Annotated in this window: 45 protein-coding genes, 1 tRNA gene and 2 pseudogenes; 17 read left to right on the top strand and 31 right to left on the bottom strand. The window is 54.4% G+C overall.

The features are described from left to right. On the top strand, window positions 1–674 hold a 674-nt coding region (locus ACZAHD_RS08360; protein WP_462456351.1), incomplete at its 5' end, for an ATP-binding protein. Between the two features lie 113 nt (window positions 675–787). Beyond that, window positions 788–1123 carry a DDRRRQL repeat protein YjdP gene (gene yjdP, locus ACZAHD_RS08355; protein ID WP_462456350.1) on the top strand — a complete coding sequence of 112 codons (336 nt, stop codon included), beginning with the start codon at window positions 788–790 and terminating at the stop codon, window positions 1121–1123. A 52-nt stretch (window positions 1124–1175) separates the two neighbouring features. Here yjdP and phnP read toward each other — a convergent pair whose 3' ends face one another. The 13 genes and pseudogenes from phnP to ACZAHD_RS08290 form a co-directional block, all read right to left on the bottom strand. Next, window positions 1176–1934, bottom strand: a complete 759-nt coding sequence (phnP, locus tag ACZAHD_RS08350; protein ID WP_462456349.1) for a phosphonate metabolism protein PhnP — start codon at window positions 1932–1934, stop codon at window positions 1176–1178. A gap of 16 nt (window positions 1935–1950) precedes the next feature. Beyond that, a pseudogene (phnO, locus tag ACZAHD_RS08345) lies at window positions 1951–2379 on the bottom strand (aminoalkylphosphonate N-acetyltransferase); the annotation flags it as partial. Beyond that, window positions 2366–2935 carry a ribose 1,5-bisphosphokinase gene (phnN, locus tag ACZAHD_RS08340; RefSeq protein WP_462456348.1) on the bottom strand — a complete coding sequence of 190 codons (570 nt, stop codon included), beginning with the start codon at window positions 2933–2935 and terminating at the stop codon, window positions 2366–2368. The pseudogene phnO and the gene phnN, both read right to left, overlap by 14 nt. Beyond that, on the bottom strand, window positions 2935–4071 hold the full coding sequence (gene phnM, locus ACZAHD_RS08335; RefSeq protein WP_462456347.1) for an alpha-D-ribose 1-methylphosphonate 5-triphosphate diphosphatase: 1137 nt from the start codon (window positions 4069–4071) through the stop codon (window positions 2935–2937). The genes phnN and phnM overlap by 1 nt, the downstream gene beginning before the upstream one ends. Then, window positions 4068–4748, bottom strand: coding sequence for a phosphonate C-P lyase system protein PhnL (phnL, locus tag ACZAHD_RS08330; RefSeq protein WP_462456346.1), 681 nt, complete (start codon window positions 4746–4748; stop codon window positions 4068–4070). The genes phnM and phnL overlap by 4 nt, the downstream gene beginning before the upstream one ends. A gap of 99 nt (window positions 4749–4847) precedes the next feature. Further along, a complete protein-coding gene (phnK, locus tag ACZAHD_RS08325; protein WP_462456345.1) occupies window positions 4848–5606 on the bottom strand; it encodes a phosphonate C-P lyase system protein PhnK in 759 nt (252 codons plus the stop codon). Further along, window positions 5603–6451 (bottom strand): alpha-D-ribose 1-methylphosphonate 5-phosphate C-P-lyase PhnJ, encoded by an 849-nt coding sequence (locus tag ACZAHD_RS08320; protein ID WP_032698356.1) that lies wholly within the window; start codon window positions 6449–6451, stop codon window positions 5603–5605. Before ACZAHD_RS08320 ends, phnK begins: the two co-directional genes overlap by 4 nt. Continuing rightward, window positions 6444–7508 carry a carbon-phosphorus lyase complex subunit gene (locus tag ACZAHD_RS08315; RefSeq protein WP_462456344.1) on the bottom strand — a complete coding sequence of 355 codons (1065 nt, stop codon included), beginning with the start codon at window positions 7506–7508 and terminating at the stop codon, window positions 6444–6446. The genes ACZAHD_RS08320 and ACZAHD_RS08315 overlap by 8 nt, the downstream gene beginning before the upstream one ends. Further along, window positions 7508–8092, bottom strand: a complete 585-nt coding sequence (phnH, locus tag ACZAHD_RS08310; RefSeq protein ID WP_462456343.1) for a phosphonate C-P lyase system protein PhnH — start codon at window positions 8090–8092, stop codon at window positions 7508–7510. Before phnH ends, ACZAHD_RS08315 begins: the two co-directional genes overlap by 1 nt. After that, entirely contained in the window at window positions 8089–8541 is a 453-nt protein-coding gene (gene phnG, locus ACZAHD_RS08305) for a phosphonate C-P lyase system protein PhnG (protein ID WP_462456342.1), read from the bottom strand. Before phnG ends, phnH begins: the two co-directional genes overlap by 4 nt. Then, window positions 8542–9267, bottom strand: a complete 726-nt coding sequence (gene phnF, locus ACZAHD_RS08300; RefSeq protein ID WP_462456341.1) for a phosphonate metabolism transcriptional regulator PhnF — start codon at window positions 9265–9267, stop codon at window positions 8542–8544. It lies immediately after the preceding gene. 161 nt (window positions 9268–9428) lie between these two features. Beyond that, window positions 9429–9854 (bottom strand): VOC family metalloprotein YjdN, encoded by a 426-nt coding sequence (gene yjdN / locus ACZAHD_RS08295; RefSeq protein ID WP_462456340.1) that lies wholly within the window; start codon window positions 9852–9854, stop codon window positions 9429–9431. A gap of 195 nt (window positions 9855–10049) precedes the next feature. Then, a complete protein-coding gene (locus ACZAHD_RS08290) occupies window positions 10050–10385 on the bottom strand; it encodes a zinc ribbon domain-containing protein YjdM (protein WP_462456339.1) in 336 nt (111 codons plus the stop codon). 542 nt (window positions 10386–10927) lie between these two features. Between ACZAHD_RS08290 and proP the strand changes: the two genes are divergently transcribed. Continuing rightward, complete coding sequence (proP, locus tag ACZAHD_RS08285) at window positions 10928–12430, top strand: glycine betaine/L-proline transporter ProP (protein WP_462456338.1); 1503 nt, start codon at window positions 10928–10930, stop codon at window positions 12428–12430. A 280-nt stretch (window positions 12431–12710) separates the two neighbouring features. On the opposite strand, the gene cbpM is transcribed toward proP, so the two are convergent. From cbpM to ACZAHD_RS08270, 3 genes are all read right to left on the bottom strand, one after another. Beyond that, window positions 12711–13016, bottom strand: coding sequence for a chaperone modulator CbpM (gene cbpM, locus ACZAHD_RS08280; protein ID WP_462456337.1), 306 nt, complete (start codon window positions 13014–13016; stop codon window positions 12711–12713). Continuing rightward, the gene (cbpA, locus tag ACZAHD_RS08275) at window positions 13016–13933 is read right to left on the bottom strand and encodes a curved DNA-binding protein (protein WP_462456336.1); all 918 of its coding nucleotides are present in this window, start codon (window positions 13931–13933) and stop codon (window positions 13016–13018) included. The genes cbpM and cbpA overlap by 1 nt, the downstream gene beginning before the upstream one ends. Before the next feature lie 130 nt (window positions 13934–14063). After that, complete coding sequence (locus tag ACZAHD_RS08270) at window positions 14064–14747, bottom strand: TerC family protein (RefSeq protein ID WP_462456335.1); 684 nt, start codon at window positions 14745–14747, stop codon at window positions 14064–14066. 228 nt (window positions 14748–14975) lie between these two features. Between ACZAHD_RS08270 and ACZAHD_RS08265 the strand changes: the two genes are divergently transcribed. The 4 genes and pseudogenes from ACZAHD_RS08265 to ACZAHD_RS08250 all read left to right on the top strand — a co-directional run bounded on the left by ACZAHD_RS08265 (window position 14976) and on the right by ACZAHD_RS08250 (window position 17052). Beyond that, entirely contained in the window at window positions 14976–15764 is a 789-nt protein-coding gene (locus tag ACZAHD_RS08265) for a DsbA family protein (RefSeq protein WP_462456334.1), read from the top strand. Window positions 15765–15822: 58 nt separating this feature from the next. Beyond that, complete coding sequence (locus ACZAHD_RS08260) at window positions 15823–15999, top strand: hypothetical protein (protein ID WP_462456333.1); 177 nt, start codon at window positions 15823–15825, stop codon at window positions 15997–15999. Further along, window positions 15948–16297: pseudogene (locus ACZAHD_RS08255) on the top strand (NAD(P)H-dependent oxidoreductase); the annotation flags it as partial. The gene ACZAHD_RS08260 and the pseudogene ACZAHD_RS08255, both read left to right, overlap by 52 nt. A gap of 119 nt (window positions 16298–16416) precedes the next feature. After that, entirely contained in the window at window positions 16417–17052 is a 636-nt protein-coding gene (locus tag ACZAHD_RS08250; protein ID WP_462456332.1) for a hypothetical protein, read from the top strand. A 34-nt stretch (window positions 17053–17086) separates the two neighbouring features. Here ACZAHD_RS08250 and ACZAHD_RS08245 read toward each other — a convergent pair whose 3' ends face one another. Next, window positions 17087–17896 (bottom strand): polysaccharide pyruvyl transferase family protein, encoded by an 810-nt coding sequence (locus tag ACZAHD_RS08245; RefSeq protein ID WP_462456331.1) that lies wholly within the window; start codon window positions 17894–17896, stop codon window positions 17087–17089. Between the two features lie 98 nt (window positions 17897–17994). Between ACZAHD_RS08245 and ACZAHD_RS08240 the strand changes: the two genes are divergently transcribed. Next, window positions 17995–20217, top strand: a complete 2223-nt coding sequence (locus ACZAHD_RS08240) for a glycosyltransferase (protein WP_462456330.1) — start codon at window positions 17995–17997, stop codon at window positions 20215–20217. A 768-nt stretch (window positions 20218–20985) separates the two neighbouring features. On the opposite strand, the gene ACZAHD_RS08235 is transcribed toward ACZAHD_RS08240, so the two are convergent. From ACZAHD_RS08235 to aspA, 7 genes are all read right to left on the bottom strand, one after another. Further along, window positions 20986–21061, bottom strand: a tRNA-Phe gene (locus ACZAHD_RS08235). A gap of 115 nt (window positions 21062–21176) precedes the next feature. Beyond that, window positions 21177–23264: a DUF1176 domain-containing protein gene (locus ACZAHD_RS08230; protein ID WP_462456329.1), complete on the bottom strand. Its 2088-nt coding sequence runs from the start codon at window positions 23262–23264 to the stop codon at window positions 21177–21179. Window positions 23265–23445: 181 nt separating this feature from the next. Next, window positions 23446–24021: a transcriptional regulator gene (locus ACZAHD_RS08225; protein ID WP_462456353.1), complete on the bottom strand. Its 576-nt coding sequence runs from the start codon at window positions 24019–24021 to the stop codon at window positions 23446–23448. A 35-nt stretch (window positions 24022–24056) separates the two neighbouring features. Then, window positions 24057–25871 (bottom strand): protein-disulfide reductase DsbD, encoded by a 1815-nt coding sequence (locus ACZAHD_RS08220; RefSeq protein ID WP_462456328.1) that lies wholly within the window; start codon window positions 25869–25871, stop codon window positions 24057–24059. Then, window positions 25847–26170: a divalent cation tolerance protein CutA gene (gene cutA / locus ACZAHD_RS08215; protein WP_462456327.1), complete on the bottom strand. Its 324-nt coding sequence runs from the start codon at window positions 26168–26170 to the stop codon at window positions 25847–25849. Before cutA ends, ACZAHD_RS08220 begins: the two co-directional genes overlap by 25 nt. A gap of 93 nt (window positions 26171–26263) precedes the next feature. Continuing rightward, complete coding sequence (locus tag ACZAHD_RS08210) at window positions 26264–27565, bottom strand: anaerobic C4-dicarboxylate transporter (RefSeq protein ID WP_462456326.1); 1302 nt, start codon at window positions 27563–27565, stop codon at window positions 26264–26266. Between the two features lie 118 nt (window positions 27566–27683). Then, a complete protein-coding gene (gene aspA, locus ACZAHD_RS08205; RefSeq protein ID WP_462456325.1) occupies window positions 27684–29120 on the bottom strand; it encodes an aspartate ammonia-lyase in 1437 nt (478 codons plus the stop codon). A 337-nt stretch (window positions 29121–29457) separates the two neighbouring features. On the opposite strand from aspA, the gene ACZAHD_RS08200 reads away from it, so the two are divergent. Then, complete coding sequence (locus ACZAHD_RS08200) at window positions 29458–29928, top strand: FxsA family protein (RefSeq protein ID WP_462456324.1); 471 nt, start codon at window positions 29458–29460, stop codon at window positions 29926–29928. Window positions 29929–30019: 91 nt separating this feature from the next. On the opposite strand, the gene yjeH is transcribed toward ACZAHD_RS08200, so the two are convergent. Further along, the gene (gene yjeH / locus ACZAHD_RS08195) at window positions 30020–31282 is read right to left on the bottom strand and encodes an L-methionine/branched-chain amino acid transporter (protein ID WP_462456323.1); all 1263 of its coding nucleotides are present in this window, start codon (window positions 31280–31282) and stop codon (window positions 30020–30022) included. A 230-nt stretch (window positions 31283–31512) separates the two neighbouring features. Between yjeH and ACZAHD_RS08190 the strand changes: the two genes are divergently transcribed. From ACZAHD_RS08190 to ACZAHD_RS08180, 3 genes are all read left to right on the top strand, one after another. After that, a complete protein-coding gene (locus ACZAHD_RS08190; RefSeq protein WP_003855929.1) occupies window positions 31513–31806 on the top strand; it encodes a co-chaperone GroES in 294 nt (97 codons plus the stop codon). A 40-nt stretch (window positions 31807–31846) separates the two neighbouring features. Continuing rightward, window positions 31847–33493, top strand: coding sequence for a chaperonin GroEL (groL, locus tag ACZAHD_RS08185; RefSeq protein ID WP_100685757.1), 1647 nt, complete (start codon window positions 31847–31849; stop codon window positions 33491–33493). A gap of 133 nt (window positions 33494–33626) precedes the next feature. Beyond that, a complete protein-coding gene (locus tag ACZAHD_RS08180; protein WP_100685756.1) occupies window positions 33627–33980 on the top strand; it encodes a DUF4156 domain-containing protein in 354 nt (117 codons plus the stop codon). A gap of 108 nt (window positions 33981–34088) precedes the next feature. On the opposite strand, the gene epmB is transcribed toward ACZAHD_RS08180, so the two are convergent. Beyond that, window positions 34089–35120 (bottom strand): EF-P beta-lysylation protein EpmB, encoded by a 1032-nt coding sequence (gene epmB / locus ACZAHD_RS08175; protein ID WP_462456322.1) that lies wholly within the window; start codon window positions 35118–35120, stop codon window positions 34089–34091. 40 nt (window positions 35121–35160) lie between these two features. On the opposite strand from epmB, the gene efp reads away from it, so the two are divergent. From efp to sugE, 4 genes are all read left to right on the top strand, one after another. Next, on the top strand, window positions 35161–35727 hold the full coding sequence (efp, locus tag ACZAHD_RS08170) for an elongation factor P (RefSeq protein ID WP_096758605.1): 567 nt from the start codon (window positions 35161–35163) through the stop codon (window positions 35725–35727). Between the two features lie 87 nt (window positions 35728–35814). Beyond that, entirely contained in the window at window positions 35815–35946 is a 132-nt protein-coding gene (locus ACZAHD_RS08165; RefSeq protein ID WP_462456321.1) for an entericidin A/B family lipoprotein, read from the top strand. Between the two features lie 175 nt (window positions 35947–36121). Then, complete coding sequence (gene ecnB, locus ACZAHD_RS08160) at window positions 36122–36268, top strand: lipoprotein toxin entericidin B (protein ID WP_004097935.1); 147 nt, start codon at window positions 36122–36124, stop codon at window positions 36266–36268. Between the two features lie 140 nt (window positions 36269–36408). Then, on the top strand, window positions 36409–36726 hold the full coding sequence (sugE, locus tag ACZAHD_RS08155; protein WP_004856976.1) for a quaternary ammonium compound efflux SMR transporter SugE: 318 nt from the start codon (window positions 36409–36411) through the stop codon (window positions 36724–36726). On the opposite strand, the gene ACZAHD_RS08150 is transcribed toward sugE, so the two are convergent. The 5 genes from ACZAHD_RS08150 to frdA all read right to left on the bottom strand — a co-directional run bounded on the left by ACZAHD_RS08150 (window position 36727) and on the right by frdA (window position 40663). After that, the gene (locus ACZAHD_RS08150; protein ID WP_462456320.1) at window positions 36727–37257 is read right to left on the bottom strand and encodes a lipocalin family protein; all 531 of its coding nucleotides are present in this window, start codon (window positions 37255–37257) and stop codon (window positions 36727–36729) included. Window positions 37258–37369: 112 nt separating this feature from the next. After that, entirely contained in the window at window positions 37370–37729 is a 360-nt protein-coding gene (frdD, locus tag ACZAHD_RS08145) for a fumarate reductase subunit FrdD (protein ID WP_462456319.1), read from the bottom strand. 10 nt (window positions 37730–37739) lie between these two features. Then, entirely contained in the window at window positions 37740–38135 is a 396-nt protein-coding gene (gene frdC, locus ACZAHD_RS08140; protein WP_462456352.1) for a fumarate reductase subunit FrdC, read from the bottom strand. 10 nt (window positions 38136–38145) lie between these two features. After that, window positions 38146–38880: a succinate dehydrogenase/fumarate reductase iron-sulfur subunit gene (locus ACZAHD_RS08135; protein WP_462456318.1), complete on the bottom strand. Its 735-nt coding sequence runs from the start codon at window positions 38878–38880 to the stop codon at window positions 38146–38148. Next, on the bottom strand, window positions 38873–40663 hold the full coding sequence (gene frdA / locus ACZAHD_RS08130; RefSeq protein WP_462456317.1) for a fumarate reductase (quinol) flavoprotein subunit: 1791 nt from the start codon (window positions 40661–40663) through the stop codon (window positions 38873–38875). The genes ACZAHD_RS08135 and frdA overlap by 8 nt, the downstream gene beginning before the upstream one ends. Before the next feature lie 276 nt (window positions 40664–40939). On the opposite strand from frdA, the gene ACZAHD_RS08125 reads away from it, so the two are divergent. Continuing rightward, window positions 40940–41124: amino acid--tRNA ligase-related protein (locus ACZAHD_RS08125; RefSeq protein WP_462456316.1), on the top strand; the 185-nt coding region annotated here is incomplete at its 3' end.

Below are 41124 nucleotides of genomic sequence, written 5' to 3'. Positions count from 1 at the left end.
GCAGCGACGGGCGGCGTCAGGATATGGTGGCGCTGGAGGTGATTGACCACGGCAGCGGGATGTCGCAAGAGGTCAAGGCTCAGGTGTTCGAACCGTTCTTTACCACTAAACAAACCGGTAGCGGCAGTGGTCTGGGGCTGTCGATGGTCTATGGTTTTGTCCGCCAGTCCGGCGGACGGGTGGCTATCGAGAGCGCGCCGGGGCAGGGGACCACGGTGCGTTTGCAGCTCCCGCGTGCGGCGGTACAGGCGCCGACCGGTGGCCCGTTGCCGGAAGTTGAGCAGGCGTTGAGCGGTGAGCGGCTGGCGCTGGTACTGGAGGATGATACCGATGTACGTCAGACTCTTTGTGAGCAGCTTCATCAGCTCGGCTGGTTAACCCTGGAGGCCGGGAACGGAGAGCAGGCGCTGCAGTTACTTGATGCTTCGACGGAAATCGCGCTGCTGATTAGCGACCTGATGCTGCCGGGCAGATTGAGCGGAGCCGAGGTGATTAACGAAACCCAGCGTCGTTTCCCGACGGTGGCGGTGCTGCTGATCAGCGGTCAGGATCTGCGTCCGGCGCACAATCCCGCGTTGCCGGACGTGGAGCTGTTGCGTAAACCCTTCAGTCGGACACAGCTGATGCAGGCGCTGCGGCAGGTGACGACAGCCCACGCTGGCGGATCACGGTAAACATTGAGCGGAGCCGTATCGGGGACACATGATGGCGGATTTGAGATTCCTCCGCTACTCGTCGCGATGACCGTTGCTTAATGTAGGGCCAGCCCCCTGAAGAGACTGGCTCTATGAAACGTTACTTTACCGCTCTAATTCTCTGCACGCTGTCGCTGAGCAGCCAGCTGGCGCGCGCTGATATTATTGACGACGCAATCGGTAATATTCAGCAGGCGATTCATGATGCCTACAACCCGGGCAATAGCCGCTCTGATGATGACGACCTCTATGATGACGGACGTTACCAGGGCAGCCGCCAACAAAGCGCCGATCGCCAGCGGCAGTATGACGATCGGCAACGGCAGATAGCGGAGCGTCGCCGCCAGCTCGATGATCGTCAGCGTCAGCTGGATCAGGATCGTCGGCAGCTGGAGAACGACCAGCGTCGGCTGGATGACGATGATTAACCGTGCTGTCGTTCCTGACTGGGGTGACGATAGTGTTTACCGGAGTCAAAGATTAATCCAGCACGATCTCCATACCGTCATAGCCAGCCTCAAACCCCGGCGGCAGTGGATGGTCCATCATCCAGAGATCAAACTGGTGGCTGATATGAGTCAGAATGACCCGCGGGCAGCCCAGCACCTGGTTGATGGCGCTTACCGTATTCAAATCGCAGTGGTTGCGCGGAGGCTGCGGGCGCGGCTCATGGCTGCAGTCGATCACGATCGCCTGCGGCTGGTTATTCAGTAAGAATTTGAGCGTCTTTTCCGGTAATCCGGCGGTATCCGACAGCCAGGCTACCCGGCTGTGTGCCGACTCCAGCAGATAGCCGTACGTCAGCTTCGAGTGATTCAACGGCAGCGGCGTCACCCGCAATCCCTGTAATTCAAACATCACAAACGGCTCAACAGTATGGCTGAAGTCCAGTACGCCAGGGTGTTTAAACAGGTCATCGCAGCCTTCAGGATCTGGCGGGCCAAACACCGGGATCGGCGCGCCGATGCCCCAGCGCAGCGGGAATAATCCCTGAACATGATCCATATGATAATGGGTAAGCAAAAACTGCTGAAAGTGGCCGGCAGGCCAGCGATCCATCAGATCGGGCAGCCCGGCATCCAGAAGGGTGACGGCATCATTAAAGGTCACGACCGCACTACAGGGGCGACGACGATGAGCCTCATCGTTGCGTGCACGCTGGCAGGCCGCGCAGTCGCAGCCGAAGACCGGAACCAACTGGGCGCCGCCGGTACCGGTTAAGCGGATAGTCAGACCCATACTTCCTCCTCACAGCGCTTTTTTTAAAACGCAGATGGCTTTGCGTATACCCTTCACGGAGATAAAAACGGTGGGCATCGTGGCGGGCTTTTTCGCTGGAGAGCTCCACCATTTGCGCGCCGTGGTTGCGGGCTTCCTGCTCCGCCCAGGCCAGCAGCGCCTGGCCGACGTGCAGGCCGCGCCTCTGTGGCAGCACCACCAGTTCCTGCACTTCCCCGATCCAGGCAGTGAAATTAAGCGGAAATTGCAACTGTAGCCCAATCAACCCGACTGTCTCTCCCGCCACCTGCGCCAGCTGATAGCGCAGGGTTGGATTTTGCAGGTTCATGGCAAACCCGGCGGCGAAATGGCGGCGATCGTACGCTTTCTGCTTTAGTTCGCAAATTAACGTATAGACGGCCTCGACGTCGTCCAGGGTCGGAGCGCGAAGTTCACAGGCTGGCATGCCGGGTCTCTTGTCGGGTGGAGTGGCGGCGCAGTAGCGTGAAGAACAGCTCGACGGATTGCCCGAGGCTGCCGTTGTTGTCCAGCGTCAGGCAGTCGGAGGGGGTATAGCGCGCCGCGCGTTCCAGGCGCAGAGCGATTTCCGTGTCGCTCTCTCGTCCGCGCTGCTCCAGGCGCTGACGCAGCACTTCCGGCGTCACCTGCAGGCAGATGGGCAGGAGTGCGTCGGCATAGCGCGCACGCGCTTGCGGCAGATGGGCGCGAGAGCCATTAGCCACTACGTCAAAACCGGCGTGCAGCCACAGGTCAATTTCGATGCCAATTCCGTAGTAATTGTTATTGGCATGCCAGCTCAGGGCAAACAGCTGGCGCTCGGCGCGGTTAAAAAACTCCTGCTTGCTGAGCGCAATATGATTCTCGCTGCCGGCGTTAAACGGGCGAGTAATATAGCGATGCGCTACCAGCAACTGGGTATTTTCGCGCTGACGTAAGGCCGCCAGCAGGCTGTCTTTTCCGGAGCCTGAGGCCCCCACCAGCCAGATCAATTTTCCGCGCATCAGAAGACCCTCTTTCCTTGACGCCAGACGTGGTCAATATGGACATGTTCGCCGCGACGGTGCGCCAGCACCATATCGGCACGTTTACCTTCCGCAATCACGCCGCGATCGCCTAATCCCAGAGCCTGGGCCGGATTTTTGCTGACCAGACGAATGGCTTGCGGCAGCGTAAAGGTGTTGTCGTCATCGTCGGCGATGCGGAACGCCGCATCCAGCAGGCTGGCGGGATAATAGTCTGACGACAGAATATCGAGCAGGTTGCTGGCCGCCAACTGGTGGGCGGCGACGTTACCGGAGTGCGAACCGCCGCGCACGATATTGGGGGCGCCCATCAGCACGTTCATACCGTGGCGACGTGATGCCTCGGCGGCGGCTAACGTCGTGGGAAACTCGGCGATCACGCTGCCAAGCTGATAGGATTCGAGGACATGTTCCGCGGTGGCGTCGTCGTGGCTGGCGAGCGCGATATTGCGCTCGCGGCATATCGCCGCAATGGTTTGACGGTTCGGCTGCGACCATGCGGCTGCCAGCGCCATCTGCTCTTCTTCAAAGCGATCCATCTCTTCGTTAGTCAGGTGATATTTTCCCTGATAGTAATCGCGGTACTTGCGACGGTCGGCGTACTGGCGCTGACCTGGGGAGTGATCCATCAAGGAGACCATGCTCACCGGGTCGCGGCCAACCAGTTTTTCAAACAGCGGCAGTGTGGTGTGGTGCGGCAGTTCGCAGCGTAAATGCAGACGATGTTCGGCGCGGTTGATGCCCCGTTTCTGCGTCTCTTCAATGGCGTTGATCATCTTTTCCAGATTCTCCAGCCGATCGCCGCCGTCGCGGACGTCGCCGATGGCGACTGCATCCAGTACGGTGGTGATTCCGCTGGCGACCATCAGCGCATCGTGGCTGCTCATCGCCGAGTGGGCGGGCCAGTCGACTTTCGGGCGCGGAGTAAAGAATTTGTCCAGATTATCGGTATGCAGCTCAATCAGCCCGGGCAGCAGCCAGCCGCCTTCGCCGTCAAGCGCCTGCGGCAACTGGCTCTGACTTTCGGCAAAGGCGTAAATTCTGCCCTCCTGTACTTCCAGCGAACCGTGTACCACTTCGTCTTCAAGAACCAGGTTTACATTGTTAATAATCATGCTGTTATTCCCATCGGGTGCAGTCGATCGGCGACCTGATTGCGGACCGTTTCATCATGGAAAATACCGACGATAGCCGCGCCGCGCGCTTTGGCCTCATTAATGAGTTCCACTACGGCGGCACTGTTTCTGGCGTCTAGCGAGGCGGTTGGCTCATCAAGCAGTAAAATCGGGTAGTCCACCGCGAAACCGCGGGCGATATTGACCCGCTGCTGTTCCCCGCCGGAAAAGGTGGACGGTGCCAGATGCCACAACCGTTGCGGAACGTTCAGGCGCGTCAGCAGGCGAGCAGCCTGCGAAGCGCAGGTATCGCGCGGGATACCGAGGTCGAGCAGCGGTTGCATCACCACTTCGAGGGCGGAAATCCGCGGGATCACTCGCAGGAACTGGCTGACCCAGCCGATGGTGCGCTTGCGGACTTCCAGCACCTTACGCGGCGAGGCGTTGACCAGGTCAACCCATTCGTCGCCGTGGCGGATATGGATATGGCCGGTGTCTGGCAGGTAGTTGGCATACAGCGAACGCAGCAGGGTGGATTTGCCGCTGCCGGAATGGCCGTGCAGCACCACGCATTCGCCATTACTGACCTCCAGAGAGGCATTTTGCAGCACCGGCAGGCGCACGCCGTTTTGCTGGTGGAGTACAAAGGTCTTACTGACATTTTCAACGTGAATCATTTTGGCCTCGTGGTTTGGGTGCCGGGTGCTGTTGTTCGAACGTGAATGATTCTGTGTTCGTCGGCCGGGTAAGCGCAGCGTCACCCGGCGACAGCAACCTCAGTTCTGCAATACCGATGACACCAGCAGCTGGGTATACGGATGATGAGGATCGTCGAGCACCCGGTCGGTTAAACCACTTTCCACCACCTGACCCTGTTTCATCACCAGCAGACGGTGCGCCAGCAGGCGCGCGACACCGAGATCGTGGGTGACTATCACCACGGCCAGGTTCAGCTCCACCACCAGACCACGCAGCAGGTCGAGCAGACGCGCCTGCACGGAAACATCCAGACCGCCGGTCGGCTCATCCATAAAGACCAGCTTCGGCTGGGTCACAAGGTTGCGGGCGATTTGCAAACGCTGTTGCATGCCGCCGGAAAAAGTGGTGGGCAGATCGTCAATACGTGACGACGGAATTTCGACATCGTTCAACCACTGCTCGGCGGTTGCGCGGATATTTCCGTAGTTACGTGCGCCGGTGGCCATCAGGCGCTCACCGATGTTGCCGCCTGCCGACACCTGACGGCGCAGGCCATCCATCGGATGCTGATGCACCACGCCCCATTCGGTACGCAGCAGGCGGCGGCGATCCGCTTCGCTCATCGCATACAGTGAGCGGTTTTCATACCGCACTTCACCTTCTTGCGGCGCCAGGCGCGCCGAGAGAGCTTTCAGCAGCGTGGTTTTCCCCGATCCAGACTCGCCGACGATGCCCAGCACTTCACCGGGCCACAGTTCAAAAGAGACGTCGCTGAAGCCTTTGCCCGGCGCATAAAGATGGGTCAGATGATTGACCGCGAGTAACGGATGGCTCATTTGTTCAGTGCCTCGCTTTGTTGGCGGCAATAATCGGTATCGGAGCAGACAAACATCCGTTTACCGCTGTCATCGAGTACCACTTCATCGAGGTAGCTGTGGCGAGACCCGCAAATGGCACAGGGTTCATCCCACTCCTGGACGGTAAAGGGGTGGTCGTCGAAATCGAGACTCTCCACCGGAGTAAACGGTGGCACGGCGTAAATGCGCTTTTCCCGTCCGGCGCCGAACAGCTGTAGCGCGGGCATCATGTGCATTTTCGGGTTATCGAATTTCGGGATTGGCGACGGGTCCATCACATAGCGGCCGTTCACTTTTACCGGGTAGGCATAGGTGGTGGCGATATGACCGAAGCGGGCAATGTCTTCATACAGTTTCACCTGCATCACGCCGTACTCTTCCAGCGCATGCATGGTGCGGGTTTCGGTCTCGCGTGGCTCAATAAAGCGCAGCGGCTCCGGGATCGGCACCTGGAAGATCAGGATCTGATCTTCGGTGAGCGGCGTCTCCGGGATCCGGTGACGGGTCTGGATCAGCGTGGCATCGCAGGTCGCTTCGGTGGTCGCAACGCCGGTGACGCGCTTAAAGAACTGCCGTATCGATACCGCATTGGTGGTGTCATCAGCGCCCTGGTCAATCACCTTCAGCACGTCATGCTCACCGATGATACTGGCGGTCAGCTGAATACCGCCAGTTCCCCAGCCGTAGGGCATCGGCATCTCGCGGCCGCCGAACGGCACCTGGTAGCCGGGAATCGCCACCGCTTTGAGAATGGCCCGGCGGATCATGCGCTTGGTCTGCTCATCAAGATAAGCAAAGTTGTAGCCAGTGAGTGGGTTAGCCACGTTCGTTCTCCCGTTGCAGGCGTTTCAGCAGCGCCAGTTCGGCCTGGAAATCGACATAGTGGGGTAGCTTGAGATGCGAGACGAAACCGGCTGCCTCGACGTTATCGGCGTGGGCGAGGACAAACTCTTCATCCTGCGCTGGCCCGGCTATCTCTTCACCGTAATCTGGCGCCTGTAGCGCGCGGTCGACCAGCGCCATCGCCATCGCCTTGCGTTCGCTCATGCCGAATACCAGGCCATAGCCACGCGTAAAGTGCGGCGGTTCGCTTTCCGGTGCCACGAAACCGTTGACCATCTCGCATTCGGTCATCAGCAGTTCGCCGATATTGACCACAAAACCCAGCTCTTCGGGGACGATCTCGATGGCGACGTAGCCGCTGCGAATTTCACCGGCAAAAGGATGGTTACGGCCGTAACCGCGCTGTGTCGAGTAGGCCAGCGCCAGCAGATAGCCTTCATCGCCACGCACCAGCTGCTGCAGGCGTGACGAACGTGAGCAGGGATAGACCGGCGGTACGCGGGTGATGTCGTCGGGCCGGGCGTCGGACGCCTGTTCCGCTTTTGCCAGCCCCTGCTGTACCAGCAGGTTAAAAACGTGCGGTGTGGCTTCCTGGGGGCGGTCGGCGGTATGCAGTGGCGGCGTTTCGCCGTTAGCCAGCAGGGTGAAATCCAGCAGGCGGTGGGTGTAATCGTAGGTCGGACCGAGCATCTGGCCGCCGGGAATATCCTTATACACCGCCGAAATACGGCGTTCCAGGCGCATGTTGGCGGTATCGACAGGTTCGCTTACCGCCAGTCGTTGCAGGGTGGTGCGATACGCACGCAGTAAAAAAATGGCTTCGACGGTGTCGCCGCTGGCCTGTTTGAGCGCCAGCGCCGCCAGTTCACGGTCGGCGATGCCGCCTTCGGTCATCACCCGATCGACCGCAAGGTTTAACTGTTGGGTAATCTGTTCAATGCTCAGTTCAGGAAGCTGTCCACTGCCTCGTCGTTTATGTTCCTGTAAGGCGTGAGCGGCTTCGATCGCCTTCTCTCCGCCTTTGACGGCAACGTACATTAGCAAACCTCCACGTGGGTGGTGCGCGGGATAGCCAGCAGGCGCTCGCCGCAGGTGAGGATCAAATCAATGCCCAGCGGGAACGGGTGCGGGCGTTCGGTCAGTTCATCAATGATGCAGTCCGGTAGCTGCGGGGCGATCATGCGCTCTTCGGCAATGCCGGCACCGGTCAGGCGCAGCATGCGTCCGCCGCTGAGGCTGGTGAGCTGGACAATCAGCGTGACGCCGGTTTCCGGGGCGGCGACGGTCCCGGCGGACAGGACGTTAAGCTGTTCGCTGCTAATACGTTCATCGGTGACGGCGAAGACCGCCTGCTGTGGCAGTTCCACCAGCGGTGCGCCGGTGTGAAAACGTAAGTTCTGGCCGACGAGATCGTTGTGCAGTGCCGCAGAGAGCCAGACCGGCGTTTCATGATCTGCCAGGGTCAGCAGGAGGCTGGTGGAGGCGATATTCAACGGCTGCCAGCCGTGCTGGAGCTGCTGGAGTGCGACAATGACGCCTGGTTCGCTCATGGCTTTTAGCAGGCGACGAAAACTGTGCTGAGCATCCTGCACCGGCAGGGTAAAAGCGGTTTGTAAGGTCATGCGTTATCTCCGCGAACCAGAGTAAAGAAGTCCACCCGGCTGGCGTTGACTTCGGCGCGTCGGGCTTCAATGCGCGCGTTTCGTTGTGCTTCCAGCGGGGTAATCAGGGTTTCCATTAAGCTGTGAAAATGGTGGGGTGATTGCATCAGGGCGTCGATGGTTGCGCAGCGCTCTGCGTGCGGACGATCGCGGCCCAGTATCCAGCTGTAGCCGATCGTGCCGTCGGTCAGGCGAATGGCGGCACGGGTCAGCGTCGCGTCTCCGGCGAAGAAACGGTCGCCAATCCCACCCATTCTTGCCTGGAGCTGTACCAGGCCGGTTTCCGGCGTGCGAATCAGTTCATATTCCGGCGCCAGCTGCAGGGTCTGCATTCGTGCCAGCAGCTCCTCGGGTTCACTGTGGGCCAGCACGGACATCCAGCGCTGGCGGGTTGCGGTATCAAAGTGCATTCAGTGCTCCATGGTGAATTCAATCATGTCCGCCCGGGTCAGGCTGACGGAGTACTCCGTAGCCTGCGGTTCGCCCGCGCGGTGGTTCAGGGTTCTCACGCACAGCAGCGGCGCCATGTTGGGGATCCCGAGAATGTTGCTCTCTTTCGCCTGGGCGCGACGGGCGCTGATTTTGGTGCGCGTGCGGGTCAGTTCGACATCCAGTTGTTCGTGCAGGAAATCGTGCAGTGAACCCTGGGTGAAGGTTTGCAGCACCGGCCAGAAGCGTAGGTCGGTGAAGTAGTGGTCGATCAAACACAGCGCGACGCCGTTGACGCGGCGCAGGGTCCGGAGATGAATGACGTTCTCGCCTTCAGCAATGCCAAAGGCTTCGGCGACGTGGCTGCTGGCCGGGCGCAGTACCGACAGCAGCTTTTCGCTGGTCGGGTGGCTGCCCTGATCGAGTAGGTTCTGGCTGAAGCGCGCCTGGGCATTGAGCGGGTAGTCGATTGGGCGCATCAGCACCAGCACGCCAACCCCCTGACGACGCTGGACCCAGCCGCGTTCGACCAGTTGATCGATCGCCCGGCGCAGGGTATGGCGGTTGACTTCAAAGCGCGTGGCCAGCTGTTGTTCCGCCGGAAGGTAGTCACCGCAGCGGTAGTGATGGCGTAGTTCCTGCTCAAGTCTGGCGGCAATTTCCTGATACCGGGTAGGATAACTGGTCGGATGTCTGGATAAGTACATGTCAGTCAAGCCTCACTAAGCAGAAGAAGGGATTTCCCTCTGAGAGTGGCCCGATCCTGACGCGTTTTTGTTACATTCCGGTTAACTCGCTATGACCGGAGGATGAAGAGTTGGTGCCAGCTGAGTGACAGGGCGGGAGAACCCGCCCGGAGGGGGAAGGTTTAAGGTTGCTTGACGACATTAACCATCCACGGGACGCCAAAGCGGTCGATGGTTTTGCCAAAGCCGTGGGCCCAGAACGTTTCCTGCCAGGCCATTTCGACGCTCCCGCCGTCGGCGAGGCTATCGAACCAGCGCTTGCCCTTGGTCAGGTCCTGGGTATCGAGTACCAGGGTAAAGCCGGCGTAGCGATCGGTCTTGTCGCCCGGGCTGTCGCCGAGCATCAGCTCACTGTCCGCGATGCGCAGGCTGGCGTGAGCGATACAGTCGGCGGATAAATGCTGGCCGGAAGGGCAGCCATCCTGGGCATCCTGTGGCATTTCGCCGTAGGTAATTTGGTGGACAAGTTCGGCGCCCAGCGTTTGCTGATAGAACGCGATTGCCGCTGCGCAGTTGCCGCTAAAGGTGATGTAAGGACTGACGGGCATAATCATTACCTCAGGTAACGAAGACACCATTAAGTGTAGAAGGTGATGAGCCATCCAGACCAGGCGGTAGAGTCGGGTCTGGATGCTGTGGCGCACGGGAAATAATCAGGCGATGCGGCGCAAATATATCCGTTTATTTTCCCGGCGGCCGTTTCAGGCGCGGGTAAATAAATTCCCGGTGCCGGGGAAATAGAACTAGTTCTTTTTAACGAATTCGGATTTCAACTTCATCGGACCAAAACCATCAATTTTACAGTCAATGTTATGATCGCCTTCCACCAGACGAATATTCTTCACTTTGGTACCGATTTTCAGCATGGAAGAGCTCCCTTTTACCTTCAGATCTTTAATGACAGTCACGCTGTCGCCATCGGTGAGTAAATTGCCGTTAGCATCTTTTACCACCAGGGCGTCATTATCATCAGTTGGCTCGGCATTGTTCCATTCATGGGCGCATTCCGGGCAGATAAACATGCCGTTATCTTCATAGGTGTACTCAGACTGGCATTTCGGGCAGTGTGGGAGTTGCATGACATTCCTCGTGATTACAGGGAAAAACAGGACGTTGGTCCATTAAATGGCGGCTGATAGCCGAAAGTGTGAGCGATTATAGCGTATTCACGCACTTTTGTCGGGACTTTTTTTATGATAATACGGCGGAAAAAAGATTTATATTTCGGAACAGGTATGGCGGGATATTTCGTCGGGGGAATGTCTGCGTTGCTGCAGAAATAAATCACCTCTGCTGTCAGCATTAGGGAACTTATTAAAATTATTTGGCTCTGTTATATGGCGGCGTTTTTTTTGTGAAGTTGATCCCAAATTTAAACGCTGTTAGGGTAAATAAGGGGAGTTCGTAAATTCAGCAGATTTATGCGTAACTCCATTTACTGACTACTGCCAGAGCAGGCGTCAACAGGTTCGGTTGTACAGACTGTCAGCAGACAGTGCAGGCAAACCTGCTACGCTTGAGAAGAGGGGCACAGCCATTCGCCGCTCCCAACGCACAATGCCGACGGCTTTGCCGTGTGGTGACGATCCGTGCGCTCACGGCGAAGCTTTAGAGGAAAAATATGCTTAAAAGGAAAAAAATAAAGCCAATCACTCTGCGTGATGTCACCATCATTGACGATGGTAAGTTGAGAAAGGCCATCACCGCAGCATCGCTGGGTAATGCGATGGAGTGGTTCGATTTTGGTGTGTATGGTTTTGTGGCGTATGCCTTAGGTAAAGTCTTCTTCCCCGATGCCGATCCCAGCGTGCAGATGATTGCTGCGTTAGGGACATTCTCCGTTCCGTTCTTAATCCGTCCGTTAGGCGGTCTGTTCTTCGGTATGCTGGGCGATAAATATGGTCGACAAAAGATACTGGCCATTACGATTATCATCATGTCGATCAGTACCTTCTGTATCGGTCTCATTCCGTCCTACGCCTCGATTGGTATCTGGGCACCGATTCTGCTGCTGCTGTGTAAAATGGCACAGGGCTTCTCGGTGGGCGGCGAGTATACCGGTGCTTCAATCTTCGTCGCTGAATACTCTCCCGACCGCAAGCGCGGCTTTATGGGCAGCTGGCTGGACTTTGGTTCGATAGCCGGCTTTGTGCTGGGTGCGGGCGTGGTGGTGCTGATTTCCAGCGTGGTGGGGGAAGAGAGCTTCCTCGACTGGGGATGGCGTTTACCGTTCTTCCTGGCGCTGCCGTTAGGGCTGATTGGTCTCTATCTTCGTCATGCGCTGGAAGAGACGCCGGCGTTCCAGCAGCACGTCGATACTCTGGAGCAGGGCGACCGCGAAGGGTTACAGGAAGGGCCGAAAGTCTCCTTTAAAGAGATTGCGACTAAACACTGGCGTAGCCTGCTGACCTGTATCGGTCTGGTGATTTCCACCAACGTGACCTACTACATGTTGCTCACCTATATGCCGAGCTACCTGTCGCATAACCTGCACTACTCGGAAGATCACGGGGTGCTGATTATTATTGCGATCATGGTCGGTATGCTGTTCGTCCAGCCGATTATCGGCATGCTTAGCGACCGCTTTGGCCGCCGTCCGTTCATTCTGATCGGTAGCGTGGCGCTGTTTACCCTGTCAATTCCGGCCTTTATCATGATTAACAGCAACATTATTGGCCTGATTTTCGCGGGGCTGCTGCTGCTGGCGGTGGTGCTCAACTGCTTCATCGGGGTGATGGCCTCCTCGCTGCCGGCGATGTTCCCCACTCATATTCGTTTTAGCGCCCTGGCCAGTGCCTTTAATATTTCGGTGCTGATTGCCGGTCTGACGCCGACCCTGGCGGCCTGGCTGGTGGAAACCTCGCAGAACCTGATGATGCCGGCTTACTATCTGATGGTGATTGCGGTTATCGGGCTGATGACCGGTCTGACGATGAAAGAGACGGCAAACCGTCCGCTGAAAGGGGCGACACCTGCGGCATCGGATATCCAGGAAGCGAAAGATATCCTGCGAGAACATCACGATAATATTGAGCATAAAATCGAAGATCTCGATCAGGAGATCGCCGATTTGCAGGAAAAACGCTCTCGCCTGGTGCAGCAGCACCCGCGTATTAACGAGTAATCCGTACCTGCTTTAAACGCTGCCGCCGCGGGCTTCCCCGGCGGCATTTTTTATGTTCGTTTATGCGCGTATGGACGATTTGATTACCCGCCACGGCGACTGGCTGCCGGAGTGGAGTGGGGCATCGTGAGTCGGTTCGGTATGAGACAGGGGGCGGATTTCTGCCGGGCCGCGGCCAGTGTTTTGCCCGGCCGACCGATTCTACACTATCAAAAGATGGCTCGTCTGTTGTCGACTCGTGCAGGCGGGCCATTTAAGAAGAGCTTACTTTGCTACAAGCTTAACTGTGCGCCAGAAAGCGTGCCAGCTGTTGCTGCAGCAGCCGGTTTTCGCGGGTCAACCGCGCATTCTCATCCAGCAGCGTTAACGCCACCGCGATACCCGGCCAGTCCAGCTCCAGCTCCCGACGCAGGCGCATCGCGCGGTGGACTATCATCACCGCGCTGTCATCGAACAACCAGACCTCCGTCTGCGGCTGGCGCGGTTCAATCACGCCCAGGCCGACGATCTCCCGCAGATCTTCTTCGGAAACACCGGTATGCAGACAAAACTCGGTCATCGTAAACGTCACGACCATTTTAGCCATTATGCTTTCCCCCATGTTTGACGTGGCTCGAATCCGGCTTCTGCCTCGGCCAGCTGTTGCCAGAGCGCACGGGTTTTTTCGTTCGGTTTGGGCGGCATGACGATTTTAATCACGGCATATAAATCGCCGGTGGCCGTTTTGCTCGCCAGCCCTTTCCCCTTAATCCGTAAACGCTGTCCCGCCTGGCTACCCGGCGGGATAGTCAGCAGAATGCTCTCTTTGAGCGTCGGGATGATCACTTTGGCACCAAGCGCCGCTTCCCAGGGGGCGAGCGGCAGAACGATTTCCAGGTTATGGCCCACAATATCGAACAGCGGGTGCGGGGCGATGTGAATGACCAGCCACAGGTCGCCATTCGGTCCACCGTTTTCTCCCGGTGTTCCTTGACCTTTCAGGCGGATACGCTGCCCATCGCTGACGCCTGCGGGGATTTTCACATTCAGGGTCTTCGGCGTTTCGCTTTCGATCATACCAAAGACGTTATAGACCGGCAGTTTGTAGCTGATGGTGCGCGTCTGCTCGGCCAGTGTCTCTTCAAGGAACACTGCGACTTCAATTTCTAAATCATGGCCGCGGGCGACATGCTGGCGGCGGGACTGGTGCGCCTGCTGACCAAACATCGACGAGAAGATGTCGTCAAAATCCTGCTGGCTGTAGTTTTGTTCGCGTGAGTGCTGTTGACGGTCAAATTGCGGGTCGTTGCGGTGCTGCCAGAGCTGGTCATATTCGGCGCGGCGCTGTTCATCTTTCAGGACTTCCCAGGCTTCGGCGAGATCTTTAAATTGTGCTTCGGCATCGCTTTCTTTGCTGACGTCGGGGTGATATTTACGCGCCAGTCGGCGGTAGGCGGTCTTAATCGTTTTTAGATCGTCTGTTGGCTTAACCCCTAGAATGGCATAATAATCCTTTAATTCCATGGTGTTATCTCATTTGGCTTGGTGCGGTGGTCACGACTTTCAATCATAAGCTTAGGGCAAATGAGGGCGGGTGTGGAAGGAATCTGGCGGAAACTTGACGCCGTCGGGATTGACGGCGTCTGCCAGCAGCTTACCTGGCCGGGCGCACCCGGCGGCTGCGGCGAAGTCCTTCCAGTAGCACCAGCGCTGCGCCGAGCGTGCCGGCGATAAGCGGTAGTGCATCGGGTGCCTGCGGAAACAGGCGTACGATGGTGGGGTCCGTCACCCACATTGAGCCGGCTATCCAGCCGATCAGGGCGCCTCCCAGCAGGATAACGACCGGGAAGCGGTTAAGGATCGCCAGCACCAGTTTACTGCCGGCCACGATGATTGGGATGCTGATCAAGACCCCCAGCGCGACCAGCAGCAGGTGGCCTTTGCCGGCGGCGGCGACCGCCAGCACGTTATCCATCGACATAATAACATCGGCCACCGTGATGGTGACCGCAGTCCGCCACAGGCTGCCTGAGCTGCCAATCTCTTCATCTTCATCCTGATGGGCAACCAGCTTGATACCGATCCATAGCAGCAGGAGCGCCCCGACAATTTTCAGCCACGGCAGAGAGAGCAGGTAGACGGCGATGGCCAGCAACAGAACGCGGGCCAGGATGGCGCCGAAGGTGCCAATAAGAATCGCTTTTGTACGTTGTTCGGGCGGCAGCTTGCGGCATGCCATGGCGATCACCACCGCGTTGTCGCCGCCCAGCAGCAGGTCGATTGCGATGATTTGTAGAAAAATAACAACAACATCCCATTGATTGAATAGTTCGTTCATGCCTGACTCATTCATTTAAAAAAGGTTCCCTCAAGGGAAAACCGGAGCAAGCGTACCCCTGTTCTGGCACCTTGACCACCGCCTGGAAAAAGATCGCGGGGGCTCAGGCGTGATATTGAAAAATAAAGTTACGAATCAATGCATCGTGACGAGATGATTCACCGGAAAAGGATGATACTTTGTTTTGTCAGACTCACCTGCCGCTTACTCATCGAAAGGATTATCCTCATGGCTGGTACGAAAAAAATATTGATTGGCGCTGTGCTGGGCACCACGCTACTTCCGGCTTTGGCCATTGCCGCGCAGACGCCCGCAGCAACTTTTACCCCGGAGCAGGAAGCCCGCATTGGCAAAATTGCCGCCGATTATTTAGTCGCTCATCCTGAGGTGCTGCTACAGGCGAGCCAGAAACTTCAGCAGATTCAGCAAGAACAGCAGGCGAGCGCGGCAACTCAGGCCGTGATTAAAAATCAGGCTGCGCTGACCCAGGATAAAAATACCCCGACCTACGGACCGGCGGATGGTAAGGTGACCGTGATCGAATTCTTTGATTATCAGTGTATTTACTGTAGCCGCCTGGCGCCGGTGATGGAGCAGGTGATTAAAGAAAATCCGCAGACCCGGTTTGCGTTTAAAGAGTGGCCCATTTTCGGCAGTCGCTGGGAGACTTCGCTGACGGCGGCGAAGACTGGCCTGCAAATTTACCAGCAGAAAGGCGCGGAAGCTTATCTGACTTATCATAACGGGATTTATGCCACCGGTCATAACGAAGGGAAGCTGACGGCAGCGGATGTGCAGCAGCAGGCGAAGAAAGTGAATTTCGACGCGAAGAAAGCACCGGATGTTGAGGCGGTCCTCGAGAGCACCAACCAACTGGCGCAGGAGATTGGCTTAAGCGGAACGCCGGGGGTGATCGTGATGCCGACCACCGGCGCGACCGAAGCCACGATCACCGTCTTCCCGGGACTGGCTGATAAAGATTCGCTGGATGCGGCGATTAAGAAGGCCGGCGGCTGATAATCGAGCGTCCGCCTGGCGGCGGGCGCTTCTTGTTAGCGTTGGCAGCAGCGCGGCCATGACGCCTGGCATCTCGCGCCCCTGGATCAGCACGCACTCAATACAGGCGTTGGCGATCGCCGAAGCCAGCTTCTCCGCATTGGGTTCAGTGTTGCGCAGTATTTCATCCATTCGCGCCGTCTGGCGCTGGTTCTGGTCTTTCCCGTTTACTGGTGGTCGATGCCTGGTCTGCTAAAAGGCTGGATCGATCGGGTGTTTTCCAGCGGTTGGGTCTATGGGGAGACCGCCGATGGCAAGGTGCTGAAGAAGCTGGGTCGCCTGCGGGTACATCTGGTTGCGTTAGGCGCAGCGAGCCAGAAAACGTATGATAAGCATGGTTTAGCGATGCTTTTAATGCGCAAATTGTCCACGGGATTTTTGATTATTGCGGGGCTGCGGTAGCCAGTTCAAACCTGCTGCTGTCGCCTGAGCTGGAAACTGCGGAAGCCCATCTGGAGGCCGGGCGCCAGCTTGGCAGGGCGATGGCTGGCTGATGCGCATGTCGCGAGCTAATTGCGATGCGCAGTTTCAAACGAAATGCTTCTGGCGACATTTTTGGTGTTAGCGAGACGTGCCGTATTGTATAATCATTCAATTCCCCCTTTGGAAAACAATGATAAATAAATTACAGCGTTTCGAAAGTCTTGGCGATAATTGTGAGTTTGCTTTCTTTCTAAGAGAGTCAGGTTATGATGAAGGAAGCTTGTTTCGCTGGACATTAATAAAAAACTATCATGCTCTTCTAAAGTTAATAGAATCTGATTTTGCAGATTTTTATATTTATGAAAACTTGACACCTTCCTGGCAGGATATGGTGCTTGACCAAAAACATGACCTTTGTTTTCATACTGAAATGTATAGTGACAATATAAATGATTGCTGGTCCTGGCGTTATTCTGAGCAGGAAAATAATCTTATTTATAAAAAAGAAATGGATAAGATTAAATATTTAACTGACAAGTTCAGAAAAAGCCTTGCTGATGAAAATAAAATTTTTGTCGTAAAAAGTAATGGCAATAATCTTGATGATATTGCATTGGCACTATCAAAGGAATTTAAGAAACATGGTAACAGTAAAATACTGTATGTGAAAAGTGATGCGGATAGTTCAAAGGTCGGTGAAATCACTAAAGTCACTGATAACTTTTTTACTGCGGTAATCGATAGATTTGCAGACTATAGTCGTGCGAATGAGTACTCGCGTGAAGGCTGGCAGGCAATAATTAATAATGCTGTAGCAGTTATGTGATTTTCAGGCAGCGTATTATTATACGCTGCCTTTTTCAACTTGTCTTAATAAAGCATGTTTTTGGATAATGATTCAAAAGTGAATAATTATAAACAGCTTCATTTTTGTAGTATGAGTTAGGATAGAAGTTTACTTCTTTACCAAGCAGAGATGCTAAAATTGCCACATGCAGTCTGTCGGTGTTGACAATTTTATACTCTTCAAGAAAATTTATCATGCAACGGGTAGAGTTGCGCGCCAGAAATTCATTATCCCAATAGTCGCCGTTCCAGGTGAGCGAAATATCATGGTTGTTTTCTTTATAGTCTCCAGTTAGCGATTCGGAGTCCGTTCTGAAGCAATTGGCCTGTTTTTTATAGACAGGTTTAAGTGACAGGTATTTACTAAGATCGAGATAAAATGCCATATCATCAGTAATGAATACGTTCTTGTTTGTTTCGTAGTTGAGAGATTTAATATAATCGAAAGTGATATTTTCTCGGCAAAAAACAACTAGCTTATCAATGTTGCTGGTGAATAAATCGCTATACCCTCTGATTGTCGACGGCATGATTATTACTTTATGAAATTTTTTAATATTATTGTGGATAAAGTCACGACCTTCAGAATACAATCCTTCTATCAAGTTTCCTCCGCCGCCAAAAATTAAAATATCAGTATCAGAGTTGTAGTGCTCGTCATCTCTGTAAGGGACATAGGTAAGAGCATTTCGTTCGAAAAAGTCATACGTCGCAGATGCAATCACGCCATCACCAGCATTACCAGGGTTTGCCTTATAGACAAATCGATGAGATGGATGATAGGATTTTAGAAATAAATCAAATTTTAACTCTGCATTGGCCATTTTTTATCCTGTTTAACAGAAGCTACCGATTGCTATCTTATACTACTTCAACTCACTCATTATTATAGAAAAGTCTAGGTTACTAAGGAAAGATTACAATGAAGAAAGTTCTTATAATGACGCCGGACATTGAGGGGCCTGTCCGTAACGGCGGCATTGGTACTGCTTTCACTGCCCTTGCCACTACTTTGGCAAAAAAGGGGTATGATGTCGATGTATTGTATACATGTGGTGACTATTCGGAATCATCTGTATCAAAATTTAGCGACTGGTCACGTATTTATAGTACCTTTGGTATCAATCTGCTAAGCACCGGGCTGGTAAAAGAGATTAATATTGATGCGCCTTATTTTAGAAGGAAAAGCTATTCAATTTTGCTGTGGTTGAAAGAAAATAATATCTATGACACTGTTATTTCTTGTGAATGGCAGGCAGATCTTTATTACACTTTATTAAGTAAAAAGAATGGTACTGATTTTGAAAACACGAAGTTCATTGTAAATACTCACAGCTCAACGTTATGGGCTGATGAAGGTAATTACCAGCTCCCATATGATCAGAATCATCTTGAACTCTATTATATGGAGAAAATGGTGGTTGAGATGGCGGATGAAGTTGTTAGTCCGTCTCAGTATTTAATTGACTGGATGTTGAGTAAGCACTGGAATGTACCTGAAGAACACCATGTCATTTTAAATTGTGAGCCATTTCAAGGGTTTGAAACAAGAAGCGATGTTATAGTTAAAACAAATGAAAAAACAGCTTCTGGCGTTGAGCTTGTATTTTTCGGCCGGCTTGAAACCCGTAAAGGGCTTGATATATTCCTCCGCGCATTAAGAAAACTATCTGACGAAGATAAAGAGACCGTCTCTGGTGTAACCTTCCTCGGAAAAAATGTCACTATGGGGAAAACTGATTCATTTACCTATATTATGAATCAGACTAAAAATTTGGGACTCGCAGTTAATATCATCAGCGATTATGATCGTACCAATGCCAACGAATATATAAAAAGAAAAAATGTATTAGTCATCATCCCATCGCTTGTAGAAAACTCACCCTATACCGTTTATGAATGCTTGATTAATAACGTTAATTTCCTCGCCTCAAACGTTGGCGGAATTCCAGAGCTTATTCCGCAGGAACATCATGCGGAGGTTCTGTTTACTCCTACACCTGTCGATTTATACGGTAAAATTCACTATCGGTTAAAAAATATAAATATCAAACCAGGGCTTGTTGAATCACAAGAAAATATTAAAGAAGACTGGTTTGCCGCAGTTGAACGAAAAAACAACTGCGTATTCAAGAAAATCGATGAAGCTAACAGTCCATTAGTTAGCGTGTGTATCACTCACTTCGAACGTCACCATTTGCTCCAGCAAGCACTCGCCTCAATAAAATCTCAGACGTACCAAAATATTGAGGTTATCCTGGTCGATGATGGAAGTACGACAGAAGAGTCTCATCGTTATTTGAATCTCATCGAGAATGACTTTAACTCACGAGGCTGGAAAATCGTCCGTAGTTCTAATAACTATCTGGGCGCTGCAAGGAATTTGGCTGCGCGGCACGCCTCCGGCGAATATCTGATGTTTATGGATGATGATAATGTCGCTAAGCCTTTTGAGGTGGAAACGTTTGTTACGGCAGCATTAAACTCCCGGGCCGATGTGTTAACCACACCAAGCGATCTTATTTTTGGTGAGGAGTTCCCTTCTCCGTTCCGTAAAATGACGCACTGCTGGCTTCCGTTAGGACCTGATTTAAATATCGCCAGCTTTAGTAACTGCTTTGGCGATGCTAATGCGCTGATCAGAAAAGAAGTTTTCGAAAAAGTGGGCGGATTTACTGAGGATTACGGTTTAGGTCATGAAGACTGGGAGTTTTTTGCCAAAGTATCTTTACAGGGATATAAATTGCAAGTCGTCCCGGAACCTCTATTTTGGTATAGAGTTGCAAACTCCGGCATGTTGTTAAGTGGAAATAAGAGTAAAAACAACTATCGTAGTTTCCGTCCATTTATGGATGAGAATGTTAAATATAACTATGCAATGGGGTTGATGCCTTCCTACCTCGAAAAGATTCATGAGCTTGAGAGCGAAGTGAGTCGGTTGCGCAGCATTAATGGCAGTCATTCAGTCAGTAATGAGTTACAACTTTTAAATAATAAGGTTGATGGTCTTATTTCTCAGCAGAGAGATGGTTGGGCCCATGACCGCTTTAATGCTCTGTATGAAGCAATTCATGTCCAGGGCGCAAGACGAGGCACCAGTCTGGTTCGCCGGGTGGCCCGGAAAGTGAAGTCAATGTTAAAATAAAATAATTCGCGGGGCCTGAAAGGGCTCCGCGAAAATAATGTTAACTTTCAGTGAATTTTAATTATTCAGGAGCAATAAATTCACCTCCTGATATCAGAATGTTTTTTATCCCGCTATTTATGTTGGATTGCCAACAAACAGAATATTTATTCTGGCGTTGAAACGCTGCTTTCAGACTGTGCTACCCGTCATCAGTGAGAGTGGGACCTCAGAGAGTAAGGTTTAACCTCTAAAATGAAAGCTATCGCTACGGTTACGAACTCTATCAGGTGTCGCTTATCATATGCCGCAGTCGCGGGTTTCTAAGCGGGACCTGCGGCTATAACGGGGGCTAAGCGGGAACTGGCGATAAGAGGGCGCTCTGACGCTACGGGCAGTGTGAAGGGAGGCAGTCTGAGATGATAACGTGTTGATTGCCGGCAATGGCGAGATAGCGCAACTTTGTACGCCGTGCAAAAAGTGGGAGAAGTCTGTGGAAGAGTTCTGTATCGTGCGCTGGCCCCGAAGGGGTAAGCGGCTTTCCGCGAATAATCGAACGAAGTTCGATGGAGAGTCCGTATTGTAGAAAGCAAAAAACCAGCCCGTAGGCTGGTTTCTTTAAATAGTGGTGCCCGGACTCGGACTAACGCCGCAGGCGTTGAACAGCGCGCTTGTCGCGCTGGCCCCGAAGGGGTGAGCGGCTTTCCGCGAATAATCGAACGAAGTTCGATGGAGAGTCCGTATTATAGAAAGCAAAAAACCAGCCCATAGGCTGGTTTCTTTAAATAATGGTGCCCGGACTCGGAATCGAACCAAGGACACGGGGATTTTCAATCCCCTGCTCTACCGACTGAGCTATCCGGGCAACGGGGCGCATTAAACCGTAATCCATCTTGCGCGTCAACCAAATTTCTTGATTTACTTGCTGATTGCTTAACTTTGCGGCAGTTTTGTCGCGAAAGGGGTATTTTGCTGGTTCATCACATCATCCCGTTATCACCTTCGCGAGTTTTCCAGCCACTGACGGCAGAGATAACGTGGCGCAATCCGGAGATGGAGTAGCCGCCGATGAGGTTTTCGTCTTCCCGCGGCGAGCTGATCATAATTTCCGCATCAACGCCATGGTGATAGGCGCCATGATGGCTGATGACGGTGCCAATAAAGCATTTACCACCGAGCCAGACGGGTATATAGGCCACCGTTTCATAGACGTAGTAAGAGGCGACGCCGCTGTAGTAGTTATCCGCTTCATCTGATGACGTTCCGGGGGGGATAGGGCAGATGGGCCCCTCTTCCGCGTGACCTTTTTTATCTTTCAGCAGGTTGCTTTGCATCAGTTCCAACGATTTGAGTAAATCGTCCCGATCCTCTGCCGTAAGCGCCGGCGTCAGCGGCTGGTCTTTTTCCGGAGAACTGAGCGTTTCCAGCTTATAGCGATAGCGAATCGTCACAGCAGGACTTCTGTCTGTCGGACTGAAGGGGCGCAGCAAATAAAGGTTGTCTTCGCCGAACTGACCATTATACCACAGCGCATACACCTGGCCGTTGATTCTGACCCACTGGTTCCACTGATTGGCACCACGTCCGTTGAGGGAAAACAGAGCCCCAGGAACGCCAGCGTCGAAATCATCGTCGTCATCGGTATCGCTATGATCGACGGTATCAAACGTGTTATCTCCCCGCCTCAGCACGCCGGTGTAGCTGAAGAGTCCGGTCCCACCGATATAGCTGTCGATGATTAAATCGCGCTTACCGTCGTTATCAAGATCGACTAGCGTGAAGCTGACTTTGCCGTTTTCCGAGTCAGCGCTGATATCGGAATGAAGAAAAGCCTGCCACTCATCATCGCTGATATCGACCGCGGGTTTGTTGGTCGTTACCAGAGAGTCGTCCGCGTAGGTCAGCGTAAAGTTCGTTACATGTCCGGTGAGAGGGAACTGTTCGGCAACCTTTTTCAACGCCAGCTCCGGGTCGCTCTTTTGCTCTTTCAGCACGGCGTTATACAGCTCCTTGAGCGCCAGATTATCGGCGTCCTTCTGTTGTTTTGGACGCACCTGACTGACGAACGTGGGCAGCATCCAGGTACCGCCAGGCGTGATTTCGCGACACATGCCGGTCGAATATTTCAGACTCTGCACGAACGTTCTGCCGTCCCAGACCCGCTCCTCGCCGTTGACGCAGTCGGCGATGCCACGCCCTTTATTGAAAAAGGTGATTGTGCCATCGGCATAGCTGGAGGCATCGGTGGTGATGAGCTGTGGTTTGGCGAGAGGGGTATTCTCCACCACCCACATGGCGTACCCGTCGTTATAGGCGGCACGCCAGCACAGGGCCTCGATTAGCGAATGGGTTTTATCGAGAGAGGTTGTGGTTATCTGCCGTTCCTGAGGCGGAATATCTTTATTTTGCCAGTCATCACAACGGCTGTTCAGCAATGGGATCAGCTCTGGCAACAGTTTCTGCCGTTGCTTTGCCGTCAGCGGTTCGCTCTGGGCGTTGTGGATCGTCGGGGCGGCGATAATTTCCGGTGCCGGAACGGCGCTGAGGGTGTTGTCATCGTCGGCATTGCCTTTTTGCACCAGCGCATCTGCGGTGCCCAGGCGCTGCTGAAACTCATCAATCTTCAGAAACACCGCGCTGCTGCCCGCGCTGGAGAGCGGTTTACGCTGACCGTTAAGGGCAATCTCGATGTTATTGTCATGCTCCAGTGCCTGAATCAGGGCGTCTGTTTGGCTGCTATCGAAGCGGAAATGGCTGTCGTCTTTGGCCTCAAGCGTACCGAGATCCTGGTTGTCGATCAGCAAGTTAACCGTGGCGTCCTGAGGAATATCACGATCGGTCTGGGCAAAGGTCATCTGAGCGCTCACGCGCTGCCCGGCACCTGCGTTACGGGTCAACAGGACGCTGATTTCTCCCATGTTGACGCCATAACCTGCGGCCCGGCAGGTGCCGGTGTTATCGCAGGCGACTTCCCAGTCTTTATGCGCGAAAGAAAAACCTTGAACAGGTGCGGCCAGGAGCGATGCAGGACATAACCCCATGATGGCAGCCCATAGGAGAGGACGCATATAAATCCCTGTAGACATATCGATGTAGGGGGGAATTATACCCTTCGTACTTGAAGTTGCATCTCTGTTGACAACCCGTGCGGTTGCCGATGACCTACTTGCCTGGTGATATGGGACGCGACTGCCCTGACGCGCCCTCTTCTGGAGAGATGTATGCGGCTTATCGCGGGTAAAAGCGCAATCAGGTTAATGCGCCACCTGCGCGACATTGGGCAAAGCGCAGAATATCTTCCGCCAGACGCTGGGCGGTATCGACATCGGTCTGGCTGCGTTTTATCAGCAGACGGCTCAGGCAGCCTTCGATAATCAGCTCCATCTGTTTGGCCACCATCGCCGGGTCGTCCACTTCCAGCTGCGTCAGTAACTCGTGGGTGTAGGCCAGCGAAGCCTGCTTTTGCAGTTCTGCCAACTGATGAATAGGGTGCTGGGCATCCGGATAAAAGGTGCAGGCGGCGATAAACAGGCAGCCGGGATAGCGATGGTTGCTCACGCATTGGGTTAATGCGCCGTAGCGCGCCAGCAGCTTTTGCTCCGGTGTGAGCGTGTCATCGAGCAGCAGCTGACGGCGCCAGGCATCAATCTGATGACTGAGGTAACGTAGCGCATCGTACAGCAGCGCTTCACGATCGGGCCAGAAACGTTTGAGGTCAGCGAGCGGGTAAGAGACGCGTTCGGCGACCATTTCCAGCGTGGTGTTGGCAATACCTTCAATTTCGAGAACTTGTATGGCTTCACCCAGGACATCTTCACGTTGCACGGTCTTCTCCTCCATTTTTCCTCCTAAAGTGTCGTTCACGGTTGCCAATCGTGCAAATGGGCGCTGAATGCCGCCGCATCCATAAACCCGGTGACACGCTGCGCAGGTTGTTCTTCACCCTGCGTACTAAAGAACAGAATGGTCGGCAAGCCGAGCACCTTCAGGTGTTTCAGCAAAGCCACATCCTCGGCGCTGTTCTTCGTCACATCTATCTGCAACAGAACGGTCTCTTTCAGGGCCTGTTGTACTTCGGTCGTGCTAAAGGTGTATTTTTCGAACTCTTTGCAGGCGACACACCAGTCGGCGTACAGGTCGAGCATAACCGGTTTACCCTTGGCCTGTGCCAGCACCTGGCCGAGTTCCGCGACGTTACTGATGCGCGTAAAAGCCAGCGGTGACTGCTGCCTGGCTACTGGCTCACCAAAAGCCCAGTCCTGCAACGGACGCGCGCTGACCAGCGCCGCACCGAACAGAATGATTTGCACGATACGCAGCCAGGGACGGGAGGTACTGAGTGCGGTAATAAAAGCCCAGCTAAAGAAGGCGATGCCCAGCAGTGACCACAGGCGCAGGCCCCAGGGTTCACCGACGATACGCTCCAGCAAAAAGACCGGAAGCGCCAGGATCACAAAACCGAACGCAGTCTTCACGTGGCTCATCCACGGGCCGCTCTTTGGCAGCAGACGGTTGCCAAATACGGTGACCAGGATCAGCGGCAGCCCCATGCCCAGCGCATACAAATACAGTGTGCCGCCGCCGAGCCACAGGTTGCCGCTCTGGGCAATATACAGCAGGATGGCGCTCAGCGGCGCGGTGGTGCATGGCGAACAGATCAGTCCGGCAATGGCTCCCATCACAAAAACGCCGCCGGGTGAACCACCTTGCCGTTTGTTGCTCATCAGCGTCAGGCGGGTTTGCAGCGCTGAGGGCAGTTGCAGCGTGAACAGACCAAACATCGACAACGCCAGCAGGATAAAGACCGCTGACAAGCCAATCAGTACATATGGATGCTGCAACGCCGCCTGAAACTGCAAACCGGCGGCGACCACCACCAGCCCCAGCGCGGTATAGGTGAGTGCCATCCCCTGTACGTAGATAAACGCCAGCAGCAGCGCCCGTCCGCTAGAGAGCCGTTGCTTGCCGCCGAGGACAATGCCCGAGATCAGTGGATACATCGGCAGCACGCACGGTGTGAAGGCGATGCCGATACCTATCAGCAGCGCCCATAGCGCAGAGAAGGGCAGGCTGGCTGGCGCATTATCGCCTGCGTCGTTCTGCTCCTGCCTGGGAGACAGTGGGGCAGGCGGCTCGCTTTTCGTTGCCAGCTCAGGACGCTTTTCAACCGGCAGCGGTGGATTAAATTTGGGTTGTCCGGATGAGGGGAGCGCCGCAAGGACGGGGACCGATTCGCTGCCGGATACGGCCAGTATCGTGCGAAGCGGCACCACTTTAGTCTCTGGCGGATAGCAGAAACCTGCGTCGGCGCAACCCTGATATGTCACGGTGAGGGTGGCGCCTTTTTCCGACTGGTTTACCGTGACCGGGACGTTCAGCCGCTGACGGTAAATCTCGCTTTTGCCGTAAAACTCATCCTCATGCCACGTGCCGGGCGGCAGCGCTGGCTCGGCAAGCGTAGCATTCGCCGGTGTCAGTTTGATCTGCTGGCGATAGAGATAGTAACCCTCTTTGATTTGCCAGGTCAGGTTAACGTCCCGCTGGCCCTGCTGAAAATCAAAGGCAAAAGCCTGATCTGCGGGAACAAAGTCAGAGCGCCCGGGAGCGTCAAATAAGCCGGCGAAAGCGGATGTGCTGCAGAGCAGCAGAATCAGCGTAATGATGCGTTGAGCCATGAGAGGTAATCAGTGTCTCCGTGAGTGACGGGTAAAACCAGTAATTCAGGGGTTTGATACGGGTGATGGGACTTCAGGCACTCCAGTAACGCCTGCTGGTGGGCCAGGTCGGTTTTGAGCAGCATCTGTACTTCATACTCCTGCTCCAGCTTGCCTTCCCAGTAGTAGAGAGATGTTGCGCCTGGCAGGAGTGTGGCACAGGCGGCGAGCTTTTCAGCCAGCGCTTTGGCCGCCAGATCCTGGGCAGTGGCTTCATCCGGCGCGGTACAGAGAACAACAACAGCATCAGGCGTAGTCATCGTGAACCTCGTATCAGCGAAAAGAGGCACTATAGCACGCACGGTGGAGGGAATAATGAAACGGGCCAGAAACTGGCCCGAATTTAAGCAGATTTACAGCATGATGCCGCCGATAATGAAACCCAGAATGACGCACAGGGTGATGGCAATCACCCCTGGGATCAGGAACGCATGGTTAAAGACATACTTGCCAATGCGCGTTGACCCGGTGTCGTCCATTTCGACCGCGGCCAGCAGTGTCGGGTAGGTCGGTAGCACGAACAGCGCGGAGACGGCAGCAAACGAGGCGATGGCGGTCAGCGGGGTGACGCCAAGCAGCAGCGCGGCCGGCATCAGGGCTTTGGTGGTTGCGGCCTGGGAATAGAGCAGGGTCGCGGCGAAGAACAGCACCACCGCCAGCAGCCACGGATAGTTCTGCAGCAGGTCGCCGGCTACACTCTGGATGTCGGTGATATGCGCTTTGACAAAGGTATCGCCCAGCCATGCGACGCCCAGGACGCAGACGCAGGCGCTCATCCCGGATTTAAAGGTGCTGGCGTTGAGCACTTCGCCGGTGTCGATTTTACAGGTGACACAAATCAGCGTGGCGATAGTCAGCATGAACACCACGATCGCTTCGTTGCGCGGCAGCACCGGGTTCTGAATCAGCCCGACGGTATCGCTGATGGCGGTGGCGTAAAACATGACCGCCACGATGCCGATCAGAAACAGCAGCACGGAACGTTTTGCATGCGGCTTCAGCTCGAAAATCTGGCTTCCGCGCAGCCTCACTTCACCTTTTGCCAGACGCTCCTGATAAATCGGATCGTCTTTCAGTTCGCAGCCGAGGAAGTTACACACCACCGCCGTGATCATTACCGCAATCAGCGTCACTGGAATACAGATGGCCAGCAGTGTCAGATAGCTCACGCCCAGGGGTTCGAGGATCCCGGCAAAAAAGACCACCGCAGCGGAAATCGGCGAGGCGGTAATGGCAATCTGCGAGGCGACGACGGCGATAGAGAGCGGACGGGACGGGCGAATGCCCTGTTCCTTCGCGACCTCGGTAATCACCGGCAGGGTAGAGAACGCGGTATGGCCGGTTCCCGCGAGAACGGTCATAAACCAGGTGACCAGCGGAGCAAGGAAGGTAATGTATTTTGGATGGCGTCTGAGCATACGCTCGGCAAGACTGACCAGATAATCCATACCTCCGGCCACCTGCATAGCGGCAATAGCGGCAATAACCGCCATGATGATTTCGATGACGTCGAAGGGGATCGCGCCTGGCTTGATTTGAAAGAGAAGCGTCAGGACGAGGACGCCCAGACCACCGGCAAAGCCGATGCCGATACCGCCGAGCCTGGCCCCAAGGTAAATCGCCAGCAGGACAATCACGAGTTCTGCACCAAACATATACGCCTTCCTTGTTTTTTTAACCAGTTGATATTGAATTGTTGTGATTTAGTAAACCTACAAAAGCAAAAAAGGCATGTCATTGCTGACATGCCTCTGGGTAGTTTAACCTGATAACTTACTGTTCGCTTTCATCGGTATAACGCTTCGCTTTATAGGCCGGATGCATCAGGTTGTGCGGTGAGAAAATATCGTCCAGCTCCGATTCGGTCAGTAATCCACGCTCCAGGACCACTTCCCTTACGCTCTTGCCGGTTTCGGCGCAAATTTTGCCGACAATATCGCCATTGTGGTGGCCGATAAACGGGTTGAGGTAGGTGACGATACCGATGGAGTTATACACATAGCCTTCGCACACCGCTTTGTTGGCGGTGATGCCGTTAACGCATTTTTCCAGCAGGTTGTAGCAGGCGTTGGTCAGAATGTGGATGGATTCAAACATCGCCTGGCCGATCACTGGCTCCATCACGTTAAGCTGCAACTGACCGGCTTCCGACGCCATGGTTACCGTGGTGTCGTTGCCAATCACTTTGAAGCAGACCTGGTTGACCACTTCCGGTACGACCGGGTTAACTTTTGCTGGCATGATCGATGAACCCGCCTGCAACTCCGGCAGGTTGATTTCGTTCAGGCCGGCGCGTGGGCCGGAAGAGAGCAGGCGCAGATCGTTACAGATTTTGGACAGTTTCACCGCCAGACGCTTCAGTGAGCTATGTACCATCACGTAGGCGCCGCAGTCGGAGGTGGCTTCAATCAGATCTTCCGCCGGAATCACCGGCAGGCCACTGACTTCCGCCAGTTTTTGTACCGCCAGTTGCTGGTAGCCATCCGGCGTATTCAGGCGCGTACCGATGGCGGTGGCGCCGAGGTTAACTTCGAGCAGCAGCTCTCCGGTGCGCAGAATGCTTTTGATTTCTTCATTCAGCAGAACATTAAAAGCGTGGAACTCCTGGCCGAGGGTCATCGGCACCGCGTCCTGCAACTGGGTACGACCCATTTTCAGGATATCCTGGAATTCGGCGGCTTTATTCTGGAAGCCGTCCCCCAGTTGGTTGATGGCGTCAGTTAATTTCAGCAGGGACGCATAAACCGCGATACGGAAGCCGGTCGGATAGGCATCGTTGGTGGACTGGCATTTGTTAACGTGGTCGTTCGGGTTCAGATACTGGTATTCACCTTTCTGATGGCCCATCAGCTCAAGACCTATGTTGGCCAGCACTTCGTTGGTGTTCATGTTGACCGAAGTCCCTGCGCCGCCCTGGAACACATCAACCGGGAACTGGTCCATGCATTTACCGTTATTCAGAACTTCATCACATGCGGCAATAATGGTATTCGCGACGCTTTTAGGAATGGTTTGCAGTTCCTTGTTGGCCATCGCGGCGGCCTTTTTGACCATCACCATGCCACGCACAAACTCAGGGATATCGCTGATTTTGCTATTGCTGATGTAGAAGTTTTCAATCGCTCTCAGAGTATGAACACCATAGTAGGCGTCAGCTGGAACTTCCCTGGTACCCAACAGATCTTCTTCGATACGAATGTTGTTTAACATGTGAACCTTCTTTTTCAAGCTGCCAATGAATTCACCAAATACGCAGAATTTATGGGATTTTACGCATTTTCTTGCCGAAGATTATTTCCTTAATCGGCCCGGTGCCCACGATCATATGCTGATGATAGCGAATGTCAGCAACCTTGATCACTTATTATGTCGAGAAGAGTATAAGAATTACTAATCTGTGAAATGAGTCACCGCTTTGCCGTTCTTGAAAAAATAAGCGTTTCTGCCGATTGAAATGTGCCGTTTTAGCCCAATATTGATGTGATGCGAAAAGCACACCGATGACTGCGGGGGCCGATAGTGAACCCCGCGAATGAAGGAGACGCCAGTGCGTTGGATTCCGTTTATTGCCATTTTTTTATACGTTTACATTGAGATATCGATCTTTATCCAGGTGGCCCATGTGCTCGGCGTTCTGTTGACGCTGATTCTGGTGATCTTTAGCTCGGTGGTCGGTATGTCGCTGGTGCGCAACCAGGGCTTTAAAAACTTTATGCTGATGCAGCAGAAAATGGCGGCTGGTGAAAGCCCGGCTGCAGAAATGATTAAAAGCGTATCGCTGATTATCGCCGGTTTGCTGCTATTGCTGCCGGGGTTCTTTACCGATTTCCTCGGCCTGCTGCTCTTGTTGCCGCCGGTGCAAAAGCACCTGACCTTGAAGCTGATGCCGCACTTGCGCTTTAGCCGGATGCCTGGCGGTGGTTTTAGCGCGGGAACCGGAGGCGGTGAGACCTTTGACGGGGAGTACCAGCGCAAAGAGGAAGATCGCGACCGTCTGGATCATAAAGATGACCGCTAAGCCATCAGGCCCGGCATGGCCGGGCTGACACGGTGATAATGATGATGAGCCGGAGAGGCGTTGAGCTATCCGGCTTTTTTCTTGGGATGTTTCATTGATGATGATGGTGGGGAAGCACCGCCGTACGACGCTTTGGCAGCCACAGCCACAGTACAGCCATAACCAGCAGGGCGTACAGGCTTTTCCAGCCGATCATCGCCAGTAACAGCAGACAGAGCAGGCTACCGATGAGCGCCAGAACCCGATAGCGTCCCCGCAGTAACCGGCAGCCCGCCAGCATGCACAGCAGATAAATCATAATGAAGATGCCGTTGGCATAGACGATCAGCGCATCAAGGTTGATATCCAGCCAGTAGATGCCTAGCGTGCTGATGGCACAGCAACCCAGTACCACGTTGAGCGCATTGCGTGGAATTTGCTGCGGCGAAAGGCGGGCGAGGTAGCTTTCTGGTTTGTACTGCGCCTGCGACCAGACCAGACGGGCAAAGCTCTGGATATAGATATTGAGGCTGGCGAAGCAGGCGAGATAGCCAATGACGCAGGCGATCCACAGCGCCTGCACGCCAAACAGGCGCACCACGATATTGGGCAGCGATGCGGCGGCGGCCATATTGTCGCCGAAGGCATGAAAATGCAGGACCAGCACGGTACAGGCCCAGTAAACGGAGCCCGCCAGCAGCAGGCCGATCATTAGCGCGCGGGGGAAATCGCGCTCCGGGCGTTTAAATTCCGATGCCAGATGGGCAAAGGCTTCAAGGCCGACGAAGCACCAGAACATCACCGACAGGGCGGCAAAGAGCTGAGAGCTGTCGATATCCGCCGGCGCCGGAAAGGGGATTTGCGCCGGACTAATCCCGCCGCGCCACCAGATAGCGACGATCAGCGCGACGATGAGGACCGCGACCAGCGTTTGTAGGTTCGCGCTGGAGCTGGCGCCTCGCGACCCCACCCACCAGACGATGGCCAGTGTACCCAGCTCCGCAAGCAGCAGCTGGTTGTCGTGCCAGCCAAACAGTGCCTGGCCGAAGCCGGTGGCAATATGCAGCGCCGCCGGCAGGCCAACCGGAATGACCGACAGGAACAGCCAGCCGGTGACGCGTTCCAGATGAGGGCCAAACGCCATATTGACGAAGTGCGCCACGCCGCCCGCGCTGGGGAAGTGGCGGCCAAGTACGGCAAAGACGATGGCGATCGGGAAGACCAGCAGAATGAGCGCGGGCCAGGCCCACAGACTGTTATCTCCCGCCACCAGCGCGGCAAGAGCGGGAACGGCGAAAACGCCGGTGCCGAGCAGCGACGTAGAAAGCAGCCCCACTCCCTGAGCCAGACCTAACTCCTGTTTTAAACCACTCATGATGCCATCCTGCCCTGACAAAAAATCGATGGTATCACAATCGTTTTTACTTATGATGGCGGGCAGACTTGCATCTGTTTCTGTGCGTCAGCGCACAAGGAAAATTTTTTTTTAACTTTCCCCCTTGAAGCGCGAAAACCCACCCCCATCTATCAGGCACTAGCCGGAAAACCGTATACGGGCCGGTGTCACCCATAACTGATAATGACTTTCTCAAAGGAGAGCTATCAATGAGTATTCGTCCGTTACATGATCGTGTGATCGTCAAACGTAAAGAAGTTGAAACCAAATCTGCAGGCGGCATCGTTCTGACCGGTTCTGCGGCAGCCAAATCAACTCGTGGCGAAATCATCGCTGTCGGTAAGGGCCGCATCCTGGAAAACGGAACTGTGCAGCCGCTGGACGTTAAAGTAGGCGACATCGTTATTTTCAACGACGGCTACGGTGTGAAATCTGAAAAAATCGACAATGAAGAAGTGCTGATCATGTCTGAAAGCGACATTCTGGCAATTGTTGAAGCGTAATTCGCGCGCGAAACTGAACGAATTTGAGGAATAGAAAAAAATGGCAGCTAAAGACGTAAAATTCGGTAATGACGCTCGTGTAAAAATGCTGCGCGGCGTGAACGTACTGGCAGATGCAGTGAAAGTGACCCTGGGCCCGAAAGGCCGTAATGTGGTTCTGGATAAATCTTTCGGTGCACCGACCATCACCAAAGATGGTGTTTCCGTAGCGCGTGAAATCGAGCTGGAAGACAAGTTCGAAAACATGGGTGCACAGATGGTGAAAGAAGTTGCCTCTAAAGCGAACGACGCTGCAGGCGACGGTACCACCACCGCAACCGTACTGGCTCAGGCTATCATCGCAGAAGGTCTGAAAGCCGTTGCTGCTGGCATGAACCCGATGGATCTGAAACGCGGTATCGACAAAGCGGTCGTGGCGGCCGTTGAAGAGCTGAAAACGCTGTCCGTACCATGCTCCGACTCTAAAGCCATTGCTCAGGTTGGTACCATCTCCGCTAACTCCGATGAAACCGTAGGTAAACTGATCGCGGAAGCGATGGACAAAGTCGGTAAAGAAGGCGTGATCACCGTTGAAGACGGTACCGGTCTGGAAGATGAACTGGACGTAGTTGAAGGTATGCAGTTCGACCGCGGCTACCTGTCCCCGTACTTCATCAACAAGCCGGAAACTGGTGCTGTTGAACTGGAAAGCCCGTTTATCCTGCTGGCTGACAAAAAAGTCTCCAACATCCGCGAAATGCTGCCGGTTCTGGAAGCCGTTGCGAAAGCAGGCAAACCGCTGGTTATCATCGCTGAAGACGTTGAAGGCGAAGCGCTGGCAACTCTGGTGGTCAACACCATGCGCGGTATCGTGAAAGTCGCTGCGGTTAAAGCTCCTGGCTTCGGCGACCGTCGCAAAGCTATGCTGCAGGACATCGCTACTCTGACCGGTGGTACCGTCATCTCTGAAGAGATCGGTATGGAGCTGGAAAAAGCGACTCTGGAAGACCTCGGCCAGGCGAAACGTGTTGTCATCAACAAAGACACCACCACCATCATTGATGGCGTGGGTGAAGAAGGCGCCATTCAGGGCCGCGTTGCTCAGATCCGTAAGCAGATCGAAGAAGCGACTTCTGATTACGACCGTGAAAAACTGCAGGAGCGCGTAGCGAAACTGGCTGGCGGCGTTGCGGTAATCAAAGTCGGTGCAGCAACCGAAGTTGAAATGAAAGAGAAAAAAGCGCGCGTTGACGATGCTCTGCACGCAACCCGTGCTGCGGTGGAAGAAGGTGTTGTTGCTGGTGGTGGCGTCGCGCTGGTTCGCGTTGCCGCTAAACTGGCCGGCCTGACCGCTCAGAACGAAGATCAGAACGTCGGTATCAAAGTTGCGCTGCGCGCAATGGAAGCTCCGCTGCGTCAGATCGTGTCCAACGCCGGCGAAGAGCCGTCTGTTGTTGCTAACAACGTGAAAGCGGGTGAAGGCAACTACGGTTATAACGCGGCAACTGAAGAATACGGCAACATGATCGACTTCGGTATCCTGGATCCGACTAAAGTGACCCGTTCTGCTCTGCAGTACGCTGCATCCGTTGCTGGTCTGATGATCACGACTGAGTGCATGGTAACCGACCTGCCGAAAAGCGATGCTCCTGACTTAGGCGCTGCTGGCGGTATGGGTGGTATGGGTGGTATGGGCGGCATGATGTAATCGTGCGCTATCCCCCTTAGAAACAAAGAAACCCCCGGGCAGAAATGCTCGGGGGTTTTTCTTTTTCTCATCTTTTTAGTATAAGGTGTACATCCGGGCCAGCGCGTCCAGCTCATTGATCATGGGGAATAACATGCAGGTAAGATATTTAGCAGGGATTGTCGGCGCAGCATTATTGTTAGCGGGTTGCAGTTCCAGCAACGAACTGAGCTCAGGCGGACAGAGCGTACGCTTTGTTGAAGATAAGCCGGGTGCGGATTGCCAGCTGTTGGGGACCGCGACGGGCAAGCAGAGCAACTGGCTTTCCGGGCACAATGGCGATGAAGGCGGCTCCATGCGTGGCGCGGCGAACGCGCTGCGCAACCAGGCTGCGGCGATGGGCGGCAACGTGATTTATGGCGTGAGCAGCCCGACGCAGAACCTGCTGTCGAGCTTTGTGCCGACCGATAGCGAAATGAACGGCCAGGTCTATAAGTGCCCGAACTGATTTGATTCCGGGCCTCTCCCGTCGAGGGTCAGAGGGGCCTGGGCGAACGCTACGCGTTCAGTCAGTCGGTGAATCGGAGGTCTGCCAGCTTTTCCCCGGCAGACCTTTTCACGCATGTTGTTTTAAACCCAAATCCAGCGGCGTCTTACTTGGCTCACCGCCGATTTCCCGTGCCAGTCTTGGCACCATATAACCTGAAACCAGGGTAAGCAGCTCGCGCATAATGACCCTGGCCTCTTCATCTTCGACCATAAAATGGGCAGCACCCTGGACTTTATCCAGCACATGCAGGTAATAAGGCATGACGCCCGCATCGAACAGGGCATTGCTCAGAGCAGCCAGCGTGTGGGCATTGTCGTTGACGCCGCGCAGCAGGACGCTTTGATTCAACAGCGTGACACCGACCTGGCGCAAGCGTGCCATTGCGGCGCGGAAATCAGCATCGATCTCATTGGCGTGGTTGATATGATTGACCAGCAGCACCTGCAGCGAGGAGCAGGCAAAGCGTGCAACCAGCGCATCGGTAATCCGCGCCGGGATGACGACAGGCAGACGGCTGTGAATGCGCAGACGCTTAATGTGCGGGATCGCCTCCAACTGAGTGAGCAGCCAGTCCAGCTCATGATCTTTTGCCATCAGCGGATCGCCGCCGGAAAAAATAATCTCATCAAGCTGCGGATGCGCGGCAATGTACGCCAGCGCCGCCTGCCAGTTACGCTTATTGCCTTGATTTTCGGCATAAGGGAAGTGTCGGCGGAAGCAATAACGGCAATTTACCGCGCATCCACCCTTGACCAGCAGCAGTGCCCGGTTGCGGTATTTATGCAGCAGACCGGGGACAACGCTGTGCTGTTCTTCCAGCGGATCGGTGGAAAAACCCGGTGCTGAAATAAACTCATCTTGTGAAGTAAGTACCTGACGAAGAAGGGGATCGTTGGGGTTTCCCGGCTCCATTCTGGCGATAAATGCCCGCGGCACGCGCAGCGCGAAGAGGCGTTTTGCTTCGCGTCCCGCAAGCAAGTTCGCATCAGCGTCTACATTTAAAAGATGCAGCAGTTCATCGGGACTGGTCACAACATCTGCAAGTTGCGTTAACCAATCTTCTCTGGATGGGGTATTTAGGGTTACAATATGCGCCATTTTGTGGCTTAGCTACCAATTAACAAATTTAGAGGGCCTTATGGCGACTTACTATAGCAACGATTTTCGTGCCGGTCTTAAAATCATGATGGACGGCGAACCTTATGCCGTTGAAGCCAGTGAATTCGTGAAACCAGGCAAAGGCCAGGCTTTTGCACGCGTTAAACTGCGTCGTCTGCTGACCGGGACTCGCGTAGAGAAAACCTTCAAATCTACCGATTCCGCCGAAGGCGCAGACGTTGTTGATATGAACCTGACTTACCTGTACAACGACGGTGAGTTCTATCACTTCATGAACAACTCCACTTTCGAGCAGCTGGCTGCCGATGCGAAAGCCGTTGGCGATAGCGCGAAATGGCTGCTGGATCAGGCTGAGTGCATCGTGACTCTGTGGAACGGTCAGCCTATCTCCGTCACCCCGCCGAACTTCGTTGAGCTGGAAATCGTTGAAACCGATCCTGGCCTGAAAGGTGATACCGCAGGTACCGGCGGTAAACCGGCGACGCTGTCTACTGGCGCAGTGGTTAAAGTTCCGCTGTTCGTTCAGATTGGCGAAGTCATCAAAGTGGATACCCGCTCTGGCGAATACGTATCCCGCGTGAAGTAATTCATGCCATAGAGGGTTGGCGCAGCAGCGTGCTGCGCCTGCTATAAGTCGTTAAGCAAACCAGGTCATTTACCGCAGGCAAGGAAGATGAACAACGCGATAAAACTTCTGCTGGTGCTCTCTCTGAGCGCAACGTTGCTCACCGGATGCAATACCGCCCGCGGCGTTGGCGAAGACATCCAGGGGCTGGGACATGCGATTTCGCATGCGGTCAGCTAAGCGCCTTTTTTGCCCGACCTTTTTACGACATCCCCGCTTTTCTGTACCGTTTCGCTTACACCTGCCGTATCCTCTTCTCCTTTTCTCTTAAAAAACGCTGAGATTCCGCCATCCTGGGTCAGGTTGTCTATGCTTATAGGGCACGATAACTAAAACTGGTAATAAGGATGACATTATGGTGAAAAAAGCAATTGCAGCGTTCTTTACGGTTTTGGCCCTCTCTTCTGTGCTGACCGCATGTAATACAACACGTGGTGTGGGTCAGGATATTTCAGAAGGCGGCAGTGCCATTTCTGGAGCTGCGACAAAAGCTCAGCAATAAACCCTGACGGTACGGTGACTGGCCGTACCGTTCTTTTCATCGCATGTTCTGCTGGTTATAATCTCTGTGTTTTCATTCACACCTTACGGGACGACCTGTAAGCGTATCGCAGTCGGGGACGGCCCCATCGAGGGAGTCCTGTGTCCTGGTTCATTTTGTTTATCGCCGGTCTGCTGGAAGTGGTCTGGGCGGTTGGTCTGAAATATACCCACGGTTTTAGTCGCCTGGTGCCCAGCGTGATCACCATTGTGGCTATGGTGCTCAGCATGGCGTTGCTGTCATGGGCGATGAAAACGCTGCCTGTCGGCACCGCCTATGCGGTCTGGACGGGAATTGGTGCGGTAGGCGCGGCGATCACCGGCATCGTCCTGCTCGGCGAATCCGCCAGCGCCATGCGTATTGCCAGCCTGGCGTGCATCGTTGTCGGTATTATCGGGCTGAAAATCAGCGCGCACTGACTAATAACGTTGGTTAACCCAGATAAGCTTGCTGACGTCGAAGCCCTGTCGGGTGGCAATGTTCAGCATCTGCTGTTTCACTTCCGGTGAGACCTTCGGCGAGCGGGCCAGCAGCCAGAGATAATCATGGTCTGGCCCGCAGACCAGCGCGTAGCGATAATCTTTATCCAGGGCGATCACGTTGTAGCCGCCGTAGAAAGGGCCGAAAAAGGAGACTTTCAGCGCTGCACGGGTTGGCTGGCCGGTGAAGTAGGCCACGCCATCGGTTGTCTGCCATATACCCCGGTCGGGGTTATAGCCTTTATTCACCACATCCAGTCCACCATCGTCGCGCAGGCTGTAGGTGGCGGTCACTTTTTCAAGACCACTTTCAAATCGATGGTCGAAGCGAGCTATTTCATACCAGGTGCCGAGATAGCGCTGGGCATCAAATGGACTGACCACCGTTACGCCTGGCGGCGGCGTTGGCGTGCTACAGGCAACACCCAAAAACGAGGCGGCAACAACGGCAATAATGGGCAGCACACGCATAGCATTTTCCTTGCTGGCTTTTTAGCTAAGTGTAGATTCTGTCGGGAGAAAAGCGGGGATTTTTTCTGCAAAAGAGAGCCCGATAACAGAATGCTATCGGGCTTCAGGGAGGTTAAATGAATAATACGCCAATCAGCGTCACAACGGTCAGGATCGCGGCCAGGCCGTAGAAGACCCACTTACCATTCGGAACGTGAATTTTCAGATCGTGCATGGCGTGATGGATGCGGTGCAGCCCACACCACAGCGGCAGGACGATCATCAGGAAGATAAAGGCGCGGCCCACAAAACTATGGGCAAAGCTCAGCACACGCTCATAGCTGAATGCATCGCCTGGCGCCAGGCCTAATGGCAGCAGAATACCGACCAGCAGCACCATGACCGGCGCGACAATCGCGCCCCACATACCGCCTGCGCCAAACAGCCCCCAGAATACCGGTTCATCGGAACGTTTCGGGTTGGGATTGATCATTTCAGCCTCCTTACCAGAACAGAGCAACAAACAGGATCACCACGGTCACCAGCGCGGTCACCACCCAGAGCCCTTTAATCACCGGCTCTGGCCCCATTTTTTCACTCTTAATAATGATATTGGCGGCTTTCGGCGCCAGCTCAAACCAGGTTTTGGTGTGCAGCAACGCGGCGCCAAGGGTGATCAGATTCAGGATCACCACCACCGGGTTTTGCAGGAAACCCACATAGCCAGCCCAGCTTTCAGCGCCATTTTTCAGGGCAAAAAGACCGTAAATCAGTATGATACTGAACCATACCGTTGGCACTGCGGTGCCTTCACGCACCATATAGAAGCGATAAAACGGCAGCTTTTTCCACCAGGTGGACGTCATCGGCCGCACGTAGGGTTTGCGTTTAGTCGTCATCATGCACTCCTTAGCGTGGTTTCAGGGTCGCGATAAGAAAGTCTTTCGAGCTTTCTACCTTGCCCTGCTGAATGGCGGCTGCCGGATCGACATGCTTCGGACAGACTTCCGAGCAATAGCCTACGAAGGTACAGGTCCAGACGCCGTTCTGGCCGTTAAGCTGCGCCATACGCTCTTTCTTGCCATGGTCGCGACTGTCTTCGTTGTAGCGATGGGCGAGGGTGATGGCCGCCGGGCCAATAAACTCCGGATTAAGACCAAACTGCGGACAGGCGGCGTAGCACAGACCGCAGTTGATACAGCCGGAGAACTGATGGTATTTGGCCATCTGCGCCGGGGTTTGCTTGTTTGGCCCCTGATCCGGTGTGCGGGGGTTGCCAATAATATAGGGCTTAATGGCCTCGAGACTCTCGATAAAGTGGGTCATATCGACCACCAGATCGCGCTCAATAGGGAAGTTGGCCAGCGCCTCAACCTTAATACCCTTGGTGTATTCGCGCAGGAAGGTTTTACATGCCAGTTTCGGCACTTTATTGACCATCATCCCACAGGAACCGCAGATCGCCATCCGGCAGGACCAGCGATAGCTGAGGTCAGGCGCAAGGTTATCTTTGATATAACCCAGTGCGTCGAGCAGCGAGGTTTGTTCATCATAAGGCACTTCATAGAACACGCTGTGCGGCGCGATGTCGATTTCCGGGTTGTAGCGCACCACTTCAATTTTGAGGTTTTTCATCTCAGCCATTTGCCATCTCCTTCTTCTCGGCTGCTTCCGCTTCTGCGCCATATACGCGTTTCGCCGGCGGCAGAGAGGTAATTTTCACCTCACCGTACTCCAGACGTGTGGTGCCATCTGCATCGCGGAAGGCCAGCGTATGTTTGAGGAAATTGACATCATCACGTTCGGTGCAGCCTTCATCCAGACGCTGGTGCGCGCCGCGTGACTCTTTACGTGCAATCGCGGAGTGCGCCATACATTCAGCGACGTTCAGGCCATGGCCCAGTTCGATGGTGTAGAGCAGGTCGGTGTTGAAGACGCTGGAATTGTCGGTAATGCGCACGCGCTTAAAGCGCTCCTGCAGTTCCGCCAGTTTATCGATGGTTTTCTGCATCAGCTCCGGCGTGCGATAGATACCGCAGCCTTCTTCCATCGACAGCCCCATTTCATCGCGAATTTTCGCCCAGTTCTCGTTACCTTCCTGATTGACGAGGTCTTTAAGACGTTTTTCGACATCGGCAGCCTGCGCGTCCAGCGCGGCAACGTTCATTTCACCAGCTTGTACAGCCCGCTTCATCGCCTGTTCACCGGCGAGGCGGCCAAATACCACCAGTTCTGCCAGCGAGTTGGAGCCGAGGCGGTTGGCGCCATGCAGACCGACGGAAGAACATTCGCCAACCGCAAACAGGCCTTTAATCCGTGTTTCGCACTGTTGGTCGGTTTCAATGCCGCCCATGGTGTAGTGCGCGGTCGGACGGACCGGAATTGGCTCTTTCACCGGGTCAACGCCAACATAGGCTTTAGCCAGCTCGCAGATAAACGGCAGGCGTTCAAGCAGCTTTTTCTCACCGAGATGACGCAGGTCGAGATAAACCACGTCGCCGCGCGGCGTCGGAATGGTGTTGCCTTTACGCCATTCGTGCCAGAAAGCCTGGGAGACTTTGTCGCGTGGACCGAGCTCCATATATTTGTTTTTAGGCTCGCCGAGCGGCGTTTCCGGACCCATGCCGTAATCTTGCAGATAGCGGTAACCATTTTTGTTGACCAGTATACCGCCTTCACCGCGGCAGCCTTCCGTCATCAGTATTCCGGAACCCGGCAGGCCGGTTGGGTGATACTGGACAAACTCCATATCGCGCAGCGGTACGCCGTGGCTCAGCGCCATGCCCATACCGTCGCCGGTGACGATGCCGCCGTTGGTGTTGTAGCGATAGACTCGTCCCGCGCCGCCGGTCGCCAGGACCACCGCGTTGGCGCGGATTTGGACCAGCGAACCTTCCATCATATTCATCGCCACCAGGCCACGGGCCTGACCATCATCGACCAGAATGTCGAGGACGAAGTGTTCATCGAAGCGCTGGATTTGGGGGAACTGGAGGGAGGTCTGGAACAGGGTATGCAGCATATGGAAGCCGGTCTTATCGGCGGCAAACCACGTGCGTTCGATTTTCATCCCCCCGAAGCGACGCACGTTGACGCTACCGTCCGGACGGCGGCTCCACGGACATCCCCACTGCTCAAGCTGGGTCATTTCCGTGGGACAGTGGTGGACAAAGTAATCGACGACATCCTGTTCGCAAAGCCAGTCGCCACCGGCGACGGTGTCGTGAAAATGGTACTCAAAGCTGTCATGATCCTGTGCAACGGCAGCAGAACCTCCCTCGGCCGCAACGGTATGGCTGCGCATGGGATAGACTTTTGAAATCAGTGCGATTTTGGCATGTGGATTTGCCTGCGCCGCGGCAATAGCGGCGCGAAGACCAGCTCCGCCTGCGCCAATAACAGCAAGATCGGCTTGAAAAGTTTGCACGACATTCCTCCAGTTTTTGTTTATTTCGCCGCTGGACTGGCGAAAAAGTATCACTGCTCCTTTATAGGTAAAGGAGTATAGCCGTAGGGTTGATGGGGAAAATTGATGTGTTCGATTTTTTTGTCAATATGTGCGCCGGTTTATCAGCTCTGGTGATGAATTCTCATCGGTAACCGGTTTTCCGTATGCCGCAGGCGCGCCGGTTCGCACAAAATTTGTTTCACCCGACGGTTACGAGTAGACTTCGTGCCCTTGTATGAAATCGGAGAAAGTAACATGAGCGAGACGGCAACCTGGCAGCCGAGCGCGTCCATTCCAAACCTGTTGAAACGCGCGGCGATAATGGCGGAAATTCGCCGTTTCTTTAGCGACCGTGGCGTGCTGGAGGTGGAGACGCCTTGCATGAGTCAGGCGACGGTGACGGATATTCACCTGTTTCCGTTCCAGACCCGTTTCGTCGG

Origin of the sequence: Raoultella sp. (assembly GCF_039594335.1) — a bacterium.
Lineage (GTDB): Bacteria > Pseudomonadota > Gammaproteobacteria > Enterobacterales > Enterobacteriaceae > Klebsiella.
This window is presented reverse-complemented; position numbering and strand designations above follow the sequence as displayed.

Coding starts and splice junctions, on each gene's coding strand:
- yjdP (WP_462456350.1), top strand. CDS start 788: ATGAAACGTTACTTTACCGCTCTAATTCTCTGCACGCTGTCGCTGAGC.
- phnP (WP_462456349.1), bottom strand. CDS start 1,934: ATGGGTCTGACTATCCGCTTAACCGGTACCGGCGGCGCCCAGTTGGTT.
- phnN (WP_462456348.1), bottom strand. CDS start 2,935: ATGCGCGGAAAATTGATCTGGCTGGTGGGGGCCTCAGGCTCCGGAAAA.
- phnM (WP_462456347.1), bottom strand. CDS start 4,071: ATGATTATTAACAATGTAAACCTGGTTCTTGAAGACGAAGTGGTACAC.
- phnL (WP_462456346.1), bottom strand. CDS start 4,748: ATGATTCACGTTGAAAATGTCAGTAAGACCTTTGTACTCCACCAGCAA.
- phnK (WP_462456345.1), bottom strand. CDS start 5,606: ATGAGCCATCCGTTACTCGCGGTCAATCATCTGACCCATCTTTATGCG.
- ACZAHD_RS08315 (WP_462456344.1), bottom strand. CDS start 7,508: ATGTACGTTGCCGTCAAAGGCGGAGAGAAGGCGATCGAAGCCGCTCAC.
- phnH (WP_462456343.1), bottom strand. CDS start 8,092: ATGACCTTACAAACCGCTTTTACCCTGCCGGTGCAGGATGCTCAGCAC.
- phnG (WP_462456342.1), bottom strand. CDS start 8,541: ATGCACTTTGATACCGCAACCCGCCAGCGCTGGATGTCCGTGCTGGCC.
- phnF (WP_462456341.1), bottom strand. CDS start 9,267: ATGTACTTATCCAGACATCCGACCAGTTATCCTACCCGGTATCAGGAA.
- yjdN (WP_462456340.1), bottom strand. CDS start 9,854: ATGCCCGTCAGTCCTTACATCACCTTTAGCGGCAACTGCGCAGCGGCA.
- ACZAHD_RS08290 (WP_462456339.1), bottom strand. CDS start 10,385: ATGCAACTCCCACACTGCCCGAAATGCCAGTCTGAGTACACCTATGAA.
- proP (WP_462456338.1), top strand. CDS start 10,928: ATGCTTAAAAGGAAAAAAATAAAGCCAATCACTCTGCGTGATGTCACC.
- cbpM (WP_462456337.1), bottom strand. CDS start 13,016: ATGGCTAAAATGGTCGTGACGTTTACGATGACCGAGTTTTGTCTGCAT.
- cbpA (WP_462456336.1), bottom strand. CDS start 13,933: ATGGAATTAAAGGATTATTATGCCATTCTAGGGGTTAAGCCAACAGAC.
- ACZAHD_RS08270 (WP_462456335.1), bottom strand. CDS start 14,747: ATGAACGAACTATTCAATCAATGGGATGTTGTTGTTATTTTTCTACAA.
- ACZAHD_RS08265 (WP_462456334.1), top strand. CDS start 14,976: ATGGCTGGTACGAAAAAAATATTGATTGGCGCTGTGCTGGGCACCACG.
- ACZAHD_RS08260 (WP_462456333.1), top strand. CDS start 15,823: ATGACGCCTGGCATCTCGCGCCCCTGGATCAGCACGCACTCAATACAG.
- ACZAHD_RS08250 (WP_462456332.1), top strand. CDS start 16,417: ATGATAAATAAATTACAGCGTTTCGAAAGTCTTGGCGATAATTGTGAG.
- ACZAHD_RS08245 (WP_462456331.1), bottom strand. CDS start 17,896: ATGGCCAATGCAGAGTTAAAATTTGATTTATTTCTAAAATCCTATCAT.
- ACZAHD_RS08240 (WP_462456330.1), top strand. CDS start 17,995: ATGAAGAAAGTTCTTATAATGACGCCGGACATTGAGGGGCCTGTCCGT.
- ACZAHD_RS08230 (WP_462456329.1), bottom strand. CDS start 23,264: ATGCGTCCTCTCCTATGGGCTGCCATCATGGGGTTATGTCCTGCATCG.
- ACZAHD_RS08220 (WP_462456328.1), bottom strand. CDS start 25,871: ATGGCTCAACGCATCATTACGCTGATTCTGCTGCTCTGCAGCACATCC.
- cutA (WP_462456327.1), bottom strand. CDS start 26,170: ATGACTACGCCTGATGCTGTTGTTGTTCTCTGTACCGCGCCGGATGAA.
- ACZAHD_RS08210 (WP_462456326.1), bottom strand. CDS start 27,565: ATGTTTGGTGCAGAACTCGTGATTGTCCTGCTGGCGATTTACCTTGGG.
- aspA (WP_462456325.1), bottom strand. CDS start 29,120: ATGTTAAACAACATTCGTATCGAAGAAGATCTGTTGGGTACCAGGGAA.
- yjeH (WP_462456323.1), bottom strand. CDS start 31,282: ATGAGTGGTTTAAAACAGGAGTTAGGTCTGGCTCAGGGAGTGGGGCTG.
- ACZAHD_RS08190 (WP_003855929.1), top strand. CDS start 31,513: ATGAGTATTCGTCCGTTACATGATCGTGTGATCGTCAAACGTAAAGAA.
- groL (WP_100685757.1), top strand. CDS start 31,847: ATGGCAGCTAAAGACGTAAAATTCGGTAATGACGCTCGTGTAAAAATG.
- ACZAHD_RS08180 (WP_100685756.1), top strand. CDS start 33,627: ATGCAGGTAAGATATTTAGCAGGGATTGTCGGCGCAGCATTATTGTTA.
- epmB (WP_462456322.1), bottom strand. CDS start 35,120: ATGGCGCATATTGTAACCCTAAATACCCCATCCAGAGAAGATTGGTTA.
- efp (WP_096758605.1), top strand. CDS start 35,161: ATGGCGACTTACTATAGCAACGATTTTCGTGCCGGTCTTAAAATCATG.
- ACZAHD_RS08165 (WP_462456321.1), top strand. CDS start 35,815: ATGAACAACGCGATAAAACTTCTGCTGGTGCTCTCTCTGAGCGCAACG.
- ecnB (WP_004097935.1), top strand. CDS start 36,122: ATGGTGAAAAAAGCAATTGCAGCGTTCTTTACGGTTTTGGCCCTCTCT.
- ACZAHD_RS08150 (WP_462456320.1), bottom strand. CDS start 37,257: ATGCGTGTGCTGCCCATTATTGCCGTTGTTGCCGCCTCGTTTTTGGGT.
- frdD (WP_462456319.1), bottom strand. CDS start 37,729: ATGATCAATCCCAACCCGAAACGTTCCGATGAACCGGTATTCTGGGGG.
- frdC (WP_462456352.1), bottom strand. CDS start 38,135: ATGACGACTAAACGCAAACCCTACGTGCGGCCGATGACGTCCACCTGG.
- ACZAHD_RS08135 (WP_462456318.1), bottom strand. CDS start 38,880: ATGGCTGAGATGAAAAACCTCAAAATTGAAGTGGTGCGCTACAACCCG.